Below are 57,671 nucleotides of genomic sequence, written 5' to 3' on the forward strand. Positions count from 1 at the left end.
AGAACCTTGCTGGTATCCGTATTGGGCATGTCGAACAGGAACTCGAGACCGGCCGCTGCTTGTTGCGCACCCAGGCCCAGCGAAGTGGCCAAACCGAACAGGGTCGCGAACACCGCCAGGATATCGATGATATGGCCCGGCCAACCCCACACCCGCTCACCGAGCAGCGGGTAGAAGATCGAGCGGATGCTCAACGGCAATCCCTTGTTGAAGGAGAACAGCGCCAAGGCCAAGGCCACGATGGCGTAGATTGCCCAGGGGTGCAGGCCCCAGTGGAAGATGGTGGCAGCCATACTCAGGCTGGCAGCAGCCTGGGCATCGCCCGCCGCGGCGCCCAGGGGAGCCCAGTCGGTTCGCACGCCATTCTCGACGGTGGTTCCCCCCATGGCCGTGGAGAAATGCGACATGGGTTCGGCGACGCCGTAAAACATCAGGCCGATGCCCATGCCGGCGGCGAACAGCATGGAGAACCAGCCCGTGTAGGAATAATCCGGGGTCGCGTCCCTGCCGCCCAGGCGTACCCTGCCCAACGGCGAAAGGATCAGCCCCAGGCACAGCAGGACGAAAATGTTCGCCGAGCCGAGAAAGAACCAGGCCAGATTGCTGGTCAGCCAGTCGCGAAGCGCAGTGAACAGCGGCTCGACATCGCTGCGCAGGGCGAGCGTAACGACCACGAAAAGCACGATGGTCAGGGCGGAGATAGTGAAAACCTTGCCATGAATGTCGAAAAACTTGCGTTTGATGTTGTCCTGACCGATGACGTAGTCGGTATCGATCAGGTTGGCCGCCCCGGTCGGGGCGGGGATACTCTCCACGGCCGACGCCGTGTTCTTTCCAGGATTAGTCGCCACCTGCTGTTCTCCTTATTCTTGGTTGGCACTTCGAAACACACGCACAACGGACGAACAAGCCCCCTGTTGCAACCGGGCTGGTTCCGCCTGCTAGATGATGCTAGCAGCCAGGTATCAAGCCCAACGTTCAGGGACCGGCATCGACAAGCTTAGAACCGTCAGGCGGCGGGGCGGGCCTTGACAAGCGTTAGTCTGCTGATGCACCGCAGCAAACGCCCGGTGTGGACAGGCCCGCAAGGAGAGGAAAGAAGGGGAACGGAAGCGGCGCGGGTGCGCCGAGCTCGCCGCACGGCAGTGCCGGCGAGCGGAAGGCACGAGGTTAGCGTTTGCGATTGACCGTCAGTGCTGCGCGGATTACGTCTGCACCGATTTGCGCTTCATAGGACTGCCACACCGGCATCATCTTCTCGCGCCAGGCCTGACGCTGCTCCGGCGTGAGTGTGATCAGCTTGCTGCTGCCACTGGCGAGGATGCGGTCACGGTCACGCTGGTTCAGCGCCGCAGCCTCACGGTTCACCGCCTGGGTCACTTCGAGAATGATGCCCTCGAGTTCCGAGCGCACCGCAAAGGGCATGCTCATCCAGAACTTCGAACTGGTCACCAGCATGTAGTTGAGCACCCCGTGATTGCTCTCGGTGATGAACGGCTGGACCTTGTGCATGTTCTGGCTGGCAATGTTCGACCATGGGTTCTCCGCGCCCTGGACCACGCCAGCCTGGAGCGACTTGTACACCTCGGCGAAAGGCAGCACCACCGGCTTGGCCCCAACCGCGTTGAACTGCGCTTCCAGTACCGCCGAAGGCTGTACGCGAAACGCCAATCCGGCGGCATCTTCGGGCAGATGCAACGCCTTGGTGGCGGAAAGCTGCTTAAGGCCGTTGTTCCAGTACGCCAGGCCATAGATGCCGGAGTCGGCCATCGAGCGCAGCAATTCACGGCTCATTTCGCGCTTCTGGAAGCGCTGAACCGCCGCTTCGTCATCGAACAGGAAGGGCAGATCGAAGACCTGCAACTTGTTCGTGTACTTGCCGAACTTGGACAGCGAAGGCGCGAGGATCTGGACGTCGTTGTTCAGCAGCGCCTGCATCTCGTCGGCATCGCCAACCAATGTCGAATTCGGATAGACCTCGACCTTGACCTTGCCACCCAGGCGCTCATGCACCAGCTTCTGAAACAGCAATGCCCCTTTGCCCTTGGGCGTGTCATCGGCCACCACGTGAGCGAACTTGATGACGAACGGCTCGCCTTCGGCCGCCATGACCGAGGCACTCAACCCACACATAACTGCGACCAGCGCAGCGACACAAGACTTGAACATCTACCCCCCAACGGGAAAAGCCCGAAGCGACACCTTGTGGGCACCGTTCGAGTGGTTAGTCGACAACGATAAGGCCTGACTCACGCAGCGGCGTGGTCGGTTCGTTTTTTCAGTTCGAGTTGGCCAGATCATCTCGACTGCGGCGGTCGGCGGCTGGCCTTTATTGGAATGCGGTTGGCGAAAAGCAGAGCGCTAGAGCCTTTACCAACCGAGCGGAAGTCTTCGCGATCACCGGGCGTGGCACAAGGCCAGAAAGTCCAACCAGCTCTCAAAACGACACATTGATTGAGCGCGCGAATGAGTGCGCGCTCGGCAGGGGTGCTGAAGCATCGGCGCCTCCATACGGACGCCGGCGCAGACCGCGTTAGCGGCGATTGACCGTCAGCGCCGCGCGCATGACGTCGGCGCCGATCTGCGACTCGAAGGATTTCCATACCGGCTGCATCTTGTCTCGCCAGGCCTGGCGCTGCTCGGCGGTTAGCGTAACGAGCGTGCTGCTGCCGCTGGCCAGAATGCGTTCACGCTCGCGCTGGTTGATTGCCGCGGCTTCTGCATTCACGGTCTGTGTCACTTCGAGCAGGATGTTTTCCAGCTCGGAGCGCACCGCAAAAGGAATGCTGGTCCAGAATTTGGAGTTAGTCACCAACATGTAATTGAGCACGCCATGATTGGTTTCGGTGACGTAGCTCCGTTTAACGCCCGCGTTCTGTCCGCGCATGTTGGACCAGGGGCCCTCGGTGCCTTGCACCGTACCGCTTTGCATGGCTTTGGCCACTTCGGCAAACGGTAACCGGATGGTCTTGGCATCCACTGCCGCGAACTGCGCCTCGAGCACCGATGAGGGCTGAATACGGAACGCCAGACCCGCCGCGTCCGCCGGACTGCGCAATGGCTGGCTGGCCGACAACTGTTTGAGGCCGTTATTCCAGTAAGCCAGACCGTAGATCCCACGGTGGGCCATCGAGCGCAGCAGCTCGCGGCTCATCTCGCGCTTCTGGAAGCGCGCCACTGCCGCCTCGTCATCGAACAGAAACGGCAGGTCAAAGACTTCCAGCTTCGGTGAGTACCCGGTGAACTTGGACAGCGAAGGCGCCAGCATCTGCACCTTGTTATCCAGCAGCGCCTGCATCTCATCGGCATCGCCAACCAGCGTCGAGTTCGGATAGACCTCGACCTCCACCGCGCCGGCGAGCCGCTCGCGAACCAGTTTCTGGAACAGCAAGGCGCCCTTGCCCTTTGGCGTGTCGTCCGCGACCACATGGGCGAACTTGATCACGATGGGCTCCGCGGCGCTGGCCACCATTGGCGCGAACAACAGGAAAAGCGCCGTACAAGGCGCAACGAAGAATGATTTGAACATTTTGACCCCCACGGGAAATAAGCTCGATGCGGCGCCTCGTGAGCACCGTTCGAGTGGTGTATTGCGGTTCGATATGCGTTCAGCCGGAACCTGTTGTGGCACGCCTGAATGGGTAAAGCGGGTGACCAGAGCACCGCGACGAATCGCAGGCTGGCCTTTATTGGAATGGCGATGACCGGTCAGTACGGATTGAATCCGCCCAGTCACCGAGCGGCGCAGTTTTGGCCATCAGAGGCTCTAGCACAAGGGTTGAAGGTCCGACCAGCTCTCAAAACGGAACATTTCACTCATCGGAAGAAGCGAACTTTCAGGTCACCTGTCACTTCTACAAGCAACATCCCCAGCCATTCCGATCTGCCATGAACGACGTTTCGCCCCCACCGCCACCGAACCCCGACCTGATCGACTGCCTGGTTATCGGCGGGGGACCGGGCGGACTGACCGCTGCGCTCTATCTGGCGCGCTTTCGCCGCAGCTGCAGGGTGGTCGATGCAGGCTCCAGCCGCGCCTCATGGATACCGCGGTCGCATAACTACCCAGGCTTCCCGCCAGGCATCAACGGCAACGATCTGTTGATTCGTCTGCGTGAACAGGCCCGCAGCTACGGCGCAGAGCTTGAGCATGGTCGAGTCGAACACATCGAACCCCACGCCGAAGGCTTCAGCGTGCGCTACGGGGACAAAAGCTGTGTGACCCGACGGATCATCCTGGCCACCGGCATCGAAGATACGCTGCCGGACATGCCCGACGTGGAGCAGGCCATCGGCGATGGCAAGCTGCGGCTGTGCGCCATCTGCGACGGCTACGAGGTCAACGGTGACAACGTTGCGGTCTACGGCGAGGCGGAATGCGCCATCGGCCATGCGGTGTTTCTACGCACCTTCACTGACCAGGTCACGGTGGTGGTGCATGGCGAGCAGGATGCCTGCGACCAAGCCATCGCCCTGGCCGAGCATTACGACGTGCGCCTGATCAGCGATCGCGTCGAAGCGCTGCGCCCTTGCACAACCGGAATCGAGATGATCACCTGCCGAGGCGACACCTATCATTTCGATATCGTCTACCCCTGTCTGGGCGCGCGCTTCCGTTCGGAACTCGCCCAGCGACTGGATGTGGGTTGCGATGATGACGGCGGCATACGCGTGGACGAGCATATGCAAACCTCGGTGCGCGGGCTTTACGCCATCGGCGACGTGACCCAGGGCCTGAAACAGATGAGTGTCGCCGTTGGTCAGGCCGCACAGGCCGCCACGGCGGTGCACAACAGCCTGGAAGCCAAGCCCTGGGGCGGCTCGGTGGCGACGCGCTGAGTCGCAGTGACGCGATTGCAACAGCTGAGCGGCACCGAGGGTCTAGGCTCAATATACGTCTGTTCTCCCCGGAGCCTGTCATGTCACTCAGCGTATTCGACCTGTTCAAGATCGGTATCGGCCCGTCCAGCTCACACACGGTGGGGCCGATGCGCGCGGCGCTGCGGTTTGCCGAAGGCCTGCGCGATGACGAGCTGCTGAGCGCCACCGAGCGCGTCAGGGTCGAGCTATACGGCTCGCTCGGCGCCACCGGCAAGGGCCACGGCAGCGACAAGGCGGTGATCCTCGGGCTCGAAGGCGAGCTGCCGGAGGCCGTCGATACCGACAGCATCCCGCAGCGCATGGCGGCCATCCGTGAGTCCCACGAGCTGCGACTGCTGGGCGAGAAACCGATCAGATTCGAAGTCAGCAACGACCTGCAGTTCATCCGCAAACCGTTGGCCTATCACCCCAACGGCATGATTCTGCGCGCCTTCGATGGCGCCGGGTTGCAACTGCGCAGCCGTGAATACTATTCAGTGGGCGGCGGTTTCGTGGTCGACGAACAGGCAGCCGGCAGCGACCGTATCGTCGAAGATCGCACCCCCCTGCCCTACCCGTTCCGTAGCGCCGCCGAGTTACTGGCGCTGTGCGGTCAACATGGTTTGTCGATCAGCGAACTGATGCTTGCCAACGAGGCCGCATGGCGCCCGGAAGCCGAAACCCGTGCCGGCCTGCTGAAGATCTGGCAAGTCATGCAGGACTGCGTCAAGGCCGGATGCCGCACCGAAGGGGTGATGCCCGGCGGGCTCAAGGTGCAACGGCGTGCCGCAGGCCTGTATCGGCAGCTCAGCGAGCATCCCGAAGCCAGCCTGCGCGATTCGCTCAGCCTGCTCGACTGGGTCGATCTCTATGCGCTGGCGGTGAACGAGGAAAATGCTGCCGGCGGGCGCGTAGTCACCGCACCGACCAACGGTGCGGCCGGAATCATCCCGGCGTTGCTTCACTACTATGTGCGTTTCATCCGCGGAGCCAACGAGGACGGGGTCGTACGGTTTCTACTCACCGCCGCGGCGATCGGCATCCTATATAAGGAAAACGCTTCGATCTCCGGCGCCGAGGTCGGTTGCCAAGGCGAGGTCGGCGTCGCCTGCTCGATGGGCGCGGGCGCGCTCTGCGAAGTGCTGGGCGGCAACCCTCGACAGGTCGAGAATGCCGCCGAAATCGGCATGGAGCACAACCTCGGGCTGACCTGCGACCCGGTCGGCGGCCTGGTGCAGGTGCCCTGTATCGAGCGCAACGCGATGGGAGCGGTCAAGGCGATCAACGCCGCGCGGATGGCGCTGCGTGGTGATGGCAGCCACTTCATCTCGCTGGACAAGGTGATCCGCACCATGCGCCAGACGGGCGCGGACATGAAGAGCAAATACAAGGAAACCGCCCGTGGAGGCCTGGCGGTCAATATCATTGAGTGCTGAGCCGCCCGGCTCGTCGCACCGCCCGGCAAAATGCGCCAATCGGCAGCGGCAAGCCGTATCATCTTCCCCTTTCGCGACAAATCCGGCGTTCAGAGGAATTCGCCCAGCGGGCCTGCTGTCTTCTTTCCAAGCCGCCAGAACAACAAAATGCGCATCCACATGCCGAGGAATCGATGAACACCAGCCCTGAGCCTTCTACGCCGAAAAACACCCAATTGGCCAGAAGCACGCTGGATTATCCGGTGGTCGGCATCGGTGCCTCGGCGGGTGGTCTGAAAGCACTGCTGACCTTCTTCGAGCAGATGCCGAGCGATTGCGGCATGGCCTTCGTGGTCATCATGCACCTGTCGCCCAAGCATGAAAGCAATGCCGACAAGATTCTCCAGAACGTCACCAGGATGCGTGTGCTGCAGGTTCACCAGCCGGTGCCGATCGAACGCAACCACATCTATGTGATCCCGCCGGCGATGGATCTATCCATGAACGACGGCTACCTGCGACTGCAGAAGCCCACCCGCGAACGCGGGCCACAGGTCGCCATCGATCTGTTCTTCCGCTCGCTGGCCGACGTGCACCACATCCACGCCATCGGCATCGTGCTGTCCGGCAGCGGCGCCGACGGTTCGGTCGGCCTGGCGCGCATCAAGGAACAAGGCGGCGTGACCTTGGCGCAGAGCCCTGAGGACGCCGAATACGACTCGATGCCGCTCAGCGCCATCGAGACCGGCATGGTCGATATCGTATTGCCGGTCGCGGAAATGCCACAACGCCTGGTTGAACTGGGACGGAACATGGTGGAGTTGCTGGCCCAGCACCAGCCCACTCCGTCCCCCGGCGACGTTGAACAAGCCGAGCAAGAGCAGGATGACCTGGAAAGCGGGCGTGCGCACACCCAGTCCAAACCCAACGAATTGGCGTTGCGGGAAATCCTCGCAGCGCTTCGCAGCCGGACCGGCCACGACTTCCAGCATTACAAGCAGGCCACCGTGCTGCGTCGCATCGAACGGCGCATGCAGGTCAACGCACTGCGTGACATGCCCAGCTACGCCAAGCATCTGCAGGCTCACCCCGAAGAAACCCCCAAGCTGTTGGCGGACATGCTGATCGGCGTGACCAACTTCTTCCGTGACCGCGAGGCTTTCGAGGCGCTGGAGCGCGACATCATCCCAGCGTTGTTTGAGGAAAAAGCTCAGGCCGAGGACAAATCGCTGCGCATCTGGTCCGCCGCCTGCTCGACAGGCGAAGAGGCCTACTCGCTGGCCATGCTGTTCTCCGACTATGCGCAGATACGTGACCACCACAACGACGAAGTGCCCCTGCAGCTGTTCGCCACCGATATCGACGACCGCTCCCTGGAAGCAGCACGTACTGGCGTCTATCCGGAGGCCATCGTCACCGACGTCCCGCCCATGCGCCTGCGCCAGTATTTCGTCAAGGAGCAGAACCACTACCGCATGCAGAAAGAGCTGCGCGAACGCATCCTCTTCGCTCGCCACAATATCCTGCGCGACCCACCGATTTCCCGACTGGACCTGATCTCCTGCCGGAACCTGATGATCTATCTGGACCGGGACATCCAGATCGAAGTGCTGCGCATGTTTCATTTCGCGCTCAAAGCCGGCGGCTACCTGTTTCTCGGCAGCTCGGAAACTGCCGACGCCTGCAGCCAATTGTTCGAGCCGGTCGACAAGAAGAACCGCATCTACCGCGCCAAGAGCGTCGGTTCGGGGCCTCGCCGCACGCCCGCCGGCCCGTTCCAGTCCATGAGTACCGCGGGACCGCTGAGCAAATCTCCGCTCACCAGTCAACCGCCCAGGCGTAACCGCAAATTCTCGTTCGCCGACGTCCACCAGCGAGCCCTCGAGCAGTACGCCCCGCCCAGCGTGATCGTCAATCACGAGGCGGAAATCGTCCACATGTCCGACCGCGCCGGAAACTTCCTGCGCTATGTAGGCGGCGAGCCCTCGCTGAACCTAACCACCCTGGTACACCCACAGTTACGCCTGGAGTTGCGCACTGCGTTGTACCAGGCCACCCACACAGGCAAGAGCGTCGAGGCGAGGCGGGTTCGGCTGGAGCGCGACGGCCGGCACTATTACGTGAACATGGTGGTACGGCCGTTCCGCGACAACGAAGCCGGCAGCGAATTCATGCTGGTGATCTTCGATGAGGTCGAGGACTGCATGGACGGCAACACGCTGGAAAATCCCACCACCGAGGACAGCGTGCTGACCCAGCTGGAGGCCGAGCTGCAGCAGACCAAGGAGCAGCTGCAGGTGACCATGGAGCATTCGGAAACCTCGACCGAAGAGCTGCGCGCCTCCAACGAGGAGCTGCAGGCGATCAATGAAGAGCTGCGCTCGGCCACCGAGGAGCTGGAAACCAGCAAGGAAGAACTGCAATCGATCAACGAAGAACTGACCACGGTCAACTTCGAGCTCAAGACCAAGGTTGACGAAACCAGCAAGATCAACGACGACCTGCAGAACCTCATCTCTTCGACCGATATCGCCACCCTGTTCGTCGACCGCGCCATGCGCATCAAATGGTTCACCCCGCGGGCGCAAGACATCTTCAACGTGATCGGCAACGATGCCGGCCGCTCGCTGCTGGACATCACGCACCGCCTCGACTATCCGCAGTTGCACAAGGACGCCATCAAGGCGTTCGAAGAGCTGCATCTGGTGGAACGCGAAATTGGCAACCTGGACGGCGACCGCTGCTACCTGGCGCGCTTCCTGCCCTACCGCACCCTGGACGACCGCATTCAAGGGGCGGTATTGACCTTCATCGATATCACCGACCGTCGCCGCGCCGAGGAGCAAGTGCGCGCCGGCGAGGCGCACATGAAGCAGCTGGCGCAGAGCACCAAGGGTTACGCCATCATCACCCTGGACCGCGACGGCCTCATCACCACCTGGAACCGCGGTGCCGAGCATATTTTCGGCTATGCCGAAGACGAAGTGATCGGCCAGAACATTCGAATGATCTACACCGAAGCGGACCGCCAGACCGGAGTGCCAGAGGCCGAGCGCAAGCACGCTCTGGAGCAGGGCCAGGCGGCTGACGAGCGTTGGCATTTACGCCGAGACGGCACGCAGTGCTTCTTCAGCGGCTTAGTCAACCCACTGGTGGATAACAGCGGCAAGGTCACGGGTTTCGCCAAGATCGCACGGGATATCACCGAGGACCGGCAGCGCAGCAACGATCAGCAAAGCGCGCTGGAAAGCATTCAGGCGGCCAACCTGCAGAAGGACCAGTTCTTCGCGGTACTCTCGCATGAGCTCAAACACCCGCTGAACCTGATCCAGCTCAACGCCGACCTGATTTCGCGCTCGCAGGTCACGAAGAACTCTCCCAGCCTGCGCAAGGCGACCCAGTCGATTCAAAATGCGGTCCGCAACCAGTCACGGATCATCGATGACCTGATGGATGTATCGCGCGTCCGTACCGGCAAGCTCAAGCTGCACTTCTCGACATTGCAATATCAGGAAGTGCTGCGCGGGATCGAGTCGGTATTCACACCGCTGACCCAGGCTGAAAACGTGACGTTCGAATCCTTCAAGCCAGACCAGCCGATCTACATCCATGCTGACCCGACTCGGCTCGAGCAAATCATCTGGAACCTGCTCAACAACGCCTGGAAATTCACCAAAGGCGGCGAGCGCATCTGTATTCAGCTCGAACGCGAAGGGGATCAGGCCCGGTTGGATGTTATCGACAGCGGCGAAGGGATATCCGCGGACTTCCTGCCGAAGGTGTTCGACATGTTCGGCCAGGCCGAAATGCAGCACGCACAACGATCCAAGCACGGCTTGGGGATCGGGCTGGCACTGGTCAAACAACTGGTCGAAGCACATAACGGGCGAATCGAAGCGTTCTCGGAGGGCATTGGCCGCGGGGCGCGTTTCAGCGTCTGGCTGCCGGTGCATCTACAGACCGAACTGGAGCTCCGCGAGCTGCCCCATGGCACCGAAGTCGGCGGGCTGGCGGGCATCAAGATTTTGCTGGTCGATGACTCACCGGACATTCTCGACACTATGCGCGAGCTGCTGGAAAGCGAAGGCGCCAAGGTGACCACCGCCGACGGTGGCACCGAAGGTATCGAGCTTGCCGAGCAGTCACGCTTCGACGTCATCGTCTCCGACATCGGCATGCCGGTCGTCGACGGTCACAAGATGATGAGCGAAATACGACGCGGCACCACAAATGCCCAGACCCCGAGCATTGCCTTAACCGGCTACGGCACCCTGCGCGACGTGGAGAAGGCCAAAAGCGCGGGCTTTACCCTGCACCTCCGCAAGCCGATCGATCTGCAGGCGCTGATCGACGCGGTGCAGCAAGCGGTGCACTGAGCCGCGGCTCAGCCGTCTTTGCCGATCCCGTAGTCGCGTAGTTTATTGGCGATGGTGGTGTGCGAAACGCCCAGCCGCTTGCCCAGCAGGCGGCTGCTCGGATGCTGCTGGTAAAGCGCCTCCAGCACCACCTTCTCGAAGCGCCCGACGATGCTGTTCAGGCCACCCTCCAGGGAAAATTCGCCCAGCGGCTGCGGCGTGCCGTAATCCGGCAGACGGATGTGCTCGGGCTTGATCAATCCGCCCTCGCACAGCGAAACCGCCTGGAACAGGGTGTTTTCCAATTGCCGAACGTTGCCGGGCCAGTGATAGGCCGCCAGCCGCTCCAGCGCCTGCGCTGACAGCCTCGGCAAGGCGCAACCGATCTGCCGACTGGCCTGATCGATAAAGTGCAATGCCAGCGGCTCCAGACCATCCAGGCATTCGCGCAGCGGCGGGATATGCAGCGACAACACGTTGAGGCGGTGATAAAGGTCCTGGCGAAACTCGCCCTTGGCACAGAGTTCGGACAGGTCCAGCTGAGTCGCGCAGATCACCCGCACGTCCAGATAGACCTCCTCGTCGCTGCCGACCCGGCGGAAGCAACCGTCCTGGAGAAAGCGCACCAGCTTGGCCTGCAAGCGGGTACTCATCTCGCCGACGCCATCGAGAAACAGCGTGCCGCCGGCGGTCAATTCCAACAGGCCGAGTTTGCCTTCCGGACGCGCGCCTTCGAAAGCGCCCGGGCCATAACCGAACAGCTCGGTTTCGGCCATGGATTCCGGCAGGCCCGCGCAGTTGAGGGCCATGAACGGGGATTGTCCACGCGGGCTGGACAGGTGACAGGCACGCGCCAGCAGTTCCTTACCGGTGCCGGTCTCGCCTTCGATGAGCAGCGGCGCGTCCAGCGGCGCCATCCGGCGGGCTTCACGGACCACCGCCGCCATCACCTTCGAGCTCTGAAAGATGCTGTCGAAACCGCGCAGTTCCTGCTTGCGAACGTTATAGATGCGCTCACCGACACGATCGGCCCGGTGCAAGGTCAGTACCGCACCGGCCAGCGCCTCGCTGTCGTCGTGTTCCGATTGCAGCGGCGCGATATCGGCGAGGAACACGTCGCCCTTGATGGTCACCCGCAGGCCGTTGATCCGCGCCTTGTTCGCCCGCACCAGCTCCGGCAGATCGAAATCCTCGGCATAGCGCGACAGGCTCATGCCCGGCACCTCGTCTACCCGCACCCCGAGTAGCTGCGCCGCGGCACGGTTGGCGGCAACGATCGCGCCGGCCATGTCGATGGACAGCACGGGGAACTCCAGCGCGCCAAGCAATGCGTTGAGCTCCAGCGAGTGCCGCTCGCTGGGCATCAAGCCAACCTTGCGCACCTCGAACACACCCTGCAGGGCCTCGATCTTCGGCCGCAAGGCCTGCAGCTGCAGGTTCATCAGGTTGGGACAGTGCAGGTAAACCGCATTGCCGTGCTCACCGCCGACTTCGCCACGCGCGACGTTGATCCCGTAATCCACCAGCAACTCGAGCATGTCCCGGAGGATGCCGATGCGATTCTGGCAGAGAATCCTGATGCGCATGCGAGAAAGCCTCCGTTGTCGTTGGTAGCGCCGGCGATTTTTATCGCTTGCCGCTGATTATCGTCAAGATTATTTGACAGCAGCAGCACCGAGCAAGTCGATCATCACGCCAACCCGCCTACCCGTAAGCTTTTCTTTACGAAACGATGCATATCTTTTCGCGAAGGACCGTCCGAAACACTTCCCAGCGCATCTACAGCGCGTTCAGATGAGGCATCCATAACAACAAGATTTACGCGGCCATCCCGCTCAGGAGGTCAGATGAAAGCTACGAAATACGTCGCCCGCGAACCGGATGCGCACGGCCAGATTCATTATCCGGACGCCGAACACGCGGTCTGGCAGACGCTGATCGAACGCCAGTTGAAGCTACTCGACGGTCGCGCTTGCCAGGAGTATCTGGACGGTATCGAACAGCTGGCCCTGCCCCGCGACCGCATCCCGCAACTGGACGAGATCAACCGCGTGCTGCAGTCCACCACCGGCTGGCAGGTGGCGCGAGTGCCGGCGCTGATTCCCTTCCAGACCTTTTTCGAACTACTGGCCAGCAAGCGATTTCCGGTCGCCACCTTCATCCGTACCCCGGAGGAACTGGATTATCTGCAGGAGCCGGACATCTTCCACGAGATCTTTGGCCACTGCCCGTTGCTGACCAACCCCTGGTTCGCCGAATTCACCCACACCTACGGCCAGCTCGGCCTCAAGGCCAGCAAGGAAGAACGCGTCTACCTGGCGCGGCTGTACTGGATGACCATCGAGTTCGGCCTGGTAGACACGCCGGCCGGGCGCCGCATCTATGGCGGCGGCATCCTCTCCTCACCGAAGGAGACGCTTTACTGCCTCTCGGACGCGCCAGAGCACCAGCCCTTCGACGTGGTCGAAGCGATGCGCACGCCGTATCGCATCGACATCCTGCAGCCGGTGTACTTCGCCCTGCCGGAACTCAAGCGACTGTTCGACGTCGCTCATGAAGACATCATGGCCCACGTCCGCACCGCCATGCAGTTGGGCCTGCACCAGCCGAAATTCCCGCCGAAAGCGGCGTAGGGTGGAAAACTGCGAAGCATTTTCCACACGTTGATTTCGGCCACAACGACGTCTCGCGGCGACGCCGGTCGTTTCGGCCGATTGGTGGATGAGCCCTCGGCAACGTGCCGGACCGAACCCGACGCGTGGACAAAGCCTGCGGCATTGCCACCCTACGCTGCTTAACTCCTATGACCTCATCACAAGGACCCAACCATGACCGCTCTCACCCAAGCCCATTGCGAAGCCTGCCGCGCCGACGCACCCAAGGTCTCCGACGACGAACTGGCCGAGCTGATCAAGCAGATCCCGGACTGGAACATCGAGACCCGCGACGGCCACATGGAGCTGGAGAAGGTCTTCGCGTTCAAGAACTTCCGCCACGCCCTGGCCTTCACCAATGCCGTCGGCGAAATAGCCGAAGCCGAAGGCCACCACCCCGGCCTGCTCACCGAATGGGGCAAGGTCACAGTGACCTGGTGGAGCCACTCGATCAAGGGCCTGCACCGCAACGACTTCATCATGGCCGCGCGCACCGATGAGGTGGCCAAGACTGCCGAGGGCCGCAAGTGAAGCATTTCGCTGATGTCGTACGGGTTCCCGGCGACCCGATTCTCGGTCTGCTGGACGCTTATCGCGCCGACCCCAATCCGGCCAAGCTCGACCTCGGTGTCGGCGTCTACAAGGATGCGCTGGGCCTGACGCCGATCCCCAAGGCGGTGAAGCTGGCCGAACAGCGGTTGATCGACAGCGAGCAGACCAAAAGCTATATCGGCGGCCATGGCGATCCGCTGTTCGGTGAGCAGTTGCTGAAGCTGGTGCTCGGTGAGGGCTCGCCAGCCCTGATCGAAAACCGCGCTGGCTGCACCCAGACACCCGGTGGCACCGGCGCCCTGCGGCTGGTGGGCGACTTCATCGCCAAGTGCCTGCCGAGCCGCGGCCTCTGGCTCAGCGACCCGACCTGGCCTATCCACGAAACCCTGTTCGCCGCTGCCCGCTTGAAGGTCGAGCATTACCCCTATGTCGACGCGCAGAACCGCCTCGACGTACCCGCGATGCTCGAAGCGCTGCAGCGGATCCCCAGCGGCGACGTGGTGCTGCTGCACGCCTGCTGCCACAACCCCACCGGCTACGACCTGAGCCGGGACGAGTGGCACCAGGTGCTGGAGATCGTTCGTCGGCGCGAACTGCTGCCGCTGTTCGACTTCGCCTACCAGGGCTTTGGCGACGGTCTCGATGAAGACGCCTGGGCGGTTCGTCTGTTCGTCGAGGCGCTGCCGGAAGTGCTGATCACCAGCTCCTGCTCGAAGAACTTCGGCCTGTACCGCGAACGCACCGGTGCACTGATTGTGGTGGCCGCCAATGGCGAATCGCTGATCGACGTGCGCAGCCAGTTCGCTTCGGTGGCACGCAACCTCTGGTCCACGCCCCCGTCACATGGCGCGGCCGTGGTCGCGACGATCCTGGCCAACCCTGAACTGCGTCAGCTCTGGCAGCAGGAAGTCGCCGCCAAGCGTGAACGGATCGCCGGCTTGCGCAAGGGCCTGGTCGAAGCCCTCGCACCGCACGGTTTGGCCGAGCGCTTCGCGCATATTACACAGCAACGCGGCATGTTCTCTTATACCGGCCTGACCGCCGAGCAGGTGCTGCGCCTGCGCCGCGAGAATTCGGTGTACCTGGTGGAAAGCGGCCGCGCCAACATTGCCGGGCTGGATGCCGCGCGGCTGGATCAGCTGGCGGCGGCGATCGCACGCGTCACGGCATAAGCACTCCCCGTGAAGAGCATCGGGCCGGCAACCATGCCGGCCTTTTTTTGCCATGGATGCCCTACACCGTCGTTATGCGCAGGCCGGACATGACATGTCACGACCGGGCGCGCTGCGCATCTCGAACGCACCGGGGCCAAGCCTGCAACCGGGCCCCAGGCCATCTTTCCGATGATTGCCGCTCCACATCGATAGCTCAGGCGGAACTCGACTGACCGCGCCAGGCCGCAGCATTTAGCCATCACATCTTGAATTTCTAACTCAATATGACGCTTGGTCAATCTTGCGGAATGCACCGTCTGGTGACGAATGGACTTCAGCCGCGGCCGGCCCGGCCGCTATCTTCAGCAACAGGTTTCGAGCGAGCTCGCCCATGATTCAACGCAGCACTGACGGCAACCCTGCCCCAAGCGAATATGCCTGCCATGCGGCCAGCGAACATGGCGCCTGCCCCAGCTGCGCCAATGGCGAACGCCTGGGCTTTCGTTTCAGTTATGCCTATCAGCCGATCGTGGATCTAGGCAAACGCGAGATTTTCGCTCATGAAGCATTGGTCCGTGGCCCTGAGGGCGAGCCCGCACCGAGCGTGCTGTCGCAGGTCAACGAGGACAACCGCTTCCGCTTCGACCAGGCCGGCCGGATCAAGGCGATCAAGACCGCCGCCAAGCTCGCCATGCAAAGCCGGCTGTCGATCAACTTCATGCCCAACGCCATCTACCGGCCAGAGCTGTGCATTCGCTCGACGCTGGAAGCAGCCCGCGCGCATGACTTTCCGGTCGAGCGGATCATTTTCGAGACGGTCGAAGGCGAGCGCATCAGCGATGCCAAGTGGCTGGCCGAAGTACTGCGCGAATACCAGCGCATCGGATTTCTCACCGCCATCGATGATTTCGGTGCCGGCTTTGCCGGTCTCAACCTGCTTGCCGACTTCCAGCCGGACATCATCAAGCTGGACATGGACCTGATACGCGGCATCGACCAGAGCCGCCCCCGCCAGGCCATCGTCAGGGCAACGGTTGCGATGTGCCAGGAGCTGAACATCCAGGTGATCGGCGAAGGCGTGGAAACGCTGGATGAATGCAGCGCCCTGCATGATCTGGGTATCAGCCTGATGCAGGGCTATCTGTTCAGCAAACCGCTGTTCGAAGCCTGCAGCCAGGCCGATATCCTGGTATGGCCGAACGGCCTCCCGCGCTGAAGTCCTTCAACCGGCATTCATTAGTTTGAGCAATGCCCGAGCGGCCTCTTCCGAGGACGCCGGGTTTTGCCCAGTGACCAGCAGGCCGTCTACCCGCACGTAGGATGACCAATCCGGCCCTTTGCTGTAGTCGCCACCGATCTCCTTGAGCTTCTCCTCCAACAGGAAGGGCACCACGTCGGTGAGCTGCACGCCTGCTTCCTCGGTGTTGGTGAAACCGGTCACCTGCTTGCCCTTTACCAGGTACTCGCCGTCCTCGCCGCGCACCTCGATCAGCGCCGCCGGCGCATGACAGACCGCCGCCACTGGTTTGCCCGCCTTGATGAAGGATTCGATCAGTGAGATCGAGGTGGGATTGCCGGACAGGTCCCACAGCGGTCCGTGGCCACCGGGATAGAACACCGCATCGAAATCCTCAGACGACACCTCGTCCAGCGTGCGGGTGTTGGCCAGCAGGGCCTGGGACTCGGCATCGTTCTTGAAGCGTTGGGTCATCTCGGTCTGGGCATCCGGCGCATCGCTTTTCGGATCCAGCGGCGGCTGCCCGCCCTTGGGTGAGGCCAGGACGATCTCGGCGCCGGCGTCCTTGAACACGTAGTAAGGGGCGGCGAATTCTTCTAGCCAGAAGCCGGTGGGTTTGCCGGTGGTGCCGAGCTTGTCGTGGGAGGTGAGCACGATGAGGATTTTCATGGGGGTCTCCTGTGGTCGGGTGGCCCGAGATTGGCGGGGCCTTGGTTTATCTGGACCGTGGGAGTAGGAAATGGGTCAACGGGTGGGCGTGGCGCCGAGGCCGCGGTTGCCCGCTGCCACGAACTCGGCACCGTGACGAGCCGTAATGCCGGGCTACGACGAGACTGTTGCAAGTTCGAGAGCCCTGCACAATGCGCTGTTATAGGAGTGGCCTTGGCTGCGAAGCTTTAGTGGGCTGGAGTCATCTGGTTTACACCTGTTGGCCGGGATGGCTGGGGCATTGGTTTCGCCCTGCTGGGCGACTCACTTTTTCCAAACGCGGAAAAAGTAAGCAAAAACGCTTGCCCCTGCATCCGGGTCTCGCTGCGCTCGACTTCCCTCATTCCATCGCTGCTCCGAGGGTCGCCGCGCAAGGGCCATCCATGGCCCTTCACGGCTCTCGCGGCATCCATGCCGCTCGCCCCTCTACACAGCGATTCCATTCGGCCTCCTGATGGGGCGATTCGGTGGCGTCTGTTGGGCTGTGCAACGACGCGTTTGCAGAGGCCCTCTGTAGGGTGGGTAACACGAAGCTTACCCACCGATTTTGTCGGCAAAATTCGATACCGATTGCAGCGTGGATTGTGGTGGAAAATGCTTCGCAGTTTTCCACCCTACCAAGCCCTCCGGCGATTGACGTGCTTTGTTGCTGTCGCTGTTCAAAAACTTCAGACGACTCGGACCCGATCCCCTTCAGAAGGCCGAGCGCAGGTGCTGCGCAGGGGGACGCGAGGCATGGATGCCGAGCGAGGAGCGATGGGACATGGATGTCCCTTCGCGACGACCCCGGAGCGGCGCCGGAGGGAGGGAAGTTTTGCGAAGCAAAACCCGGATGCAGGGGGTGGCCTTCTTTTTGGTTACTTTTTCTTGGCCACTCAAGAAAAAGTGACTCGCCCAGCAGGGCGAAACCAATGCCTCAGCCACCCGGCCAATCGGGGTAACCCACGAACCCGAATCCTTGGCCACCGAACTACCAGACAACGCCGAATGCCCCATTCAGCAGGCCGAATGGAATCGCTGCGCAGCGGGCGAGCGGCATGGATACAGTGAGAGAACTAGGCATCCCACGGATGTAGGGCAGCGGATGGCAAACTCAGCTAAACAAAAAGGGCGCCGAAGCGCCCTTGTCATCAACCCCGCATCAGATCCGAAAACTCCCCACCAACTGCTTCAACCGCGCAGCCTGCTGCTCCAGATCCCCGCAGGCACGCAACGTCGAATGCAGGTTCTCCACCCCTTCCTGATTCAGCGTGTTGATTTCCGTGATGTCCATGTTCAGCGACTCGATCACCGAAGTCTGTTCTTCAGTGGCGGTGGCCACCGACTGGTTCATCGCATCGATCTCGCCGATGCTCTGGGTCACGCTGCCAAGGCGCTCGCCGGCCTGGTTGGCGATGCCCACGCTGGCCTCGCTTTGGCGCTGGCTCTCGGTCATGGTGCTCACCGAATCACGCGCGCCGACCTGCAGCTTTTCAATCATCCCGTGGATTTCCTGCGCCGAGGTCTGGGTGCGATGCGCCAGGCTGCGCACCTCGTCGGCAACCACTGCGAAACCACGCCCGGCTTCACCAGCGCGGGCCGCTTCGATGGCCGCGTTGAGTGCCAGCAGGTTGGTCTGCTCGGAGATGCCCTTGATCACGTCGAGGATCTGCCCGATGCCGACCGTCTGGCTGTTCAGCGCTTCGATCTGCGCACAGGACGCGCTGATGTTGTTCGACAGCTGCCGCATCGCCTCGATGTTCTGCTCGACTACCTTGCGTCCGTCTTCGGCCTGATGGCTGGCGCCACTGGCCTGTTGCGAGGCGTCGGCAGCGTTGCGGGCAATTTCCTGGGCAGCAGCGCCGAGCTGGTTGATCGCCGCGGCAACGCTGTTGGTCCGGCTGGCTTGCTCGTCGGAATTGACCATCGATGAGTTGGAGGCCGCGAACACCCGCTGCGCCACCTCGTTGACCTGTTCGGTCGCGGACGCCACGTCCCGGATCGAGCCATGAATACGCTCGACGAATCGATTGAACGCCGTGGCCAACGTGCCGAATTCGTCGTTCGATTCGACCTTCAGGCGTCGCGTGAGATCACCCTCGCCCGCGGCGATGTTCTCCATTGCCTGCCCCATTTCGGTCAACGGGCGCATCAGCACGCGAATCAGCATACCCAGCAGGATCAGGATGAACACCACAGCAATCACCGCAGCAACCAGGGCCGAGGTACGAAAACTGGACAACGCCGCGTAGGCCTTCTGCTTGTCCACCGAGATACCGACGTACCAGGTTACCGACGGCAGGCCGGCTACCGGACTGAAGCTGAGGATGCGCTCCTGACCATCGAGCTCGGCCTCGGTAAAGCCGCTGGTCAACGCGGGAGTGTTCTGCGGATAGAGCTCGGCGAGGGTCTTCATCACCTGGCTTTGGTCAGGATGGACCAGCACCTTGCCGTCGCCGCTGACGAGAAAGGCATAGCCCATGCCGTCGAAGTTGAGGGCATTGATGATGTCCACCAGCACCTTGAGGCTGAGGTCGCCACCGACCACGCCCAGGTTCTCGCTACCGGCCTTGGCCGGGGTCGCCGCAGTGATGATCAGCTCGTTGGTGGCCGCATCCTGATAGGGTTCGGTCAGCGTGGTCTTGCCGGCATTGATCGCGTCCTTGTACCAGGGACGCTGACGCGGATCGTAGCCTGCCGGCAACTCGAAGCGCGGATGGACGATGAATTCGCCATCGCTGCGCCCCAGGTAGGTGAAGGCGAAGGTAGAGCTGAGCGCCGGCTGCTGCACCAGCGCCTCGACGGCCGATCCGGAACTGTCGCGGGCAATGGTCTGCGCTGTGTTTTCCAGCAACACGAGGCGGCCGGACAACCAGTTCTGGATGTTGTGCGCAGTGACCTTGCCCATCTCGTCCAGATAGCTTTCCAGCTTGGCCTGAATAGCGTTGCGCTGTAGATAGTCGTTGTAGAGCGTGAACAGAGCGAAGGTCGCGATCACTACGAGTGACGCGGCCAGCAAAATCTTGTGGCTGAACTTGAGACGGCTAGGCATGGGTGCGTGTCCGGATGGGGCTGGATCGAATTGGCAATCCCTCGTCCGAATAAGCATCCGTTGCGTTAGCCATTCTGTCGGCCACGATCAACGAACCTTTACAGCCGATCATCGCTTCCGAATAGCGCTCAAGTGCCGTCAGCCGTGCGTTCTAGCAAGGTGATCGGAGATCTGAGCAAACTTCCGACACCGCGATAGCACACCCTGAGCCACGAACAAAAAAACGGCACACCCGTTGCCAGGTGTGCCGCTCGGCTATCTCAATAACCGGCCGGTGAAGTCAGCGTCCGGCCAGCGCCGGCATCACCCGTGGCCGCAGACCCTCGCCGAGGATGGTCAGCGCGCCGATGGCTCCAGCGATCCAGTACCAGCGCACCAGCGGGTCGAAGCCCAGCCAGCCCAGGGCGTGCAGGAACACCATGGTGATGAGGACCGGGCAGACATAGCGCACCATGAACAACCACAGCGCATAGCCCAGCGGTGGCAGGTCCAGCTCGTCGCGCATGATTTCGCTGCGCAGTACGTAGCCGGCGAAGACCACGACGAAGATCCCACCCAACGGCATCATCCAGCGCGAGGTCAGGTAGTCCAACCAGTCGAAGAAGTTCTTGCCCAGCGGCGTCCAGCCGGCCATCAGGTTGAACGAGAGCATCGCCAGCAAGCTGATCACCAGCAACACCGCACCAGCGCCCACGGCGGCCTTGAGGCGGCTGACGCCGTGCTTCTCGTTGAGGTAGGCGACCGTCGCCTCGATCATCGAAATGGCCGAGGTCAGTGCCGCGATCGAGACCATGGCGAAGAACAAGGTGCCGAACAGGGTGCCGAACGGCATTTGCTGGAAGGCCAGCGGCAGACTCATGAAGATCAGCCCGGGGCCGGCGGTCGGATCCATGCCGTTGGCGAAGATGATCGGGAAGATCGCCAGGCCCGCCAGCAGCGCCACCGCGGTGTCGGCGATGGCCACCATGAAGGTGGTGCGAGTGATGGACTGGCCGTCAGGGATGTAGGAGCCGTACGTGAGAATCGCCCCGGAGGCCAGGCTGAGGGTGAAAAAGGCGTGGCCGAGCGCAGCCAGCAGCGCTTCACCGGTGAGCTTGGACGTATCGAAGCTGAACAGGAAGGCGAAGCCTTCGTCGAAGCCGCCGCTGGTGAAGGCGTAACCCACCAGGATCAGCAGCATCACGGCCAGCCCCGGCATCATCCAGCGCACCGCACTTTCGATGCCTTGTTGCACGCCCTTGGCGACGATCCACAGCGTAAGCAACGCCACCAGCACGCTCCAGCCGCCGAGCTGCCAGGGGTTGGCGTTGTGTGCCTCGAATACCTGCGCCAGGCTGTCGACGGAACTGGCGGCGAGCGAGCCGTCGAGCATCTTGACCGTGTAGGCGAAGGCCCACCCGGCTACCACCACGTAAAAGCACAGAATCAGGAAACCGGCCGCCATGGCCATGCCGCCGACACCCTTCCACAGGGCGCTGCTGCCGTTCTCACGCACGGCGCGGCCGATCGCATCGATGGGGCTGCCACGGCCGCGGCGGCCGATGGCGATCTCGGTCATCATCACCGGGATGCCGATGGCCAGGATGCACGCCAGATACATCAGCACGAAGGCGCCACCGCCGTACTGTCCGGTGATGTAGGGAAATTTCCAGATGTTGCCAAGGCCGACGGCCGAACCGGTCGCGGCGAGGATGAAGCCCCAGCGGGAAAGCCAGAGGTTCTTGGGTGTTTCACGGGTCATGCGTCACCTGCTTGTTGTTATCTGTGACGGAAATCGAACCCGCCGCGCTTGTGACGCGACGGAGTGGCAAGGCGGATCGACCTTTATTTCATTGAGCGTCGGGCTGCACCTCCGGAGCGGCATTGGCGAATGCTTCGAGGGTTTCGCACTGCTCGGTCATCTGCAAAATGCGCGGGTAGGCGCTGAGGTCACAGGAAAAACGGCGCGCATTGTATACCTGTGGAACCAGACATGCCTCCAGATAACCCGGCCGTCTGCCGAGTGACAGCTTGCCGTCGAACGCGGCCAACCCCTGCTCGACGCCGGCCAGACCTGTGGCGATCCAGTGACGGATCCATTGCTGCTTGGCCTCATCCTCGACGCCCAGCGGTCCACTGAGGTACTGCAGTACTCGTAGATTGTTCAGCGGATGCAGATCACAGGCGATGTGCATTGCCAGTGAACGCACCCGCGCGCGATCGGCCGGATCGTGAGGCAGCAGGGTCGGAAGCGGGAAGACTTCCTCCAGGTATTCGAGAATCGCCAACGATTGGCTGATGCGCTCGTTGCCATCGACCAGCAGCGGTACCAGTTCTTGCGGATTGAGCACCTTGTAATCGGCCGAATGCTGTTGGCCGCCGTCCTTGACCAGATGCACCGGCAGATTCTCGAACGCCAACCCCTTCAGGTTCAGCGCGATGCGCACCCGGTAGGCTGCGCTGGAACGCCAGTAGCCGTAAAGCTTCAGCATCGGTGAGCCGGTTGTTTCTTTCATTTCGCGGTCGTTCATGACATTCCCTGAATCGTTTCTTCTTCGCCGTCAGCGGCTTATTCGCAGCTGATTACGCCACGGCGGAGCTGGTCTTCCTCGATCGACTCGAACAGTGCTTTGAAGTTGCCTTCGCCAAAGCCCTGATTGCCCTTGCGCTGGATGATTTCGAAGAAGATCGGACCGATCACCGTGTTGGTGAAGATCTGCAGCAGGATGCCATCGTCGCCCGGCGCGCCATCGATCAGCAGGTTCAGCTCGCGCAGCACCTCGGTGGGCTCGCCGTGGCCCGCGACGCGGGTGTCGACCTTCTCGTAGTAGGTCTCCGGCGTGCTCATGAAATCCACCCCGTTGGCACGCAGCTGGCGCACGGTGGCATAGATGTCGTCGGTGGAGAGAGCGATGTGTTGGATACCTTCGCCGTGGTACTCACGGATGAATTCCTCGATCTGCGACTTGTCGTCCGCCGACTCGTTGATCGGGATACGGATCTTGCCGCACGGCGCGGTCATGGCGCGGGAGAACAGGCCGGTGAGCTTGCCCTCGATGTCGAAGTAGCGGATCTCGCGGAAGTTGGCGATGCGCTCGTAGAACCCGGACCAGACGTCCATCTGTCCACGCATGACGTTGTGGGTCAGATGATCGATGCACATCAGGCCGACCGCGTTGTCGTTCGGCGTGCGGCCTTCGATGAACTCGAAATCCACGTCGTAGATCGACTTGTCGCCGTAGCGATCGACGAGATACAGCAGGGAGCCGCCAATGCCCTCGACGCAGGGAATGTTCAGTTCGCCGAAATTGGCATGACTGCCGACCAGCTTGGCGCCCTGGGATTCGACGTAGGCGGCGGCCTGGGCGGCGTTTTTCACCCGGAACGCCATGGCACAGGCACTCGGCCCGTGCTTCTCGGCGAACGCGTGGACATGCCCGGTGGGGCTACCGTTGAGGACGATGTTGATGTCGTTCTGCTGGAACAGCCAGACCTCCTTGGAGCGGTGCTTGGCCGTCTCGGTGAAGCCCATCTGGTTGAACAGCTGACGCAGCTGCTCGATACCCTCGGCGTTCGGCGCGGTGAATTCAACGAACTCGAAGCCGTCGGTGCCGATGGGGTTGTGCTGTTCGATCTTGGTCACGGCGTTCATTTTCGCCTCCTGATTCTTGTTTTGGGCGCTGCTGCACGTTTTGGCTGCGCCCATCACAAACCAGCGAAAGGAGCCGCACAAGCCCGCTGCAAGCGTCATCAACAGCGCTACGGCCAACCCACTGGCAACTTTTCTTTACAGCCTTCTGGAACCGCCCGGTGGCGACATCGCGCCGGCCCAGTCGTAACGAAAAATTGACAGCCAGGTGCGACGGCCCGTCGCACCGCACCGACTGGATCGGCTCTAGGCGGACCCACTACCCTGCCGTTCAACCGTAATCACACATCAGATCAACCCGCTCAGGTTGAGGAACACCAGCACGATGGCCAAGGGCGTACCGAAGCGCAGCAGTGTCCACCAAGCGCGGAACAGCCCGCCCTGACGAATACCAATGGCGTCACGCACCACCTTCTCCTGCAATACCCAGCCGGCGAACAGCACCGTGCACAGCCCGCCCAAGGGCATCAGCCAGTTGGTGGTCAGATAGTCGAGGCTGTCGAAGAAGGTCTTGCCGAACAGCTGGTATTCCGCCCAGTGATTGAACGAGAACACGCTGCCCAGGCTGAGCAGCCACAGCAGCGCACCGCTGGCCAGCACAGCCTTCAAGCGAGTCATGCCGAAGCGCTCGGTCATCCAGGCAATGCTCGGTTCGCTCAACGAAATCGCCGAGGTCAGCGCGGCGATCACCAGCATGACGAAGAACAGCCCGCCGACCAGTTGGCCCAGCGGCATCTGACCGAAGGCGATCGGCAAGGTGACGAAGATCAACCCCGGCCCAGCGCCCGGCTCCAGGCCGTTGCCGAACACCAGAGGAAAGATCGCCAGCCCCGCCAGCAGGGCGACGGCTGTATCAGCCAGCGCGACCAGAATCGAGGTTTTGGCGATCGAGGTGCCTTCCGGCAGGTAGGACCCGTAGACCATCATCGCGCCACAGCCGAGGCTGAGGGTAAAGAAGGCATGCCCCAGGGCCACCAGTACGCTGGTCGCGGTCAGCTTGGAGAAGTCGGGCACGAAGAGAAACTCCACGCCACGCGCGAATTCGCCATTCACCGCGGCATAGCCGACCAACGCCAACAACAGGATGAACAAGCCCGGCATGAGGAAGCGCAGCGAGCGCTCCAGCCCGCCACGCACACCAAGGCCGACGATCAGCATGGTCGCCGCCAGCACCAGACTGCCGCAGACGATCAGCCGCAGCGGGTCGGCCAGCAAGGCGCCGAACATATCGCCACTGGCTTGGCCACCGACGCCATTGAAACCGCCGCTAAAGGTCGTTGGGACGTACGCCAGGGCCCATCCAGCCACCACCAGGTAGAAGCTCAGGATGAGAAATCCGGTTAGCCCACCGAGCCACCCGGCGATGCGCCAGCGCGAGCTAGCACCCGCCTCGCGGGCCAGGCGCGCAACGGCGCCATCAGGGTTCTGCCGACCACGGCGCCCGATCATCACCTCGGCCATCAGCAAGGGGATACCGATCAGCAGGATGCAGGCGAGATACACCAGCACGAAGGCACCGCCGCCGTTCTGGCCGGTAATGTAGGGGAATTTCCAGATATTGCCGAGGCCAACCGCCGAACCGGTAGCGGCCAGGAAGAATACCCAGCGCGAGGACCAGAGACCCCGCGCCGCGCTTTGCTGAGTACGAACGGAAGCGCCACCGAGCGTGCCGGCGATGAGGCTGCTTTTGTCTGTCATTGCGGATTCCTGCTTGTTGTTTTTGTCAGGGAGGTATAACGGATACGCCGATAGCGGAGCCAGGACCGTCCGCTTTGCGAGTACGGCCCTGGAGCGCCAGATGCCTGCACGCCATCCCTTGCTGCGCCTGGCTGAGCGGCTCAACGCCTCCGTCAATGGCTCGGCAGTACGGCTGGGCTGCCGACAGAAACCGGGCGGCACAGGGCCGCCCGGAAGATCGCTAGGCGTGCAATCGCTGCTCGCTCGGCTGCACCCTGGATTCACCGATGTGCAGCCGTTCGAGGGCCAGGCGGTCAGCGATGATCGAGGTCGGTTCGCCACTGGCGGCGGCGCGATTGAAGATCTCGCGCAGGGTGTCGGCGATGCCCTTGACGTGAGTGTCGGTCTGCGCCGCGCTGCCCCCGATACGCTGGTAATAGACGTCGATGATGCCGCCGGCGTTGATCGCGTAGTCCGGCGCGTAAAGATGATTGCGCCGCTGCAGCTCGACGCCGATCTGCGGGTTCGCCAGCTGGTTGTTCGCCGCGCCGGCTATCACCGGCGCGCGCAGGGTCTGCAGGGTTTCGGCATTGAGGATGCCGCCCATGGCGCAGGGCGCGAACACATCCACGTCCAGGCCGTGGATATCCTGCGGACGCACGGCGTGTGCACCGAGCTCGTCCACCGCCTGCTGTACGTTGGCCTCGAAGATGTCGCACACCCACAGCTCGGCACCGGCTGCCTTGAGGTGCCGGGCCAGTCCGAAGCCAACGTGACCAATGCCCTGGATCGCCACTTTCAGCCCTTGAAGGTTGTCCCGACCAAGACGCTGGCGCACCGCTTCACGCAGGCCGACAAATACACCAAGGGCGGTGGAAGGAGACGGGTCGCCACTGGCGATGCTGCCGTCAAGTGTGGCGCGCGGCGTTGCACCAATGACATGACGCGTGCGCTGGGCGAAGGCCTGCATTTCCGGCTCGCCGGTGCCGGAGTCAGCCGCGGTGATATAGCGTCCGCCGAGACTGTCGACAAAATCGCCCATGGCGTGCAGCAACGCCTGGCTCTTGCCGGTGTGCGGGTCGCCGATGATTACCGCCTTGCCGCCACCGAGCTTGAGACCGGCCAGCGAGGATTTCAGCGTCATGCCGCGCGAGAGACGCAGCACATCACGCACGGCATCGTCGTCACTGGCATAAGGGAACATCCGACAGCCGCCCAGCGCCGGGCCGAGCGTGGTGTCATGGATGGCGATGATCGCACGCAGACCCGATGCCTTGTCGTGACAGAACACCACCTGCTCGTGATGATCGAAATCGGGATGGGTGAAGACGGACATTGCGGATTCCTCTTTGTTGTTTTGCTTCGGCCCGAATTCGTCGGGGCCGTTTTAATTTTTCAAGAAAACAGGCCGCGCACAGCGCTCGCCTTGTAGGAGGCGCGACCCGCAGCGAACGGCGACGGCTCGGCACCCGAGAAGCTTCGCCCCGAGGGCGGGCCTCCCACAAAAGCGATCTGTGCACGACGCTCCCCCTTGTGGGAGGCGCGACCCGCGGCGAACGGCGACGGCTCGGCGCCCGAGAAGCTTCGCCCCGAGGGCGGGCCTCCCACAAAAGCGATCTGTGCACGACGCTCCCCTTGTGGGAGGCGCGACCCGCGGCGAGCGGCGACGGCTCGGCACCCGAGAAGCTTCGCCCCGAGGGCGGGCCCCCCACGAAAGCGATCTGTGCACGACGCTCCCCTTGTGGGAGGCGCGACCCGCAGCGAACGGCGACGGCTCGGCACCCGAGAAGCTTCGCCCCGAGGGCGGGCCTCCCACGAAAGCGGTCTGTGCACGACGCTCCCCTTGTAGGAGGCGCGACCCGCGGCGAACGACGACGGCTCGGCGCCCGAGAAGCTTCGCCCCGAGGGCGGGCCTCCCACAAAAGCGATCTGTGCACGACGCTCCCCTTGTAGGAGGCGCGACCCGCGGCGAACGACGACGGCTCGGCGCCCGAGAAGCTTCGCCCCGAGGGCGGGCCTCCCACGAAAGCGATCTGTGCACGACGCTCCCCTTGTGGGAGGCGCGACCCGCGGCGAACGACGACGGCTCGGCGCCCGAGAAGCTTCGCCCCGAGGGCGGGCCTCCCACGAAAGCAGACCGGACATGGCGGCCAACCTCAAGCCGCCGGCTCGAACAGCCGCACGGTCTGCACCTCGTCGCCGCGATTTAGCTGCTCCTTGAGCAACTTCTCCTGCTGGCGAGCCTTGGCGATGGAGCGCTCCTTCACCGGGCCGTAGCCACGGATCTGTTCCGGCAGCGCGGCTATCGCCACGGCGGTGCGGTAGTTGCTTGGCTTGAGTTGCGCCAGAAGCTCATCGAGGTTGCGTTCGTACTCGCCGATCAGCTCGCGCTCGACCCGCCGATCATGGCCGTAACCGAATACGTCCAGCGGCGTCCCACGCAGGAACTTCAGCTTCGCGAGCACATTGAAGGCATTCAGCACCCATGGTCCGAGTTCACGCTTGCGCGGCTCGCCAGTGGCGCTGTCACGCTTGGCCAGCCAGGCGGGCGCCAGGTGGAACTGCAGTTTGTAGTCGCCTTCGAACTGGGCTTCGAGCTGCTGGCGGAACTCGGGCTCGCTGTACAGTCGCGCCACCTCGTATTCATCCTTGTAAGCCAAAAGCTTGAAGTAGTAGCGCGCCACCGCTTTGGACAGCGCCAGATCATCGGCCGTATCCACCTCACGCACGCGCTCGACCATCGCCCGATAGCGCTCGGCGTACGCCGCGTTCTGGTACTGGGTGAGGAAGTCCACCCGCCAGTCGACGATCTCTTCCAGGGTCTGGCAGATCGGTCCGGCCAGGCTTGGCTCGGCCACCTCGGCCGGGCGCGCCAGTTGCTCCACCACCTCGCGTTCGAGTACTGCACGACGGCCCCAGCGAAACGCCTGCAGGTTCAGCTCGGTGGATACGCCATTGATGGTGATGGCCTTTTCGATGGCCTCAGCCGACAGTGGCAGCAATCCCTGCTGGTACGCGAAACCGAGTAGGAAAAGATTGGTGGCGATGCTGTCGCCCAGCAGTCGGGTCGCCAGCCGCGTGGCGTCGATGAAGTGGGTCTTCTCCGCGCCCACCGCGTCGATCAGTGCCTCACGCATGGCCTTCCCTGGCACTTGGGCGTCGGGGTTGCGGGTGAATTCGGCGGTCGCCGACTCGTGACTGTTGATTACCGCATGGCTGATCTGGTCGTTGAGGCGGGTCAGCGAATCGTCGCCGGCCGCGACCACCAGATCGCAGCCCAGCAGCAAATCCGTTTCACCGGCGGCGATGCGCACGGCATAGATGTCGTCCTGCTTGGCGGCGATGCGGATGTGTGTCACCACCGGGCCGAACTTCTGCGCCAGCCCGGCCTGATCGAGCACCGTGCAGCCCTTGCCTTCCAGGTGCGCGGCCATGCCCAGCAGCGCGCCGAGGGTGGTAACGCCGCTGCCACCGACACCAGGAATCAGCACATTCCAGGGGCGCTCGAGGGTCGGATGCTGCGGCTCGGGCAGCTGCGCCGGATCGAGGCTGGCGCCAACGGCTTCCGGCTTGCGCAACCCGCCGCCGTGCACGGTGACGAAGCTCGGGCAGAAGCCTTCGACGCAGGAGAAATCCTTGTTGCAGGCGTTCTGGTCGATCTCGCGCTTGCGCCCCAGCTCGGTTTCCAGCGGCAGGACCGCCAGGCAGTTGGACTTCTCGCCACAGTCGCCGCAACCCTCGCACACAGCGGGGTTGATGAAGGCGCGCTTGGCCGGATCTTCCAGCTTGCCGCGCTTGCGCCGACGGCGCTTCTCGGTGGCGCAGGTCTGATCGTAGATGATCACCGAGACGCCCTTGAACTCACGCAGCTCGCGCTGCACGGCATCCAGATCACGGCGATGATGGAAACTGGTGATCGGCGCGAAGGTGTCGCGGGTCGGGTATTTGTCCGGCTCGTCGCTGACCAGGGCGATGCGCTTCACGCCTTCATCGGCGATCTGCCGGCTCAGTTGGTCGACGCGCAGCTCGCCATCGATGGGCTGGCCACCGGTCATGGCCACCGCATCGTTGTAGAGGATCTTGAAGGTGATGTTCACGCCCGCCGCCACCGCGGCACGCACGGCCAAACTGCCGGAGTGGAAATAGGTGCCGTCGCCGAGGTTCTGGAACATGTGCGGCGTGTCGGTGAACGGCGCCTGGCCGATCCAGTTGACGCCCTCGCCGCCCATCTGAGTGAAGGTCTCGGTACGCCGATCCATCCACTGCACCATGTAATGACAGCCGATGCCGGCGGCCGCGCGGCTGCCTTCGGGGACCTTGGTTGAGGTGTTGTGCGGGCAGCCAGAGCAGTAATGCGGCGTGCGCACCGTGTCGTAATTGCGTGCCGCCAGAGCCTTTTCCTTCGCGGCGAGAAAGGCCAGACGCGCCTGTATGCTGTCGCTGGTGTAGATCGGTGCGAGGCGCTTGGCGATCACTCGCGCGATCATCGCCGGGGTCAATTCGGACAGGTTCGGCAACAGCGAATTACCCTGTTCGTCGAACTCGCCGACTACCCGCGGTCGCTTGCTGACCGGCCAGTTATAGAGCTGCCCGGTGAGCTGATCTTCAAGAATGCTGCGCTTTTCCTCGACCACCAGGATCTCGTCCAGGCCCTGGGCGAACTCATGCACCGAGACCGGTTCGAGCGGCCAGCTCATGCCGACCTTGAGCACCCGCAAGCCGACCGATGCGCACAGCGCCTCGTCCAGACCGAGATCGTCCAGCGCCTGGCGCACGTCGAGATAGGACTTACCGGTGGTGATGATGCCCAAGCGCGGATTTGGCGAGTCGAGCATCACCTGATTCAGGTTGTTGGCCCGGGCGAACGCCCGCGCGGCGTAGATCTTGTACAGGTTGAGACGTTTTTCCTGGGCCAATGGCGGGTCTGGCCAGCGGATGTGCACGCCGTCTTCGGGCAGCTCGAAATCATCGGGGATGCGCGTCTTGACGCGTAGCGGATCGACTTCCACCACAGCCGACGAATCGACGTTCTCGGCGATGGTCTTGAGCGCCACCCAGCAACCGGAATAGCGCGACAGCTCCCAGCCGATGATGCCGTAGTCGAGAATTTCCTGGACGTTGGCCGGATTCAACACCGGGATCGACGCGGCGATGAACGCGTGCTCGCTCTGGTGCGGCAAGGTCGATGACTTGCAGCCGTGGTCATCTCCAGCCAGCAGCAGCACGCCGCCATGGGGCGAGGCACCCGCCGCGTTGCCGTGCTTGAAGACATCGCCTGAGCGGTCCACACCCGGGCCCTTGCCGTACCACATGGCGAATACGCCATCGTACTTGGCACCGGGAAACAGGTTGGTTTGCTGGCTGCCCCAGACCGCCGTCGCCGCCAGTTCCTCGTTGAGGCCCGGCTGAAAGTGGATGGCATTCTGCTTGAGGAAATCGCGCGCCTCCCAGAGGCTCTTATCCAAGCCGCCCAGTGGCGAGCCGCGGTAGCCGGAAATGAAGCAACCGGTGCTTAACCCCTGCGCCTGGTCGCGCTGGTGCTGCAGCATGGGCAGACGGGTCAGCGCCTGGGTGCCGGTAAGGTACAGATGTCCGGTTGCGAGCCGGTACTTGTCATCCAGGCGGATCTCGGCCAGTGACATGTGGCGCTCCTGTTTGTTTTTATCGGAGTCTGGACAGTGTTGTTCACTGTCCGCCTAAAAAGTCGTGGGCGGCTGCACGGCAAGCCGTCCCACGCCAGCGACCGGCAGGGGATCACCCCACCGTTGCGCGTTGGATAAGAGTCTGGCCGTGCCGAGGAGAGATTTTCTTTCTACTTTTGCGGTGTAAACGCCTTCGGGTGCATGATTCATCCACTTACAACAACAAAATAGGCACAACCATGCAGACCCCGCTGAGCAGCATCGACCGCAAGATTTTGCTGCTGCTGCAACACAACGCCGATTTGTCTGCTGCAGAGATCGCAGAAAAGGTGGAGCTATCGCAATCCCCCTGCTGGCGCCGCATCAACCGCATGCAGGAGGAAGGGCTGATCGAACGCAAGGTCGCCTTGCTCAATCCCAAGAAGCTCGGGCTGAACATGACGGTGTTCGTCAACATCAAGCTCTCCGCTCACGGGCGCAGCAACCTGGACGAATTCGAGCGCGCCGTGGTGGGTTATCCCGAAGTGCTGGAATGCCACACCATGGCCGGCGAGTCGGACTATCTGCTCAAGGTGGTGGCCAAGGACATCGACAGTTACGAACGCTTTCTGCGCGATCAGCTGTTGCAGCGCCCCCATGTGCAGGAAGCGCACAGTCATATCGCCATGAGTGAAGTGAAGCGGACGACCGAGCTGCCGCTGGATTAACGGCGTGGCAAGGGGATTTGGAGTGAACGAGGGCCGTCAAGAGCGCTCGCGACCCTCGTGGATCAGCTGCAACAAGCGCCGTACGGTCTGCTCCAGAGGGCCGGAATTGTCCAGTAGCAGCGCCTCATTCTGCTCCGCCGTCGAGCGAAACTGCTCATTTCGCGCCAAACGGGCTTCGATTTCCTCCAGCGGCTCACGCCCCCGAGCCAGCAACCGCTCACGCAGCACAGGCAATGCCACCGTAAGCAGCACCGCCTGTAGCTGTGGATAGCGTCTACGCGCTTCGGTCAGATAACCCCGCGACCCGTTGACCAGCACGTCCTCGCCAGCCGCCAGCCAGTCGTCGATCTGCGTGGAAATACCGTAATGCAGCCCGTGGGCTTGCCAATGCAGAGAGAAGGCACCGCGATGACGCAACTGCTCGAACTCCGCCTCGGTCACGGCGATGGCATCTTCCCCTGTGGCTTCGGCGGACCGGGTGATGACGCGTCGGGGAATTCGACATCCGCGTGCCAGCAACGGCTCGCGGGCGGCTTGTAGCAGGCTGTCCTTGCCCACGCCGGAAGGGCCCATCAGGTAGATCAATCGTCCCGTCATAAGAATTCCCTTCGTCATCGTCGCTGGGCCGGTCGGCTCATCGAATGGGTCTGTCCGTCAATCGAGCCCCGGGATACCCGTCACCCGGTCGCCCACCTCGAGCTGATGCTCGCGATACCAGCCCTGGTTGACCTCGAGCGCATAGCGCGCCGGCTCTTGCGAACAACGGATGGTCTTATCCAGCGGCGTCAGGTCGACGAGATCGACAATGCGCCCGTGTTCATCCATGAAGGCGGCCGACAGCGGCAGCGGCGTGTCCTTCATCCATAGGCAATGCCGGCGAAAATCGTCGAAGCGGAACAACATGCCGCGGTCCGCCGCCAACTCTGCGCGCCCCATCAGCCCACGCTCACGCTCGGCGGGGGAGCGCGCGTACTCCGCCTGCAAAGGTGCAACACCCACGCGTAAGTCGAGCAGCACCTCGCTGGCAGTAGCGGAGCCAATGCAAGCCAGGCTGGCCAGCGCTAACAGCAAAGCGGTGCGCATTGAAGGTTCGCCCTCAACCGGAAATTCAGGTCGGCGAAGCATACAACGTGGCGGCGCTATTCTTCGACGATCGGTGCCTCGACCACCGCCCGGTCGCTGTCGCCGTACCGCTTCTGGCAACCCTCGCAATAGAAGCTGCGGCGTTTGCTGCGACCCAGCGACTTGGCTTTGACGAAGGGGACCTTGCAACGCGGGCAGATGGATTTGGTATGCGCCAGCCAGTGCGCTTTGAGCGTACCCTCGCGCTTCCATTGAAGAAATTCGAAGCTGTAGGTGCGAACCTCCCTGGCGAGCTCGCGCAGCTTGGTCGCCGGCAAATCACCAATAAGTGACAGCGGATGAATCCGGGTACGAAACAGCACTTCATTCTTGATGATGTTGCCAGAACCGGAGAACAGCGTCTGATCCAGCAGCGCGTCGCAGGCCAACAGGCGTGGCCGCGCGCGCAGCTTTTTCAACGTCGCGCGGCCATCCCAGGCGTCGCTCATGACGTCCGCGCTCCAGTCGTAGGCCTCGTCGAGCGAACCTTCGATGGGCTGCACCGAGCAGCCGTAGAAATTCAGCTCGCCATCGGCAAAACCCAGGCTCAGGCGCGGTGTGGAGTCCTTGCGCTCATTGATCCGATAGCTGCCGAACAGAAGCAGATGAATGCGCAGCGAGACCTCGTCCAGTTCGATGAGAAAATGCTTGCCCCAGCTGCGAAACGATCGAACCGTCTGGCCCACCAGCCGCGCCTTGTCGAGCTTGGCGCTGCCCTCGGCGCGGTCGATGGTTTTGCCTTCAAATTCGGCGACTTCTTCTCGAAGAATGACGATGGATGGGCCTTCTGGCATGGCGATATCGCTTCGGCTGGTCGTTACCGATATCGACTGGAGCTCGGCGTGAAGGTGCGGCTGGAGCGACCAGGGGTGGGATCATGATCGTTATTACCAGCGCAGGCCCCGCGCGACCGGAGGACATTAAGGCTCCCGCGTGCCCGCTCGTGCGTGCGTACGGGAACGATCATTGCGCCCAAAACTGCTGCCCAGCCCAATCAACCAGCTCACCGGTGATGCCGCGCGATCAGGGCGTGAGATACGAGGAGCGAGTCAGCCCCAGCCGCAGCGCGTCGATGTACTGGGTGCGTTCTTTGGCACTGAGCCGCGCACTGGACACCTTGTCGCGGTAGTAGGTCATCAGCTCCTCGGGCGACAGATGCACGTAGCGCAGCATGTCCTCGATGGTGTCGTGGGTTTCGATGCCCGCGTGGTAGAAGCTGCCGTCCTCGCGCTGATAGACGTTGACCGAATCGGTATCGCCGAACAGGTTGTGCATGTCGCCGAGGATTTCCTGGTAGGCACCCACCAGGAACACGCCGAGGAAGTATTCCTCCCCCGCCTGGATCTCATGCACCGGCATGCTGTTCTCGATGCTCTGCTCGTCGACGTAGTGCTTGATCTTGCCATCGGAGTCGCAGGTCAGGTCCTGCAGCACGGCACGACGCACCGGCTCTTCGGTCAGCCGTTGCAACGGCACGATTGGCAGAATCTGGTCGATCGCCCAAGTATCCGGCAGGCTCTGGAACACCGAGAAGTTGCAGATGTACTTGTCCGCAAGCTTGTCGTTGAGCTCGTCAAGCACAGCGCGGTGCGAGCGCTGGCGCGCCTTAAGCTGGTTATAGAGGCGGCGACAAATGGCAAAGTAGCTCTGCTCGGACAGCGCCTTTTGCGCCAGACTCAGCTTGCCTGAGGCGTACTGGGCAGCGGCCTCGCTCATGTAGTGTGTCGCGCGCCAGTAGGTTTCGGTAACCATTTCAGGATCTGACGGCCCCAGCAAGTCGGCCAGCGACTGCACGATTTCGGGCAGCTCGTCATAGTTCTCTATCGTCGGCGCCTCGTCGTTGTGGCGCTCGAAATCGGTGACCTGCATCACCAGCACCGCATGGTGCGCCGTCATGGCCCGACCGCTCTCGGAGAAGATATGCGGGTGCGGCAATTCCTGCCGGTCGCAGAACTCCTTGAGCATGCCAACCACGGTGCCGGCATACTCATCGATGTCGTAGTTGATCGAACTGGCATTGCGCGAATGCGTGCCGTCGTAGTCCACACCCAATCCACCGCCCACATCGATGTGATCGACGGGCAAACCGAGCGCGCGCAATTCGGCGTAATAACGGATGGCTTCGCGAAAGCCGTCGCGATAGTCGGCCAGGTTGGCGATCTGCGAACCCATGTGGAAGTGCAGCAGCCGCACGCCCTGCTCCACGCCTGCCGCACGGAAACGTTCGATGACGGTGAGCAGCTGAGCAGCTGACAGGCCGAACTTGGATTTCTCGCCGCCCGTGTCGGCCCACTTGCTCGATGCCAGGGAGGACAACCGTACGCGCAGTCCAACCTGCGGGAGGATCTTCAGCTCCGCGGCTTCTTCAATGACCATGCCCACTTCGGACATTTTCTCGATGACGATGAAAACGTTATGGCCGAGCTTCTGCCCCATCAGTGCCAGGCGGATGAACTCACGATCCTTGTAGCCGTTACAGACGATGGTGCCGCCCTTCGGCGCCAGTGCCAGCACGGCCATCAACTCGGGCTTGGAGCCGGCCTCGAGGCCAATGGCGACGTTCTGCGTGGCGATGATGTTCTCCACCACCGCTTCCTGCTGATTGACCTTGATCGGGTACAGCGCAGTGTATTTGCTCTGATATTCGAGGCGCTCGATGTTGGCATCGAACGCGCCGGTCAGACGACGCACGCGGTCCTGCAAGATGTCCGGGAAGCGCACCAGCAACGGCAGCGTCAGTCCGGCATCACGCAACTGTTCGATCAGTCCGGTGAACTCGATCGCCTCGCCCGCGGGCCCCTGCGGGCGCACCTCGACATGGCCGTCGTCGCTGATCGAAAAGTAACCGGCGCCCCAGTGGCGAATGCCGTAAACGCTACGGCTGTCCGCTGCGGTCCATTGGCTGCCGTCATCTTTACGTGTGCGTCGTACGGGCATTTAAGCCTCCTGAGAAAAGGGTGAGTCTGCCGAGCCTAGAACACGACAGAAAGGCTATCCCGGTTGGACAGCCTGTGCGCAAAGAAATAAGCGCAAAACGTGATTGGGTAAGGTACTGACCTCAACCGCCGGATTTTTTTGCCTTGAATCCACGCTTGGTCAGTTCATCCAGTAGAAGCTGAACATGATCGCCCTGGATTTCTATGATCCCATCCTTGAGCGCGCCGCCCGTCCCGCAACGGCGCTTGAGCGCACCGGCAAGCTCCTTGAGCTCGGTTTCGGCAAGCGGTACGCCTGCAATGGTTGTCACGGTCTTGCCACCGCGGCCCTTGCTCTCCCGGCGGACCCGGGCGATGCCGTCGCCTTGCGCAATGACCGACTGCTTGCAGATACAGGCGTCCAGCGGCTGGCTGCAATCGGGGCAGTGCCGCCCGGCATCGGTGGAAAACACCAGTCCACCAAGGCCTGAAAAGGAAGTGGTTTTCTTGGCCACATGAACCTCTTGAGCGAAGAAATCGGCGCGGTTATCCAGGCGCCGCAAAGCCGCGCAATTTAACAGCAAAACAGGCGGACTCGAAGGGTTGCGCACGCCATGGCCGCGAACGGGTTCCGAAACCGGTACGGATATCAGAGCCGGCCACTAGGCGCGTACGGTTGAGGATCGATGCATGGTCTGTTGCCAGTCATCAGATCGGCAAGCAGCTGGCACGAAGCGGGCGCCAGCACCAGGCCGTTACGAAAGTGTCCGCAGTTTAGCCAGAGCCCGTCATGACCAGGCACCGGGCCGATGTAAGGAACCCCCTCCGGCGATGCGGGCCGCAGCCCGGCCCAGTGCTTGATCACCTCAGCATCTGCCAGAGCAGGCAGCAAATCGATAGCGGTCGCTCTGAGGCTATCCAGAGCCTCTTCGGTAGGCGTCTTGTCGAAACCGACGTCTTCCAGCGTGCTGCCTACGAGGATATGACCGTCACGGCGCGGAATCGCATAACGCCGTTTGGCCAGCACCATGCTCGGCAGGAAGTCCTCGGCGCACTTGAAAAGGATCATCTGCCCTTTCATGGGCCTAACCGGCAGTTCCAACCCAAGCGTCGCCAGCAACTTGCCACTCCAGGCTCCAGCCGCGACGACGACGCGATCGGCACGCATTTCTCCTTGGGCCGCTCGCACACCTACGATCCTCTGCCCTTCACGAAGGAATCGAGTGACGGGGCAATGCTCAACGATGTCTACGTTTGGCAGCTGGCTCAGCGCCGCCCGCAATGCCTGTAGCAGCCGAGGGTTACGCACGTTGGCGACACCCGGCATGAACACGGCTTTTGAGAATCCTTCACCAAGCGAAGGAACCGCTGCATGCACCGCATCCATGTCAACGCGATGCAGCGAACGCCCTTCGCGCTCGGCCCAGGCCAGTGCATCGTCCTCATCCTCCAGGTCCAGCCAGTACAGCCCCGTCTCGTGAACCTCAGGATCGATGTCAGTCTGCTGCAGAAGCGTATTACCCAACTGCGGATAGTAATCCTGCGACCAACGCGCCAACGCCGTCACCGCCGAGGTGTAACGCCACGGGTACAACGGCGAAACGATACCTCCACCAGCCCAGGAGGCTTCGGTGCCCGTTTCGGACGCTTCTACCAACGTTACCGATGTGCCTGCAGCAGCCAGCTTGTAAGCCGTCAGCAGGCCGATAACGCCTCCCCCCACCACAATCACATGTTGCTTCACTCAGCCTCCCGGCACTCAGGTTCACAATTTCAGCCTTTCATCCTTGGACTCAGTCCAAGGGTGGATTAAAACGTCTTGGGTTGTGGTGCCTCGGGCCTAAAAAGCTTTGACACTCAATCAATAGAGGCCAGGACGGCCGCCAACATACATGCAAAGGGAATCGCATCATGCATCGTTCTTTCAGGCAGCACGCCTTCAGTCTAATTGACCTTCTCTGCTCACTCATCTTATTGAGCATACTTCTGGCTGTTGCCATCCCGAACTTACAGTTGCTCATTAAACGCCATGAGGAACGCTCAGTGCGCGAGATGTTAACGGCTTACCTGAATGACACTAGGGCTCGTGCAATCATCAGTCGTCGCGGGCATACGCTCTGCGGCTCAAGCGACGGCTCGACCTGCAATGGCGATTGGGCGAGTAATTGGCTAGTAACTGCAGCTGATGGCGAATTGCTTCAGCGCTACCAGCTGGCATCGTCCGCAAATCTTTGCTGGCGCGGCGCAAGGGAAAGCATCGAGTTCCACCCAAACGGCACTACCCTGCTGGGCAATGGTCGGTTCTCGTTTTGTCGAAGTGATGGGGTCGCTTGGCAGCTTGTGCTGAATCGCCAGGGCCGGCTGCGCCTCGCTGACAACGAAGGCAGTGGCTGCTGCTCGACCGGCGATACCACCACTTAGACCGGTCATCTCCGCGCTCGCGACAAGCGCAACGTCGGCAGGCACGATTTTCATTGCCTAACTGTAGGAAGACAGGGACATGATTGGCGACACGAATGAACCAGGGGAAAAGACGCTTGCATTGGCCTCACCTCCGTCGGGTTTCTCCCTGATCGAACTGTTGATCGTACTGGCACTGCTCGGCATCTTCGCAGCGATTGCCATGCCTAACTTTCAACGGTTGATCGCAAGCAACCGATTGGAAAGCGCAACTGACGAATTGATTAGCCAGCTCCAGTTTGCCAGGAGCGAGGCGGTGGTAAACAACCGTCTCGTCACGGTCGAGAACACATCGGGGCAAAGTCAGCGGTGGGATCTTGGCCTGCGCATCTATACGGCTGGTGACTTCACCGCTAACCGAACTTACAACGCCAGTACCGACACGCTAATTCGTGCGCACACCGGGTTCAACCAGCCCAAAGTGACCGCGAAAGCTTCCGGCGGCGCGACAAGCTGGTTGTCGTTCCGACCAAACGGGACCCTTGCCGTGACCAATACGCAGACGATCATAGTATGCGAAGACGACGACACCACTCTCGCGCGTACTATCGAATTGCAAGCCAGCGGTCGGATCAGCAAATCCTCCACCGCGCCGACGACATGCTCGCCGTAAGGACAACCATGCGTAGAAAATCAAAGCAAAGCGGCTTCAGCATGATCGAAGTGCTAGTGGCGGTCATCATAATTAGCATCGGAGTGCTGGGCCTCGTCGCCATGCAGGGCAAAACAATCCAGTACACTCAGGATGCTTCGCAGCGAAACGTTGCCGCCATGCTGGCGAGCGACTTGATGGAACTGATACGCAGCAACCGAGACGCCGTGCTCGCTGCAAGTGGCGAGCTAAGCAGCACCTCGAACTATTATAAGGCGCTGAGCGGCTCATTCCCAACGGCTGGTGTCGCAGCATGCCGAACAGCAGCCGGCTGCACCTCTGCCCAAATGGCGACCGACCATCTGTTCCTTTGGACCCAGCAGGTGCGCAACAGCCTACCGATCGACAACAACACGTTAGCGACCTATCTCATCTGCCGAGACAGCACGCCAGAGTCGGAGGCCTGCGACAACGTTGGTTCGGCAATAAAGATCCGCACTGCTTGGTTAAGCCGAAACAGCGACTGCCCGGCCAACACACCATGTGCCGACGCTGGCGCCGTCGATAGTACTAATCGGCGTGAATTCTACCAGATCAGTTTCGAGCCATGAGGAACATCATGAAACGTTCGCCGTCATTGCAAGCGGGCCTCTCGATGATTGAATTGCTGATCGCCATGGCCATCAGCAGTTTTCTGATCCTTGGGATTACCCAGATCTTCATCGACAATAAACGCAACTATGCCTATCAGCAGAACCAGTCAGCAAATCAGGAGACGTCGCGCTTTGCTCAGCTGATGTTCGAACAGCAACTTTACAAGGCCGGCTATCGGCAGCAACCACAGGACGCCATGGTGGTTGCGTTCCCAGCCACAACCGTCACTGGTTGTCCAGCCTTTGCGGCCGGTGATGTAATCAAGCCAACAACCGATGGCCAAGGGGTCTGCTTCCGCTATCAGCGCGCGGCTGCAACCGAGCGGGATTGCCAAGGCAACTTGATTCCAAGCAGCGCTCCTATCACCGTTCGGATGCAGCGCTCGTCAACCGGAGATATTCAATGTGCCGTGAACGGCGGTGCGGCGACATCGCTGTTGTCGGGCGTCAATCAGATCCAGTTCCAGTACGGCGTCGACATTAATGCTGATCGCGCTGCAGACGCCTACGTTGCCTACAACGCTATCCCGACTAGCACCAGCGTCGTTTCCGTGCGCTATGCGACGCTGGTGGAGAGCACGTCCTCTTCCGTGGCGCTGGGTTCAGACGGCTACTACTTTCCCCTGTCGAGCACAACCGCCACTACCCCAACCGATAAGAAACTCTATCTCTCTGTGCAAGGCACAACGACGTTGAGGAATATTGCGCCATGAAACGCTTGCAGCCCTATCGAGAGCGTGGTGCCACATTAATTATTGCGCTAATCCTCCTGCTAGTCATTACGGTGCTGGCGATATCCAGCATTCGGGAAGCTGCGCTTGAAGAGCGGATCGTTGGCAATGTTCGCGACCAACAAGCTGCTTTCAATGGAGCCGAATCAGCTCTGCGCGAAGCCGAAACGCGCCTTGCGAACAACGCGGGACCGCCATCCCCAGCGACACCCTGTGCGGCAACTCTGTGTGTGCTTCCAAGTCCGCCTACCTCCATAAGTTTTATGGACTGGCGCTGGTGGCAAAGCAACGCAATTACCTATCAGGGCGCAACAACTGACAGTACCGCCTTGGGTGTCGCATCAACGCCTCGCTGGCAGTCGGCGTTTATCGGGTTCGACCCGGCAGACAGCAACGGAACAGTTGAAGTGACCGACCCGGACCTGCGCAGCAAAGGCGTCGGACCTTATTACTACCAGGTAAACGCGGCCTCACAGGGCCGCTCGACACGGACGATGACCAGCCTGCAGTCCGTAACCGTGCAGCGCTACTGAGTCGGGAATAGACCAATGAATATTGCAAACATGAGCAAGACTGCATTGAGCAGCGCACTGGTATTAGGCATCGGTGCAACCGCTCAAATATCCTACGGAGCGGGCCTGACAATTGGCCAGGAACCGCTGTTTCTCACCGAGGGTGTCGCGCCCAACCTTTTCGTGACATTGGATGACTCGGGCTCGATGGAGCGCGCCTATGCGCCAGACAATATAGGCAACTTTGATGGACGCCGATATAAGTCAGCACATTACAATCCGCTCTACTACAATCCGAGCGCGACCTACACGCTACCTAAAAAAGTCACCTACAGTAGCTCCACTGGGCTAATAACCCTGAGCGAATATAGCACGAGCTATACCCAAGCCTATATCAACGGCTATCGGACAGACCGTGGAAGCGTCAATCTATCGAACAACTACCGACCCACGGAAACCTATGTAACGACCAGCACATCGCAGGGTTTTGCCAACAATCCATCGCTAGATTTCTCAAGGAACGATAGAACTAGCGGCGTCGCTGCCTATTACTACGTTTTCGATACTACGCAACAAGGTTGTACATCGACCACTGACGACCAACTCGAAGACGATGATTGCTATCGCAAGGTAAATGTCAGTAGTAGCGAACAGCAAAATTTCGCTAATTGGTATTCGTTCTATCGCACAAGAGCACTGGCAACGCAGTCAGCGGCCAATCTTGCGTTTCTCTCTCTACCAGAGAACGTACGCGTCACCTGGCAGATGCTGAACTCTTGCTACCTCGCGGGGAATGGTACGTGCTCAGGCGGATCAGGAACGACGTATGCCAATCCGCTTCGAAACTTTGCGGGCACTCATCGTCAACAATTCTTCGACTGGCTAGCGGATACACGAGTTAACGGGGGTACTCCGCTCAAAGCGGCAACTCAGCGAGTGGGGACTTTCTTGACCACCACCGGTCAAAATAGCCCTTGGGCATACAACCCTGGCGTAGCCTCCACGCCAGCCTATTCTTGCCGCCCCTCGTATCACATACTTATGACCGACGGCGTCTGGAATGAGACTACCAATTTAGGCATCGGCAATGTGGACGGCACAAATCGTACGCTGCCAGATGGCACGACGTACACAGCACAAACACCGTACCGCGATGGCGCCAATCGTAACTACGGCAGCACGCTCGCTGACTTGGCTTTCAAGTACTGGGCGGAAGACGCCAACAGTTCGCTATCAAATGACCAGAAGCCATTCATTCCCTACGCCAACTCGAATGCCAACACTCAATATTGGGATCCGCGAAATGATCCGGCAACGTGGCAGCATTTAGTTACGTTCACCCTAGGCCTTGGACTAACGCGCAGCCTTACCTCCCCTCAGTGGAGCGGGGATACTTACAGCGGTGATTACTCTAGGCTAATAAGCGGTGAAATCGAGTGGCCGGAACCTGGCAGCAACCAGTCCCAAAACGTTTACGAACTTTGGCACGCAGCTTTGAACTCTCGCGGAGAATTCTTCAGCGTCGACTCGCCCGAAGATATGGTTACTGCATTCAAAACCATTCTGAGCCGTATCGCTGATCGCGAGACATCAGCGTCCGCCGTATCTTTGGAATCGGCGGTCACCTCTTCTGGCAACGAAGCCTATTACGCTCGTTTTTCCAGCGATAATTGGAGCGGAGAGCTGCTCAAGTACGACGTAGATAGCAATGGCGCACTTACTCTTAGCTGGAATGCCCGAGATATCCTCGCGACGCAAGGCACCGCACGCACTATTAAATATAATCGGAACGGAGCGTTGGCCGACTTTACCTGGGCCAACTTGGATACGACTCAGCAGGCGCTCTTGAATAAGACGGCAGCAGGGGTTGCGGACACCCTCGGTAGCTCCCGAGTCGACTTCATACGTGGGAGTAGAGCCCAGGAAGGCACCACATTTCGGGAGCGAAGCTATGTACTCGGGGACATCGTCCACTCGAGCCCTGTGGTCGTGGGCGCGCCAGACCGCCTGGCCTACATGATGGATCAAGCCGCAAACCCTGGTAATGCCAGTGGTTATTCGAACTACGCGGCATTCCGAGCTGCCAACATCTCGCGAGCTAAGCGCATTTATGTTGGCGCGAACGACGGCATGCTGCATGCGTTCAATGAGAACGGAAGTGAGGTCTTTGCTTATATTCCTACTGCCGTCATTAGCAAACTGAACCAACTGACCGACAAGAGCTACAAGACTAGCCATCAATACTATGTCGACGGAACGCCGATCGTTAACGATGTATACGATAGCGTTGCAGGTCAATGGAAAACGATTCTGATCGGAACCTTGCGTGGCGGAGGCCGCTCACTATTCGCTCTCGATATTACCGATCCCAACACGCCATCGCTTCTCTGGGAGTTCAGTTCGACGACTGACCAAGATCTTGGATATACATTTCCCGAGCCAGTCATTACCAAACTGCATAATGGTAAATGGGGCGTGCTCGTGGCCAATGGTTATAACAGTACGAACGACAAAGCCGCTTTGTTCGTGCTCGACGCACTGGACGGCAGTGTGATTCGCAAGCTGGAAGTGGGCCAGACGGGCACTGTCAATGGTCTTTCCGCCCCCAAAGCGGTCGATATTAACGGCGACCTAGTGACCGACTACGTCTATGCAGGTGACCTGCTTGGCAATGTCTGGCGCTTCGATCTGTTTGATGCAAGCACCACGCCACGTTTCAACAATACCGGCACCGTGAGTGCCAGTACGTTCAGAGTGGCATTCAATGGCAACCCGCTCTATACGGCCATTGCCTCGAACGGAACTACTCGCCAGGCAATCACATCCGCTCCGGCCTTGATCCGCCACCCTAGCGGCACTGGCTATATCGTCAGCTTCGGCACGGGCAAATATATCGAGACGACTGACGCCCAGGCCAACACTACCGTTGCCCAATCAATGTATGGAATCTGGGATAGGCAGACGGCAGGCGAAAGCGCTACCAGTACGCCAAGCCTCAGCCGTAGCCAGCTCGTTCAGCAGACAATGGGAGCTGCACAGACCGATACGTTTAGCGAGTCGGATAATTCTGCTGCAAGAAGTCGAGAGTTCCGCCTGATCAGCCGCAATACAGTCCAGTGGATCGCCAATGACGGCAGCGTCAATAAATACGGCTGGTATCTCGATCTTCAGGAAGGAAACACGAGAAAAGGCGAGCTGATCGCAACAGCTATGACGTCTCGTGCCAATGTCCTGATCGCGGCGACAACCACGCCTAACTCAGACCCATGCAGCTCGGGTATCGATCGCTGGTTTATTGCAATCGACGGCTACACGGGAGGCGCCACTCTTTTCAACGTCCTGGATATGACTGGAAATAATTATGTTACCGCCATGGACGCGAAAAATGGCTCTGTAGTATCGAGTGTTCGCATCCCAGGCTTCGGCGCCCCCGCCCTAGTCGGTACCGACGCATTCTTTAACACTGAAACGGGCATCCAGAAGGAGGTCCTTGACTTCGGCCCAACGTCTCGAGGCCGGCAAACATGGCGCATGATGGGAGAATGACCATGATCAGGACAACAGGCGCAATCATGATCGCCCTAGCTATCGCCAGCTCGGCCGTCGCCGCCCCTTACGAAACAATAGGCATGGTTCAGTCGGTCGATTTAGGCGGCTCCATCATCCGCGTCAACGGAAATTTTTACCGGCTGCCCAATAGGGTTACCGAAAGCCTGCATCCTAATGGCGGGCCGGTGATCCACCAGCTTCAGCCAGGCACGACGGTGTCGTTCTCTGGGGACGACGCTGCCTCACCTCCGCTAATCGAATCTATGGCGATTTTGCGGCAACCAACCGTCGAAGATTTGGAAACACTGCAGCGAGCGATGACAGATGAAGAGCAATAAAAGCGGGGGCTTCACCCTTATCGAACTGATGATCGTGGTCATCATCGTTGGTGTGCTGGCGGCAATAGCGATTCCTAGCTACCAGAACTACGTAGTACGCTCGAACCGCACGGAAGGCCTTGGACTACTCAACGAAGCGGCTGCCCGCCAGGAACGCTTCTTTTCGCAAAACAACCGCTATGCAACGACTACCGCGGAACTGGGCTATACGAGCAATGCCTCAGCTAACAACCTGTATCAGCTGGCAATCGGTAACAGCGCGACGACAGTTCAGTACAGCATGACCGCTGTGCCTCAAGGTGCCCAGGCGAGCCGCGACACATTGTGCGGCACGCTCGGCATCGATAATACCGGCGCCAAGTCCGAAACAGGTACGGGCACGATCACTGATTGCTGGAAATAGGATCAAGGATAACGGACTGCCTGGGAATCTAGCATATGGGTATCCCAAAGTAAGCCCGTCAGCAGAGCAGCCCGTTCACCGACAATTGGGATTCTGGTGCTGGCTATCCAGCCTCACGTGACTCGGCTGAACCTTCAGGCTTACCCCTTTGCGACGTGCGACTGGGTCGACTCATGATTCCAGACTTGCACAAGCCCTGTGCTGGTAGGACTTATTTGCTTTCGACTAATCCCAGACATCAGACAGTCTTCACCCGCAACTCCTTCGGCATCGAGAACGTCACGTTCTCGGGCCGGCCATCCAGCTCGTCCATACCGGTCGCGCCCCATTCGCGCAGCCGATCTATTACGCCGCGCACCAGCACCTCGGGTGCCGAGGCGCCGGCCGTAATGCCGATACGGTCGATGTTTTCGAACCACTCTTGCTTGAGGTCTTCCGCGCCATCAATTAAGTAGGCGGGCGTATCCATGCGCTCGGCCAGCTCGCGTAGGCGATTGGAGTTGGAGCTATTGGGACTGCCGACCACCAGTACCACATCGCACTCCCCGGCCAGTTGCTTGACGGCATCCTGACGATTTTGGGTGGCGTAGCAGATATCGTCCTTGCGTGGGCCGCCAATGCTGGGGAAGCGCGCGCGCAGCGCATCGATGACTCGACTGGTGTCGTCCATCGAAAGGGTCGTCTGGGTAACGAAGGCCAGTGCTTCCGGGTTCCGCACCTGTAGCTTGGCGACATCCTCCTCGTCTTCCACCAGATAGATCGAGCCGCCATTGGCCGTGTCGTATTGCCCCATAGTGCCTTCGACTTCGGGATGCCCTTGGTGGCCGATGAGGATGCATTCACGCCCTTCCCGGCTGTATTTGGTCACTTCCAGATGGACCTTGGTCACCAACGGGCAGGTAGCGTCGAATACCTTGAGGCCCCGCCTTTCCCCTTCCATCCGCACGGCCTGGGACACGCCATGGGCACTGAAAATGACGATGAAGCCATCCGGTACTTGGTCCAGCTCATCGACGAAAATCGCGCCCCGCTCCCGCAGGTCTTCCACCACGAACTTGTTATGTACGACCTCGTGACGCACGTAGATCGGAGGCCCGAATACCTCCAGCGCACGATTGACGATCTCAATGGCGCGATCGACACCGGCACAGAAGCCACGCGGATTAGCGAGTTTGATTTGCATGTGAATTCTCGGCACTCGAGGCGGTGGGTTGTGAGTGTAACGCCTGGTCAGCGCTATGACGCAAGGCCCGCCGCGGCGTGAAGCCCATCATCTAAGCGGGGGCTATGTGCTGTTGGTGGATGTACGCCGCTGGGTCTTTCAGACCGGCTTGACGTCAAATATCTCTACGTCGAAGGTCAGTGCCTTGCCGGCCAGAGGATGGTTGAAGTCAACGGTAACCTGCCGGTCGTCAAAGGCTTTGACGATGCCTGGCAGCTCCGTCTTGGCGGCATCGTTGAAAATCACCAGCAAGCCTTCAGACAGCTCCATATTTTCGAACTGACTGCGCGGCAAGGTTTGCACGTTCTGCGGGTTGTGCTGGCCGAAACCCTGTTCTGGCGCCATCTGGAAGGTGCGCTTGTCACCGGCCTTGAGCCCGAACAGCTGCTGTTCGAACCCTGGCAGCAGATTTCCGTCGCCAACCTTGAACGTCGCCGGCTGCTTGTCGAACGTGGTGTCGACCTGTTCTCCGTTTTCCAGACTTAGCGCGAAGTGCAAGGTGACCTGCATGTCCGGCCCGATGCGTTGTTCAGTCATTTACCGTTTCTCCCGTTTTACTGCTACGGAACATATCCAACGCCAGCATCACGGCGCCTATGGTGATGGCACTGTCGGCGATGTTGAATGCCGGGAAATACCAGCGGTTCTGCCAATGCACCAGAATGAAGTCGACGACATGACCCAACACCACGCGATCGTAAAGATTACCGAGCGCGCCACCCAGGACCAGTGCCAGAGCCACTGCGAGCCAGGTCTCGGCTGACTTCAAGCGTTTCATCCAAACCACCAGCACCGCGCTGACGCCGATGGCGATCACCGTGAACAGCCAGCGCTGCCAGCCGGAATGGTCGGCCAGGAAGCTGAAGGCGGCACCCGTGTTGTAGGCCAGCGTCCAGGCGAAGTAGTTCGGGATCACCTCGACCTTCTGGTACAGACTGAAGTTGGCCTCGAAGTAGTGCTTGGTCGCCTGATCCAGCGCAATGACCAGCACGCTGAGCCAAAGCCACGAGAGCTTGCCAAGGCGACCGGTCATGCTGCTGCCCTCGAATGACGGCGGCGAGCCGAAGCCCACCCTACGAGGCCGGCACTCGCAACAGACGGCAGAAATGCACGGAGGGTCGCGCAATCAGATGCGCTATCACGCATAGCGGCGAACCTCTCCAGCGCCTTCGATATTCTCAACACAGCGACCGCAGATTTCAGGATGCTCGGCGTGAGTGCCTACGTCGGGCAGATGGTGCCAGCAACGCCCACACTTCGGATTGGCAGTTTTTCCGACCTGCAGCTTGAGACCCGGCAGCTCGCTTTCAACCGCATCGGCGGGCGCCGCGGAGAGCGGAACGACCCGCACAGCCGACGTGATCAGCACGAAGCGCAGCTCATTACCCAGTTTGGCCAGATCGCTCACCAGTTCGTCTTCGGCGTAAAGCACGACCTCGGCTTGCAGGTTGCCGCCGATGGTCTTGGCGGCGCGCTGAGTTTCTAGCTCCTTGTTTACGGCAGCCTTGACTGCCATGACCTTATCCCAGAACTCCCGCCCCAGCTCGACATTCTCTGGCAGTTCGCTAAGCCCCTCGTACCAGGTGTTGAGCATCACCGATTCGTTCCGCTTGCCTGGCAGGTACTGCCAGATCTCATCGGCGGTGAACGACAGTATCGGTGCGATCCAGCGCACCAGTGCCTCGACGATGTGATACAGCGCGGTTTGGCAGGATCGCCGCGGCAGACTGTCGGCACCGGTGGTGTACTGACGATCCTTGATGATGTCGAGGTAGAAGCCGCCCAGTTCCTGCACGCAGAAGTTATGCACTTTCTGATACACGTTCCAGAATTTGTAGGTGCGGTAGGCTTCCTCGATTTCCCTCTGCAGCAGCAGGGCACGATCGATGGCCCAGCGGTCGAGTGCAATCAGCTGATCGACTGGAACCAGATGCTGTGCCGGGTCGAAACCGTCGAGGTTGCTCAGCAGGAAGCGCGCGGTGTTGCGGATGCGCCGATAGGAGTCCGCACTGCGCTGCAGGATGACCTTGGAAACCGCCATCTCGCCTGAGTAATCGGTGGAAGCGACCCACAGACGCAGAATGTCTGCACCCAGGCTATCGGTGACTTCCTGCGGCGCGACAACGTTGCCCAGCGACTTGGACATTTTGCGGCCGTTCTCGTCGACCACGAAACCGTGCGTCAGAAGCCCCTTGTACGGCGCATGGCCGTCGATAGCCGAACCGGTCAACAGCGATGAATGGAACCAGCCACGGTGCTGATCGGAGCCCTCCAGGTACAGATCAGCGCGAGGGCCGTTTTCATGCCCCATCGGATGCGAACCGCGCATCACATGCCAATGGGTGGTGCCTGAGTCGAACCAGACGTCCAGGGTGTCGCTGATTTTTTCGTATTGCGCCGCTTCCTCACCCAGCAACTCGGCTGCATCCAGCTTCGACCAAGCTTCGATGCCGCCCTGCTCCACGCGTTGCGCAACCGCCTCCATCAGTTCGACGGTGCGAGGATGCAGGTCGCCACTTTCTTTGTGCAGGAAGAACGGAATCGGCACGCCCCAGGTGCGCTGGCGCGAGATGCACCAGTCCGGACGCCCGGCGATCATGCCATGCAAACGCGCCTGCCCCCAGGCCGGAACGAATTCGGTCTGTTCAATGGCATCTAGCGCGCGCCGGCGCAGCGAGCTGCCATCGTGGGCGACCTTGTCCATTCCGACGAACCACTGCGCCGTGGCGCGGTAAATAAGTGGGGTTTTGTGCCGCCAGCAGTGCATGTAGCTGTGCTGGATCGCCTCGTGCTTGAGCAGCGCGCCGACTTCACGCAGCTTCTCGACGATGGCCGGATTGGCCTTCCAGATGAACTGACCGCCGAAGAACGGTAGGTCGGAGACGTAGACACCGTTGCTCTGCACCGGGCCGAGAATGTCATCGTTCTCCATGCCGTAATGCTTGCAGGAGCGGAAGTCGTCTTCACCATATGCTGGCGCGGAATGGACGATACCGGTACCGGCGCCGGTTTCGACATATTCGGCCAGATACACTGGAGCGAAGCGTTCGTAGAACGGATGGCGGAAGCGGATCAGCTCCAACGCCTTGCCTTCGCAACGGGCGATGATTTCACCCGACAGGCCGTAGCGCTGCAGGCAGGACTCGACCAGCTCTTCTGCCAGCACCAGTAGACGCTCGCCGGTATGGACCAGCGCATAGACGAATTCGGGATGGACATTGAGCGCCTGGTTGGCCGGAATGGTCCAGGGCGTGGTGGTCCAGATAACGATGCTGGCGGACTTGGCCAGATTCGGCAGGCCGAACGCAGCAGCCAGCTTGTCGGCGTCCTCGACCTCGAAGGCGACGTCGATGGCATCGGATTTCTTGTCCTGATACTCCACTTCCGCCTCGGCCAGCGCCGAGCCACAGTCGAAGCACCAGTTCACCGGCTTCAGGCCTTTGAAGACGAAACCGCCTTCGACCATTTTCGCCAACGCGCGGATTTCGCCGGCTTCGTTGGCGAAATCCATGGTGCGATAAGGGTTGCTCCAATCACCTAGAACGCCAAGACGGATGAAGTCGGCCTTCTGCCCCTCGATCTGCTCGGCCGCATAGGCACGGCAGCGCTCGCGGGTCAGGTCTGCCGGCTGGTTCTTGCCGTAGGTGATCTCGACCTTGTGCTCGATCGGCAAGCCATGGCAATCCCACCCGGGTACGTAAGGCGCGTCGAAACCAGCCAGGGTCTTGGAGCGAACGATGAAATCCTTGATGACCTTGTTGACCGCATGACCGATATGAATGCTGCCGTTGGCATAGGGCGGGCCGTCGTGCAGGACGAACTTCGGGCGACCTTCGCCGATCTGCCGCAGCTTCCCGTACAGGTCAATGCTGTTCCAGCGCTGCAGGGTCTCCGGCTCGCGCTGTGGCAGACCGGCCTTCATCGGAAATGCCGTGGACGGCAGATTGAGGGTCGCTTTGTAATCGGTCATTTCAGTCCTGACTCGTGGTAAAGGGTGAAGCCCGCCAGTATTCGCGAGCCGCGGCGATATCCGTTTCAATCGCCGTCTTGAGCGCCTCCAGCGAGGCGAAGCGCTGCTCATCACGCAGCTTGTGGTGGAAAGTCACGCGCAACAGACGACCATAGAGGTCACCCTTGTAATTGAGCAAATGCACTTCCAGATGCGGCTGGCCGTCGCTTTTGACCGACGGCCGCATGCCGATGTTGGCCACCGCTGGCTGTACAACGCCGTCAACATCCGTGCTGACCATGAACACACCGCTGAGCGGTGTGTTTCTGCGCTTGAGCTGAATGTTGGCAGTCGGTGCGCCAAGCTGACGCCCGAGCGCCTGTCCGTGCATGACTCGCCCGGTAATGCTGAACGGCCGCCCGAGCAGCTTCTGTGCCAATGCCAGATCGCCATCGGCGAGGACCTGGCGCAGCCGTGTACTGCTGACACGTTCACCACCCACCTCGATAGTGGTGGCAGCCTCGACCGTAAACCCTTCCGCGGCGCCCGCCTTCAATAGAAAATTGAAATCGCCGGCACGGTCACAACCGAAACGAAAATCGTCGCCCACTTCCAAGTGTCGGACGCCGAGACCTTCGACCAGCGTCGCGTGGACGAACTCGGCGGCGCTCAATTCGCGCAAACGGCGATTGAAGGCCAGGCACAGCACCAAGTCGACGCCATGCTCATCGAGCAACTGGAGCTTTTCACGCAGCCGGGTCAGCCGTGCTGGCGCTTTGTCCGGTGCAAAGTATTCGCGCGGCTGCGGTTCGAATATCACCACGCAGCTGGGCAACCCGAGCTCGGCGGCACGCTCGCGCAGACGCGCCAGGATGGCTTGATGCCCCCGGTGAACCCCGTCGAAATTGCCGATGGTGGCGACGCAACCCCGATGCCGGGGCCGCAGGTTATGAAGACCTCGAACCAGCTGCATACCGCACTTCTTGCTTGAAAAGTCGTCGATTATACGCATGAGCCGGCGGTCCCGGACAGGTTTGCGGCGTACGCGAACTGCTGATCAGTGACGAAGATGGCGCGGCCGCAAACCGAGCAATACCAGCCCGGCTGCGAAAGCGCCTAGTCCCGCCGCCACCAGCAACCCCAACTGCAATGCGCGCCGTTGCCAATCCCAGGCGAACCACTCGACCGATGGCGCGTTGAGCCACCAGACCACCGCCACCATGGCGGCACAACCGCCGGTCAAACGCAGCAGGAAAAGCCCCCAGCCCGGCGCCAGCTGAAACACGCCGATCCGGTATAGCCCCCAGAACAGCAAACCGGCATTGAGCATCGACGACAGCGAGGTTGCCAGCGCCAGTCCGACATGTTTGAGCGGCCAGATGAGTATCAAATTCATGACCATGTTGGCGATCATGCAGGTGATTGCGACCCGCACCGGCGTCTTCAAATCCTGCCGCGCGAAGAAACCCGGCGCCAACACCTTGATCAGCATGAATGCCAGCACGCCCAGCGAGTAAGCCTCGAGCGCATTGGCCGACTGCACCACCGCTTCCTCGCTCATCGCGCCGTAAAAGAACAAGCTGGCGATTAGCGGCTCGGCCAGAATCCCCAAGGCCAGCGCTGCGGGTACCCCAACCAGCAGCACCATGCGCAGCGCCCAATTAAGTGTATTGGAAAAGGCCTTCGGGTCTTCGCCGGCGTGCTGACGCGACAGACTCGGAAGGATCACCGTACCGATGGCGATGCCAAACGCCCCGAGCGGCAATTCCGAAAGTCGGTCCGCATAGTAAAGCCACGACACACTACCGGTCTGCAGGAATGAAGCGAGCACCGTATCGAGCAGAAGGTTGATCTGACTCACCGACACGCCGAACAGGGCGGGAACCATCAGTAGCATGATCCGCCGCACGCCCTCGTCACCGAACTTTACTCGCGGCCGCGGCAACAACCCCAGCTTGGCAACATAGGGAAGCTGGAAGGCCAACTGAGCGAAGCCAGCGATGAACACGCCCCAGGCCAGGGCCATGATGGGCTGATCGAAATAGGGCGTAAGGAATATCGCCGAGGTGATCATGCAGACGTTGAGCAGCACCGGGGTAAAGCCCGGCACCGCGAAGTGCCCATAGGTATTGAGCACGCCGGAGGTAAATGCCGTCAGGGAAATCAACAACAGATAGGGAAAGGTGATCCGCAGCAGCTCGCCAGCCAGCTGCATCTTCGCCGGCTCGTCATGAAAACCCGGCGCGAACAACATCACCACGTAAGGCGAAGCCAGCACCCCGATGGCGGTAATACCCGTCAGAATCAACCCAAGCATGCCCGCCGTGCGATCGACCAGCAGCTTGACCTCAACCAATGTCCGTTTGGTTCGGTATTCCGATAGCACCGGCACGAACGCTTGGGCGAATGCGCCTTCGGCAAACAGACGGCGCAGGAAATTCGGGATTTTGAAGGCAATGAAAAAGGCGTCAGCCGACGCGCCGGAACCGAAGTAGCTCGCCACGACCATATCGCGTACCATGCCCAGCACCCGGGACAGCAGCGTCATCACACTGACTACCGCACTGGACCGCAGCAAGCCGCCTTTGCCGGATGTTTCGGACATTTGTCTTCCTAGAGTTGCAGCAGTTTGATTCCGACCAGGTACTGGTCAGCGAATCGATGGCCAGTTACGACAGTGGAAGAGGTCGCGAGTTTAGCGACACCCCATCTGTCCGGCCAGCGCCTTGAATGATCATGCACGCTTGACAAGACAACGCCGCATCGGCATGATTCGCGGCCTTATTTGCTTTGTAATCCCACGTTTTCGAGGAGTTCGACGGTGGCCAACAGCCCTTCCGCCAAAAAACGCGCAATTCAGGCTGAGAAGCGTCGCAGCCACAACGCCAGCTTGCGCTCCATGGTTCGTACCTACATCAAGAATGTGGTCAAAGCCATTGACGCAAAAGATCTGGATAAAGCTCGTACTGCTTACACCGCAGCCGTGCCTGTCATCGACCGCATGGCCGACAAAGGCATCATCCACAAGAACAAAGCCGCTCGTCACAAGAGCCGTCTGAACGGCCATATCAAGGCCCTCGGCGCTGTTGCTGCCTGAGCTGCACGTTCTTGAAAAAACCGGCCTTGAGCCGGTTTTTTTATGCCTGCGATCCACTGCTACCGATGAAAAGCTTAACGAGCATCGCCGCTCCTGATTACGGCTGCGCCCATGGCAGGATTGGAATAGCCGTCACTGCATTCTGCGGACTGCCTTCGATCACGCGATCGCTATAGACCAGATAGACAAGGGTGTTGCGCGCCTCGTCGAAAAAGCGCACCACCTGCATGGTTTTAAAAACCAGAGAAGTGCGCTCTTTGAACACAACCTCGCCGTCTTTGAACTTGTCGTTCATGCGAATAGGCCCGACCTGACGACAGGCAATCGACGCCTCGGCGCGATCTTCCGCCAACCCGAGCCCACCCTTGATGCCACCGGTTTTGGCCCTCGACAGATAACAGGTCACACCCTCGACCTTGGGGTCATCGAAGGCTTCCACCACGATTTTGTGGTTCGGCCCGAGCCACTTGAAAACCGTGTCGACCTCGCCCACTTCGCGCGCCACACCTATCGCCGGCCAAGCCAGCAGCACTACCAGCGCCTGCGCCAACCGCATCGAACACCTCATACCAGAATCATATTGTCACGATGGATGAGCTCAGGCTCGTCGACGTAACCGAGCAGCTTCTCGATTTCGTCCGAAGCATGCCCGAGAATCCGCTGAGTTTCAGCCGCACTGTAATTGACCAAACCTCGAGCGATTTCCCGCCCGTCCGGCCCCACGCAGACCACCATCTCTCCACGCCGGAACCCGCCCTGCGCCGCCTTGACACCGACCGGCAGCAAACTGCGATTACCTTGCTTGAGCGCATGCACCGCCCCAGCGTCCAACGTGACCGAGCCCCGAGTCTGAAGATGCCCCGCAAGCCATTGCTTGCGCGCCGCATGACGACTGCGCTCGGGCGCCAGCAAGGTCCCCAGCTGCTCACCGGCTTTCAACCGCGCCAGGACCTGCTCGATACGCCCCCCGATGATCACCGTATGCGCGCCCGAGCGCGCCGCCAGACGCGCCGCGCGCAGCTTGGTCTGCATGCCGCCACGCCCGAGCGCGCCACCCGTCGCGCCGGCCACGGCATCCAGAGCCGGGTCATCGGCACGCGCCTCGCTAATCAGGTTGGCGTCGGGATTGCTACGCGGATCCGCATCGAACATGCCATCGCGGTCCGTGAGGATCACCAGCAAGTCAGCCTCAACCAGATTGGCGACCAGGGCCGCAAGGGTATCGTTGTCACCGAATCGGATCTCATCGGTAACCACGGTGTCGTTTTCATTGATGACCGGCACCACGCCGAGATCGATCAACGTGCGCAGCGTGCTTCGCGCGTTGAGATAACGCTTGCGGTCAGACAGGTCGTCATGAGTCACCAGCACCTGCGCGGTCTGCTGATCACAGCGACCGAAGCTGGCCTCCCACGCGCGAATGAGCCCCATCTGCCCCACCGCAGCGGCTGCCTGCAATTCATGAACAGCCTTGGGCCGCACCGTCCAGCCGAGACGACTCATGCCGGCAGCCACCGCACCGGACGACACCAGCACCAGCTCAACCCCAGCCTGGCGCAGCGCAACCATCTGATCGACCCAGACAGCCATGGCATCCTGATCGAGGCCACGCCCATCGGCCGTCAGCAGTGCGCTGCCAATCTTCACCACCCAGCGCCGCGCGCCGCTCACCTTGTCCCGCATGGATCCCGCCTTCTATCCAGTATCCGGCCAAACCATTCGATGAGCTGCAGACGAAGCAGCCCAACGACCACCCAGCTATAGATGCGCAACTACGCGAACCAACCCTTAGCGTACGTAGAAGATTTCCGCACCGCCTTCGTCGTCATCGTCATCATCGAAGTCGTCGTCATCCGCATCGACCGCCGCCTTGACCCCGGTACGACGCAGCGCCCGCTGGTCATCCAGTTCCTGTAGGCGCGCCCGCGCCTCGTCCTCGATCTGCTGATCGAGCGCTGCGAGCGCTTCGGCGTATGCAGGCTCTTCGGCGATGCGCACGGTGCGCTCGTCCAAATAACGCATGATGGCCTGGCTCAGCGCCTCGGTGCCCTCACTCTCCAGCGCAGATATAACGAACACCGGCCCCGTCCACTCGAGACGCTCGACGACTTGACGAACCCGCTCCTCGCGATCCTCCTCAAGCAGCTGATCCGCCTTGTTCAGCACCAGCCAGCGATCACGCTGAGCCAGCGCCGGGCTGAATTTCTCCAGCTCGTTGAGAATGACCTCGGCCGCATCGGCTGGATCGCTCTCATCGAGCGGTGCCATGTCCACCAAATGCAGCAACAGACGCGTACGCGCCAGATGCTTGAGGAAGCGAATCCCCAGGCCGGCACCCTCGGATGCACCCTCGATCAGACCCGGGATATCCGCGATCACGAAGCTCTTGTAGCGCCCGACACTGACCACTCCAAGGTTCGGCACCAGCGTAGTGAAGGGGTAATCGGCGACTTTCGGCTTGGCCGCCGAGACCGAGCGGATGAAGGTGCTCTTGCCCGCGTTGGGCAATCCCAGCAGACCGACGTCAGCCAGCACCTTCAGCTCCAGCTTCAGATCACGTGCATCTCCCGGCTTGCCGGGCGTCGTCTGCCGCGGCGCACGGTTGGTACTGGACTTGAAGCGGGTATTACCAAGACCGTGCCAGCCGCCCTGAGCAACCAGCAAACGCTGACCGGCCTTGGTCAGATCACCTATTACATCCTGGGTGGCTGCATCGATTACGGTGGTGCCGACCGGCACCGGCAGAATCAGATCTTCGCCCTTGGCACCGGTGCACTCGGTGCTGCCGCCCTTTTGGCCATTAGGCGCATTGAAGCGGCGGGTATAGCGATAGTCGACCAGCGTGTTGAGGTTTTCGTCAGCCTCCAGATAAACGGAGCCGCCATCGCCGCCGTCGCCGCCATTGGGGCCGCCTTTCTCGATGAACTTCTCGCGACGAAAGCTCATCATGCCGTTGCCGCCGTCGCCGGCCTTTACAAAAATCGATACTTCATCGACGAATTTCATGGGAACGCCTCCCGTCGCAGGACGGGCTTAAGAAACAAGAAACGTAAGGGTCTTGCAAAAAACCCAGCGAAAACTGAATGAGCACCGAGCAGTTCTTTGCAAGAGCCTCACAGGATACAGAAACAAAAAAGCCCCGTCGCATGACAGGGCTTTTCCAGCAACGCCGCAGTTAAGCTGCGACGACGCTCACGTAGCGACGGCCGAAAGCGCCCTTCACTTCGAACTTGATCACGCCTTCCACTTTCGCGAACAGGGTGTGATCCTTGCCCATGCCAACGCCGTAACCGGCATGGAACTGGGTGCCGCGCTGACGCACGATGATGTTACCGGCCTTGATGGCCTGGCCGCCGTACATCTTCACGCCAAGACGTTTGGCTTCTGAGTCGCGGCCGTTGCGGGTAGAACCGCCAGCTTTTTTGTGTGCCATGAGTTCAATACTCCTATAAGGGGATTCAGGCCCGATTAGCCCTGAATACCGGTGATTTTGACCTCAGTGAACCACTGACGGTGGCCCTGACGCTTCATGTGGTGCTTACGACGGCGGAATTTGATGATGGTGACCTTGTCGTGACGACCTTGGGCAATCACTTCAGCTGTGACCTTGGCACCATCAACCACCGGAGCGCCGATTTTGACATCGTCGCCGTTGCCGATCAGCAGAACGCGGTCAAAAGTGACTGCTTCACCAGTGGCAACTTCGAGTTTTTCAATCTTGAGGTATTCGCCTTCGGCGACCTTGTATTGCTTGCCGCCGGTAACGATAACTGCGTACATCTGTGTATCTCCGTTAATCCTGCTCACCCAGCGCTTAAGTGAAATAGTTGGTGGCTGGCATGGCTGCTCGGGGCCGGAAGGGACGCCCTTGCAATTGCGTAAGGCAGGGAAATGCCCAGGGGGAAAGTTCAGGGTCCGCGATTGTACGCATCCACCCATGCCGGCGCAATAGCCGGCGGGCCTTGCCTTGACAGTGTCTGACCTGCCCCATAGCATGCCGCGCAATCTCCGAGGAGTACTCGTCCCCGATGCAACCCCAGTCCTTTTACCAAGTAGTGGCTGAAGATTTTGCCGCCGTTGACGGCATCATCCGCAACCAACTGACTTCCCGCGTACCGCTGGTGGAAAAGATCGGGGACTACATCACCTCGGCCGGCGGTAAACGCCTGCGCCCCCTGCTGGTTCTGCTAAGCGGTAACGCACTGGGACTCAAGGGCGAGCAGCTGCGCCTGCTGGCCGCCATCATCGAATTCCTGCACACCTCGACGCTGCTGCATGACGACGTAGTCGACATGTCGGGCATGCGCCGTGGCCGCTCCACGGCCAACGCCCTGTGGGGCAACGCCCCCAGCGTGCTGGTCGGCGATTTTCTTTATGCACGCTCGTTCGAAATGATGGTTGACCTGGGCTCGATGCCGGTCATGCGCATCATTTCCCAGGCCACGCGGGTGATCGCCGAAGGCGAAGTGCTGCAACTGTCCAAGGTGCGCGACGCTAGCACCACGGAA

At 60.9% G+C, this 57,671-nt stretch carries 47 protein-coding genes and 1 pseudogene (2 of these 48 cut by a window edge); 18 read left to right on the plus strand and 30 right to left on the minus strand.

Going from position 1 to position 57,671, the window contains the following annotated elements:
• From ACL0K2_RS09560 to ACL0K2_RS09570, 3 genes are all read right to left on the minus strand, one after another.
• On the minus strand, positions 1–851 hold the 5' portion of the coding sequence (locus tag ACL0K2_RS09560; RefSeq protein ID WP_045163627.1) for a BCCT family transporter. It extends 790 nt beyond the left edge of the window; the window shows 851 of its 1,641 coding nt (coding positions 1–851); the start codon lies at positions 849–851; its stop codon lies beyond the left edge, outside the window.
• Positions 852–1,170: 319 nt separating this feature from the next.
• Entirely contained in the window at positions 1,171–2,169 is a 999-nt protein-coding gene (locus ACL0K2_RS09565; RefSeq protein ID WP_275589451.1) for a TRAP transporter substrate-binding protein, read from the minus strand.
• Between the two features lie 364 nt (positions 2,170–2,533).
• A complete protein-coding gene (locus tag ACL0K2_RS09570) occupies positions 2,534–3,529 on the minus strand; it encodes a TRAP transporter substrate-binding protein (protein ID WP_413044298.1) in 996 nt (331 codons plus the stop codon).
• Between the two features lie 359 nt (positions 3,530–3,888).
• On the opposite strand from ACL0K2_RS09570, the gene ACL0K2_RS09575 reads away from it, so the two are divergent.
• The 3 genes from ACL0K2_RS09575 (at position 3,889) to ACL0K2_RS09585 (ending at position 10,651) form a co-directional block, all read left to right on the plus strand.
• Entirely contained in the window at positions 3,889–4,839 is a 951-nt protein-coding gene (locus tag ACL0K2_RS09575) for an NAD(P)/FAD-dependent oxidoreductase (protein ID WP_413044300.1), read from the plus strand.
• An 80-nt stretch (positions 4,840–4,919) separates the two neighbouring features.
• The gene (locus tag ACL0K2_RS09580) at positions 4,920–6,296 is read left to right on the plus strand and encodes an L-serine ammonia-lyase (RefSeq protein WP_413044301.1); all 1,377 of its coding nucleotides are present in this window, start codon (positions 4,920–4,922) and stop codon (positions 6,294–6,296) included.
• Between the two features lie 173 nt (positions 6,297–6,469).
• On the plus strand, positions 6,470–10,651 hold the full coding sequence (locus ACL0K2_RS09585; protein ID WP_413044302.1) for a CheR family methyltransferase: 4,182 nt from the start codon (positions 6,470–6,472) through the stop codon (positions 10,649–10,651).
• 8 nt (positions 10,652–10,659) lie between these two features.
• On the opposite strand, the gene ACL0K2_RS09590 is transcribed toward ACL0K2_RS09585, so the two are convergent.
• On the minus strand, positions 10,660–12,216 hold the full coding sequence (locus ACL0K2_RS09590; protein WP_413044303.1) for a sigma-54-dependent transcriptional regulator: 1,557 nt from the start codon (positions 12,214–12,216) through the stop codon (positions 10,660–10,662).
• Between the two features lie 261 nt (positions 12,217–12,477).
• Between ACL0K2_RS09590 and phhA the strand changes: the two genes are divergently transcribed.
• The 4 genes from phhA to ACL0K2_RS09610 all read left to right on the plus strand — a co-directional run bounded on the left by phhA (position 12,478) and on the right by ACL0K2_RS09610 (position 16,206).
• Positions 12,478–13,263 carry a phenylalanine 4-monooxygenase gene (phhA, locus tag ACL0K2_RS09595; protein ID WP_239610441.1) on the plus strand — a complete coding sequence of 262 codons (786 nt, stop codon included), beginning with the start codon at positions 12,478–12,480 and terminating at the stop codon, positions 13,261–13,263.
• Between the two features lie 195 nt (positions 13,264–13,458).
• Complete coding sequence (locus tag ACL0K2_RS09600) at positions 13,459–13,815, plus strand: 4a-hydroxytetrahydrobiopterin dehydratase (protein ID WP_025240484.1); 357 nt, start codon at positions 13,459–13,461, stop codon at positions 13,813–13,815.
• Positions 13,812–15,008 carry an amino acid aminotransferase gene (locus ACL0K2_RS09605; protein ID WP_413044304.1) on the plus strand — a complete coding sequence of 399 codons (1,197 nt, stop codon included), beginning with the start codon at positions 13,812–13,814 and terminating at the stop codon, positions 15,006–15,008. The genes ACL0K2_RS09600 and ACL0K2_RS09605 overlap by 4 nt, the downstream gene beginning before the upstream one ends.
• A 373-nt stretch (positions 15,009–15,381) precedes the next feature.
• Complete coding sequence (locus ACL0K2_RS09610) at positions 15,382–16,206, plus strand: EAL domain-containing protein (RefSeq protein WP_413044305.1); 825 nt, start codon at positions 15,382–15,384, stop codon at positions 16,204–16,206.
• A gap of 6 nt (positions 16,207–16,212) precedes the next feature.
• Here ACL0K2_RS09610 and ACL0K2_RS09615 read toward each other — a convergent pair whose 3' ends face one another.
• The 9 genes and pseudogenes from ACL0K2_RS09615 to ACL0K2_RS09655 form a co-directional block, all read right to left on the minus strand.
• Positions 16,213–16,896: a type 1 glutamine amidotransferase domain-containing protein gene (locus ACL0K2_RS09615; RefSeq protein ID WP_413044306.1), complete on the minus strand. Its 684-nt coding sequence runs from the start codon at positions 16,894–16,896 to the stop codon at positions 16,213–16,215.
• A 1,180-nt stretch (positions 16,897–18,076) separates the two neighbouring features.
• Positions 18,077–18,841 carry a methyl-accepting chemotaxis protein gene (locus ACL0K2_RS09620; RefSeq protein WP_413044457.1) on the minus strand — a complete coding sequence of 255 codons (765 nt, stop codon included), beginning with the start codon at positions 18,839–18,841 and terminating at the stop codon, positions 18,077–18,079.
• A gap of 93 nt (positions 18,842–18,934) precedes the next feature.
• Positions 18,935–20,023 (minus strand): annotated as a pseudogene (locus ACL0K2_RS09625) (cache domain-containing protein); the annotation flags it as partial.
• A gap of 223 nt (positions 20,024–20,246) precedes the next feature.
• Positions 20,247–21,707 (minus strand): sodium-dependent transporter, encoded by a 1,461-nt coding sequence (locus ACL0K2_RS09630; RefSeq protein WP_045160710.1) that lies wholly within the window; start codon positions 21,705–21,707, stop codon positions 20,247–20,249.
• Positions 21,708–21,795: 88 nt separating this feature from the next.
• On the minus strand, positions 21,796–22,437 hold the full coding sequence (gene maiA, locus ACL0K2_RS09635) for a maleylacetoacetate isomerase (protein WP_045160719.1): 642 nt from the start codon (positions 22,435–22,437) through the stop codon (positions 21,796–21,798).
• 77 nt (positions 22,438–22,514) lie between these two features.
• A complete protein-coding gene (hppD, locus tag ACL0K2_RS09640) occupies positions 22,515–23,597 on the minus strand; it encodes a 4-hydroxyphenylpyruvate dioxygenase (RefSeq protein ID WP_413044307.1) in 1,083 nt (360 codons plus the stop codon).
• 285 nt (positions 23,598–23,882) lie between these two features.
• Entirely contained in the window at positions 23,883–25,292 is a 1,410-nt protein-coding gene (locus ACL0K2_RS09645; protein WP_413044308.1) for a sodium-dependent transporter, read from the minus strand.
• Positions 25,293–25,512: 220 nt separating this feature from the next.
• Positions 25,513–26,607: a Glu/Leu/Phe/Val dehydrogenase dimerization domain-containing protein gene (locus tag ACL0K2_RS09650; protein ID WP_413044309.1), complete on the minus strand. Its 1,095-nt coding sequence runs from the start codon at positions 26,605–26,607 to the stop codon at positions 25,513–25,515.
• A gap of 820 nt (positions 26,608–27,427) precedes the next feature.
• Entirely contained in the window at positions 27,428–30,913 is a 3,486-nt protein-coding gene (locus tag ACL0K2_RS09655; protein ID WP_413044310.1) for an indolepyruvate ferredoxin oxidoreductase family protein, read from the minus strand.
• A gap of 239 nt (positions 30,914–31,152) precedes the next feature.
• On the opposite strand from ACL0K2_RS09655, the gene ACL0K2_RS09660 reads away from it, so the two are divergent.
• Entirely contained in the window at positions 31,153–31,620 is a 468-nt protein-coding gene (locus ACL0K2_RS09660) for an Lrp/AsnC family transcriptional regulator (protein WP_019340442.1), read from the plus strand.
• A 36-nt stretch (positions 31,621–31,656) separates the two neighbouring features.
• Here ACL0K2_RS09660 and phnN read toward each other — a convergent pair whose 3' ends face one another.
• The 6 genes from phnN to thiO all read right to left on the minus strand — a co-directional run bounded on the left by phnN (position 31,657) and on the right by thiO (position 37,401).
• Positions 31,657–32,217 carry a phosphonate metabolism protein/1,5-bisphosphokinase (PRPP-forming) PhnN gene (gene phnN / locus ACL0K2_RS09665; RefSeq protein ID WP_413044311.1) on the minus strand — a complete coding sequence of 187 codons (561 nt, stop codon included), beginning with the start codon at positions 32,215–32,217 and terminating at the stop codon, positions 31,657–31,659.
• A 57-nt stretch (positions 32,218–32,274) separates the two neighbouring features.
• Positions 32,275–32,703 carry a DUF192 domain-containing protein gene (locus tag ACL0K2_RS09670; RefSeq protein ID WP_045160704.1) on the minus strand — a complete coding sequence of 143 codons (429 nt, stop codon included), beginning with the start codon at positions 32,701–32,703 and terminating at the stop codon, positions 32,275–32,277.
• Positions 32,704–32,759: 56 nt separating this feature from the next.
• Complete coding sequence (locus ACL0K2_RS09675; protein WP_413044312.1) at positions 32,760–33,536, minus strand: DNA-formamidopyrimidine glycosylase family protein; 777 nt, start codon at positions 33,534–33,536, stop codon at positions 32,760–32,762.
• Positions 33,537–33,765: 229 nt separating this feature from the next.
• A complete protein-coding gene (speA, locus tag ACL0K2_RS09680; protein WP_045160702.1) occupies positions 33,766–35,679 on the minus strand; it encodes an arginine decarboxylase in 1,914 nt (637 codons plus the stop codon).
• A 121-nt stretch (positions 35,680–35,800) separates the two neighbouring features.
• Positions 35,801–36,172, minus strand: coding sequence for a translation initiation factor Sui1 (locus tag ACL0K2_RS09685; protein WP_045160718.1), 372 nt, complete (start codon positions 36,170–36,172; stop codon positions 35,801–35,803).
• A gap of 134 nt (positions 36,173–36,306) precedes the next feature.
• Positions 36,307–37,401: a glycine oxidase ThiO gene (gene thiO, locus ACL0K2_RS09690; protein ID WP_413044313.1), complete on the minus strand. Its 1,095-nt coding sequence runs from the start codon at positions 37,399–37,401 to the stop codon at positions 36,307–36,309.
• A gap of 167 nt (positions 37,402–37,568) precedes the next feature.
• Between thiO and ACL0K2_RS09695 the strand changes: the two genes are divergently transcribed.
• The 8 genes from ACL0K2_RS09695 (at position 37,569) to ACL0K2_RS09730 (ending at position 44,895) form a co-directional block, all read left to right on the plus strand.
• A complete protein-coding gene (locus ACL0K2_RS09695) occupies positions 37,569–38,078 on the plus strand; it encodes a Tfp pilus assembly protein FimT/FimU (RefSeq protein ID WP_413044314.1) in 510 nt (169 codons plus the stop codon).
• A 79-nt stretch (positions 38,079–38,157) separates the two neighbouring features.
• A complete protein-coding gene (locus tag ACL0K2_RS09700) occupies positions 38,158–38,730 on the plus strand; it encodes a GspH/FimT family pseudopilin (protein WP_413044315.1) in 573 nt (190 codons plus the stop codon).
• Between the two features lie 41 nt (positions 38,731–38,771).
• Positions 38,772–39,320: a type IV pilus modification protein PilV gene (pilV, locus tag ACL0K2_RS09705; protein ID WP_239611640.1), complete on the plus strand. Its 549-nt coding sequence runs from the start codon at positions 38,772–38,774 to the stop codon at positions 39,318–39,320.
• Positions 39,321–39,328: 8 nt separating this feature from the next.
• Complete coding sequence (locus tag ACL0K2_RS09710) at positions 39,329–40,075, plus strand: PilW family protein (protein ID WP_239611639.1); 747 nt, start codon at positions 39,329–39,331, stop codon at positions 40,073–40,075.
• Positions 40,072–40,626: a PilX N-terminal domain-containing pilus assembly protein gene (locus tag ACL0K2_RS09715; RefSeq protein WP_413044316.1), complete on the plus strand. Its 555-nt coding sequence runs from the start codon at positions 40,072–40,074 to the stop codon at positions 40,624–40,626. The genes ACL0K2_RS09710 and ACL0K2_RS09715 overlap by 4 nt, the downstream gene beginning before the upstream one ends.
• A 15-nt stretch (positions 40,627–40,641) precedes the next feature.
• The gene (locus ACL0K2_RS09720) at positions 40,642–44,151 is read left to right on the plus strand and encodes a pilus assembly protein (RefSeq protein ID WP_239611637.1); all 3,510 of its coding nucleotides are present in this window, start codon (positions 40,642–40,644) and stop codon (positions 44,149–44,151) included.
• A 2-nt stretch (positions 44,152–44,153) separates the two neighbouring features.
• Positions 44,154–44,492, plus strand: a complete 339-nt coding sequence (locus tag ACL0K2_RS09725) for a PilY2 family type 4a fimbrial biogenesis protein (RefSeq protein ID WP_413044317.1) — start codon at positions 44,154–44,156, stop codon at positions 44,490–44,492.
• Complete coding sequence (locus ACL0K2_RS09730; protein WP_413044318.1) at positions 44,479–44,895, plus strand: type IV pilin protein; 417 nt, start codon at positions 44,479–44,481, stop codon at positions 44,893–44,895. Before ACL0K2_RS09725 ends, ACL0K2_RS09730 begins: the two co-directional genes overlap by 14 nt.
• 238 nt (positions 44,896–45,133) lie before the next feature.
• Here ACL0K2_RS09730 and ispH read toward each other — a convergent pair whose 3' ends face one another.
• The 6 genes from ispH to murJ form a co-directional block, all read right to left on the minus strand.
• Entirely contained in the window at positions 45,134–46,078 is a 945-nt protein-coding gene (ispH, locus tag ACL0K2_RS09735; RefSeq protein WP_239611634.1) for a 4-hydroxy-3-methylbut-2-enyl diphosphate reductase, read from the minus strand.
• 138 nt (positions 46,079–46,216) lie between these two features.
• Positions 46,217–46,654 (minus strand): FKBP-type peptidyl-prolyl cis-trans isomerase, encoded by a 438-nt coding sequence (gene fkpB / locus ACL0K2_RS09740; protein WP_239611633.1) that lies wholly within the window; start codon positions 46,652–46,654, stop codon positions 46,217–46,219.
• Positions 46,647–47,150 carry a signal peptidase II gene (gene lspA / locus ACL0K2_RS09745; RefSeq protein WP_045160691.1) on the minus strand — a complete coding sequence of 168 codons (504 nt, stop codon included), beginning with the start codon at positions 47,148–47,150 and terminating at the stop codon, positions 46,647–46,649. Before lspA ends, fkpB begins: the two co-directional genes overlap by 8 nt.
• Positions 47,151–47,255: 105 nt before the next feature.
• Positions 47,256–50,087: an isoleucine--tRNA ligase gene (gene ileS / locus ACL0K2_RS09750; RefSeq protein ID WP_045160690.1), complete on the minus strand. Its 2,832-nt coding sequence runs from the start codon at positions 50,085–50,087 to the stop codon at positions 47,256–47,258.
• A 1-nt stretch (position 50,088) separates the two neighbouring features.
• Positions 50,089–51,039, minus strand: coding sequence for a bifunctional riboflavin kinase/FAD synthetase (gene ribF / locus ACL0K2_RS09755; RefSeq protein ID WP_045160689.1), 951 nt, complete (start codon positions 51,037–51,039; stop codon positions 50,089–50,091).
• 84 nt (positions 51,040–51,123) lie between these two features.
• Positions 51,124–52,671 carry a murein biosynthesis integral membrane protein MurJ gene (murJ, locus tag ACL0K2_RS09760; protein ID WP_045160688.1) on the minus strand — a complete coding sequence of 516 codons (1,548 nt, stop codon included), beginning with the start codon at positions 52,669–52,671 and terminating at the stop codon, positions 51,124–51,126.
• Between the two features lie 216 nt (positions 52,672–52,887).
• Here murJ and rpsT point away from each other — a divergent pair, with 216 nt between their 5' ends.
• Positions 52,888–53,163 carry a 30S ribosomal protein S20 gene (rpsT, locus tag ACL0K2_RS09765; protein ID WP_025240452.1) on the plus strand — a complete coding sequence of 92 codons (276 nt, stop codon included), beginning with the start codon at positions 52,888–52,890 and terminating at the stop codon, positions 53,161–53,163.
• Between the two features lie 97 nt (positions 53,164–53,260).
• Here rpsT and ACL0K2_RS09770 read toward each other — a convergent pair whose 3' ends face one another.
• From ACL0K2_RS09770 to rplU, 5 genes are all read right to left on the minus strand, one after another.
• Positions 53,261–53,719, minus strand: a complete 459-nt coding sequence (locus tag ACL0K2_RS09770) for a CreA family protein (protein WP_045160687.1) — start codon at positions 53,717–53,719, stop codon at positions 53,261–53,263.
• An 8-nt stretch (positions 53,720–53,727) separates the two neighbouring features.
• On the minus strand, positions 53,728–54,846 hold the full coding sequence (proB, locus tag ACL0K2_RS09775) for a glutamate 5-kinase (RefSeq protein WP_045160686.1): 1,119 nt from the start codon (positions 54,844–54,846) through the stop codon (positions 53,728–53,730).
• 105 nt (positions 54,847–54,951) lie between these two features.
• Positions 54,952–56,169: an Obg family GTPase CgtA gene (gene cgtA, locus ACL0K2_RS09780; RefSeq protein WP_045160685.1), complete on the minus strand. Its 1,218-nt coding sequence runs from the start codon at positions 56,167–56,169 to the stop codon at positions 54,952–54,954.
• A 169-nt stretch (positions 56,170–56,338) separates the two neighbouring features.
• Positions 56,339–56,596, minus strand: coding sequence for a 50S ribosomal protein L27 (gene rpmA, locus ACL0K2_RS09785; protein WP_003281574.1), 258 nt, complete (start codon positions 56,594–56,596; stop codon positions 56,339–56,341).
• A gap of 35 nt (positions 56,597–56,631) precedes the next feature.
• Positions 56,632–56,943 (minus strand): 50S ribosomal protein L21, encoded by a 312-nt coding sequence (rplU, locus tag ACL0K2_RS09790; RefSeq protein WP_003302133.1) that lies wholly within the window; start codon positions 56,941–56,943, stop codon positions 56,632–56,634.
• A 248-nt stretch (positions 56,944–57,191) separates the two neighbouring features.
• Here rplU and ACL0K2_RS09795 point away from each other — a divergent pair, with 248 nt between their 5' ends.
• Positions 57,192–57,671, plus strand: partial view of a polyprenyl synthetase family protein gene (locus ACL0K2_RS09795; protein WP_413044319.1) — the 5' end (the start) only. 489 nt of this gene lie beyond the right edge of the window; the window shows 480 of its 969 coding nt (coding positions 1–480); the start codon lies at positions 57,192–57,194; the stop codon falls past the right edge of the window.

This window comes from Pseudomonas sp. YJ42, from assembly GCF_047225135.1.
GTDB classification, from domain to species: Bacteria; Pseudomonadota; Gammaproteobacteria; order Pseudomonadales; family Pseudomonadaceae; genus Stutzerimonas; species Stutzerimonas stutzeri_E.

What these genes read in the sequence shown, in the direction of transcription:
- ACL0K2_RS09645 (WP_413044308.1), bottom strand. Translation starts at nt 25,292, where the DNA reads ATGACAGACAAAAGCAGCCTCATCGCCGGCACGCTCGGTGGCGCTTCC.
- ileS (WP_045160690.1), bottom strand. Translation starts at nt 50,087, where the DNA reads ATGACCGATTACAAAGCGACCCTCAATCTGCCGTCCACGGCATTTCCG.
- ACL0K2_RS09630 (WP_045160710.1), bottom strand. Translation starts at nt 21,707, where the DNA reads ATGACCCGTGAAACACCCAAGAACCTCTGGCTTTCCCGCTGGGGCTTC.
- ACL0K2_RS09700 (WP_413044315.1), top strand. Translation starts at nt 38,158, where the DNA reads ATGATTGGCGACACGAATGAACCAGGGGAAAAGACGCTTGCATTGGCC.
- ACL0K2_RS09650 (WP_413044309.1), bottom strand. Translation starts at nt 26,607, where the DNA reads ATGTCCGTCTTCACCCATCCCGATTTCGATCATCACGAGCAGGTGGTG.
- ACL0K2_RS09715 (WP_413044316.1), top strand. Translation starts at nt 40,072, where the DNA reads ATGAAACGCTTGCAGCCCTATCGAGAGCGTGGTGCCACATTAATTATT.
- ACL0K2_RS09570 (WP_413044298.1), bottom strand. Translation starts at nt 3,529, where the DNA reads ATGTTCAAATCATTCTTCGTTGCGCCTTGTACGGCGCTTTTCCTGTTG.
- ACL0K2_RS09670 (WP_045160704.1), bottom strand. Translation starts at nt 32,703, where the DNA reads ATGCGCACCGCTTTGCTGTTAGCGCTGGCCAGCCTGGCTTGCATTGGC.
- ACL0K2_RS09675 (WP_413044312.1), bottom strand. Translation starts at nt 33,536, where the DNA reads ATGCCAGAAGGCCCATCCATCGTCATTCTTCGAGAAGAAGTCGCCGAA.
- ACL0K2_RS09585 (WP_413044302.1), top strand. Translation starts at nt 6,470, where the DNA reads ATGAACACCAGCCCTGAGCCTTCTACGCCGAAAAACACCCAATTGGCC.
- ACL0K2_RS09610 (WP_413044305.1), top strand. Translation starts at nt 15,382, where the DNA reads ATGATTCAACGCAGCACTGACGGCAACCCTGCCCCAAGCGAATATGCC.
- rpmA (WP_003281574.1), bottom strand. Translation starts at nt 56,596, where the DNA reads ATGGCACACAAAAAAGCTGGCGGTTCTACCCGCAACGGCCGCGACTCA.
- ACL0K2_RS09590 (WP_413044303.1), bottom strand. Translation starts at nt 12,216, where the DNA reads ATGCGCATCAGGATTCTCTGCCAGAATCGCATCGGCATCCTCCGGGAC.
- ACL0K2_RS09655 (WP_413044310.1), bottom strand. Translation starts at nt 30,913, where the DNA reads ATGTCACTGGCCGAGATCCGCCTGGATGACAAGTACCGGCTCGCAACC.
- ACL0K2_RS09710 (WP_239611639.1), top strand. Translation starts at nt 39,329, where the DNA reads ATGAAACGTTCGCCGTCATTGCAAGCGGGCCTCTCGATGATTGAATTG.
- ACL0K2_RS09730 (WP_413044318.1), top strand. Translation starts at nt 44,479, where the DNA reads ATGAAGAGCAATAAAAGCGGGGGCTTCACCCTTATCGAACTGATGATC.
- murJ (WP_045160688.1), bottom strand. Translation starts at nt 52,671, where the DNA reads ATGTCCGAAACATCCGGCAAAGGCGGCTTGCTGCGGTCCAGTGCGGTA.
- maiA (WP_045160719.1), bottom strand. Translation starts at nt 22,437, where the DNA reads ATGCTGAAGCTTTACGGCTACTGGCGTTCCAGCGCAGCCTACCGGGTG.
- proB (WP_045160686.1), bottom strand. Translation starts at nt 54,846, where the DNA reads ATGCGGGACAAGGTGAGCGGCGCGCGGCGCTGGGTGGTGAAGATTGGC.
- speA (WP_045160702.1), bottom strand. Translation starts at nt 35,679, where the DNA reads ATGCCCGTACGACGCACACGTAAAGATGACGGCAGCCAATGGACCGCA.
- ACL0K2_RS09565 (WP_275589451.1), bottom strand. Translation starts at nt 2,169, where the DNA reads ATGTTCAAGTCTTGTGTCGCTGCGCTGGTCGCAGTTATGTGTGGGTTG.
- phhA (WP_239610441.1), top strand. Translation starts at nt 12,478, where the DNA reads ATGAAAGCTACGAAATACGTCGCCCGCGAACCGGATGCGCACGGCCAG.
- ispH (WP_239611634.1), bottom strand. Translation starts at nt 46,078, where the DNA reads ATGCAAATCAAACTCGCTAATCCGCGTGGCTTCTGTGCCGGTGTCGAT.
- ACL0K2_RS09580 (WP_413044301.1), top strand. Translation starts at nt 4,920, where the DNA reads ATGTCACTCAGCGTATTCGACCTGTTCAAGATCGGTATCGGCCCGTCC.
- hppD (WP_413044307.1), bottom strand. Translation starts at nt 23,597, where the DNA reads ATGAACGCCGTGACCAAGATCGAACAGCACAACCCCATCGGCACCGAC.
- ACL0K2_RS09615 (WP_413044306.1), bottom strand. Translation starts at nt 16,896, where the DNA reads ATGAAAATCCTCATCGTGCTCACCTCCCACGACAAGCTCGGCACCACC.
- ACL0K2_RS09720 (WP_239611637.1), top strand. Translation starts at nt 40,642, where the DNA reads ATGAATATTGCAAACATGAGCAAGACTGCATTGAGCAGCGCACTGGTA.
- ACL0K2_RS09575 (WP_413044300.1), top strand. Translation starts at nt 3,889, where the DNA reads ATGAACGACGTTTCGCCCCCACCGCCACCGAACCCCGACCTGATCGAC.
- phnN (WP_413044311.1), bottom strand. Translation starts at nt 32,217, where the DNA reads ATGACGGGACGATTGATCTACCTGATGGGCCCTTCCGGCGTGGGCAAG.
- ribF (WP_045160689.1), bottom strand. Translation starts at nt 51,039, where the DNA reads ATGCAGCTGGTTCGAGGTCTTCATAACCTGCGGCCCCGGCATCGGGGT.
- ACL0K2_RS09620 (WP_413044457.1), bottom strand. Translation starts at nt 18,841, where the DNA reads ATGGTCAATTCCGACGAGCAAGCCAGCCGGACCAACAGCGTTGCCGCG.
- ACL0K2_RS09660 (WP_019340442.1), top strand. Translation starts at nt 31,153, where the DNA reads ATGCAGACCCCGCTGAGCAGCATCGACCGCAAGATTTTGCTGCTGCTG.
- fkpB (WP_239611633.1), bottom strand. Translation starts at nt 46,654, where the DNA reads ATGACTGAACAACGCATCGGGCCGGACATGCAGGTCACCTTGCACTTC.
- cgtA (WP_045160685.1), bottom strand. Translation starts at nt 56,169, where the DNA reads ATGAAATTCGTCGATGAAGTATCGATTTTTGTAAAGGCCGGCGACGGC.
- pilV (WP_239611640.1), top strand. Translation starts at nt 38,772, where the DNA reads ATGATCGAAGTGCTAGTGGCGGTCATCATAATTAGCATCGGAGTGCTG.
- ACL0K2_RS09695 (WP_413044314.1), top strand. Translation starts at nt 37,569, where the DNA reads ATGCATCGTTCTTTCAGGCAGCACGCCTTCAGTCTAATTGACCTTCTC.
- ACL0K2_RS09770 (WP_045160687.1), bottom strand. Translation starts at nt 53,719, where the DNA reads ATGCGGTTGGCGCAGGCGCTGGTAGTGCTGCTGGCTTGGCCGGCGATA.
- rplU (WP_003302133.1), bottom strand. Translation starts at nt 56,943, where the DNA reads ATGTACGCAGTTATCGTTACCGGCGGCAAGCAATACAAGGTCGCCGAA.
- lspA (WP_045160691.1), bottom strand. Translation starts at nt 47,150, where the DNA reads ATGACCGGTCGCCTTGGCAAGCTCTCGTGGCTTTGGCTCAGCGTGCTG.
- ACL0K2_RS09600 (WP_025240484.1), top strand. Translation starts at nt 13,459, where the DNA reads ATGACCGCTCTCACCCAAGCCCATTGCGAAGCCTGCCGCGCCGACGCA.
- ACL0K2_RS09725 (WP_413044317.1), top strand. Translation starts at nt 44,154, where the DNA reads ATGATCAGGACAACAGGCGCAATCATGATCGCCCTAGCTATCGCCAGC.